At 43.6% G+C, this 54,203-nt stretch carries 44 protein-coding genes, 1 pseudogene and 1 CRISPR repeat array; of the genes and pseudogenes, 27 read left to right on the forward strand and 18 right to left on the reverse strand.

Going from position 1 to position 54,203, the window contains the following annotated elements; all coding sequences use genetic code 11:
• Positions 1–3: 3 nt before the first annotated feature.
• Positions 4–327: a CRISPR direct-repeat array (repeat unit 37 nt; unit sequence CTCTGAGAGTATCTTCCATTAAAACAAGGATTAAGAC).
• A 258-nt stretch (positions 328–585) separates the two neighbouring features.
• Entirely contained in the window at positions 586–1,875 is a 1,290-nt protein-coding gene (serS, locus tag HMPREF0666_RS09475) for a serine--tRNA ligase (protein ID WP_009012150.1), read from the forward strand.
• A gap of 169 nt (positions 1,876–2,044) precedes the next feature.
• Positions 2,045–4,426: a bifunctional dihydroorotate dehydrogenase B NAD binding subunit/NADPH-dependent glutamate synthase gene (locus tag HMPREF0666_RS09480; protein WP_042856243.1), complete on the forward strand. Its 2,382-nt coding sequence runs from the start codon at positions 2,045–2,047 to the stop codon at positions 4,424–4,426.
• Positions 4,427–4,700: 274 nt separating this feature from the next.
• On the opposite strand, the gene queC is transcribed toward HMPREF0666_RS09480, so the two are convergent.
• Positions 4,701–5,357, reverse strand: a complete 657-nt coding sequence (gene queC, locus HMPREF0666_RS09485; RefSeq protein ID WP_009012152.1) for a 7-cyano-7-deazaguanine synthase QueC — start codon at positions 5,355–5,357, stop codon at positions 4,701–4,703.
• A gap of 116 nt (positions 5,358–5,473) precedes the next feature.
• Here queC and pgk point away from each other — a divergent pair, with 116 nt between their 5' ends.
• The 4 genes from pgk (at position 5,474) to HMPREF0666_RS09505 (ending at position 9,846) form a co-directional block, all read left to right on the forward strand.
• The gene (pgk, locus tag HMPREF0666_RS09490) at positions 5,474–6,724 is read left to right on the forward strand and encodes a phosphoglycerate kinase (RefSeq protein WP_009012153.1); all 1,251 of its coding nucleotides are present in this window, start codon (positions 5,474–5,476) and stop codon (positions 6,722–6,724) included.
• A gap of 1,133 nt (positions 6,725–7,857) precedes the next feature.
• The gene (locus HMPREF0666_RS09495; protein WP_009012154.1) at positions 7,858–8,481 is read left to right on the forward strand and encodes a vancomycin high temperature exclusion protein; all 624 of its coding nucleotides are present in this window, start codon (positions 7,858–7,860) and stop codon (positions 8,479–8,481) included.
• 113 nt (positions 8,482–8,594) lie between these two features.
• On the forward strand, positions 8,595–8,972 hold the full coding sequence (locus HMPREF0666_RS09500) for a LytTR family DNA-binding domain-containing protein (protein ID WP_232214092.1): 378 nt from the start codon (positions 8,595–8,597) through the stop codon (positions 8,970–8,972).
• Positions 8,962–9,846, forward strand: coding sequence for a hypothetical protein (locus HMPREF0666_RS09505; protein WP_009012156.1), 885 nt, complete (start codon positions 8,962–8,964; stop codon positions 9,844–9,846). Before HMPREF0666_RS09500 ends, HMPREF0666_RS09505 begins: the two co-directional genes overlap by 11 nt.
• Before the next feature lie 255 nt (positions 9,847–10,101).
• On the opposite strand, the gene HMPREF0666_RS09510 is transcribed toward HMPREF0666_RS09505, so the two are convergent.
• Positions 10,102–11,646: an alpha-L-fucosidase gene (locus tag HMPREF0666_RS09510; RefSeq protein ID WP_009012157.1), complete on the reverse strand. Its 1,545-nt coding sequence runs from the start codon at positions 11,644–11,646 to the stop codon at positions 10,102–10,104.
• Positions 11,647–11,899: 253 nt separating this feature from the next.
• On the opposite strand from HMPREF0666_RS09510, the gene HMPREF0666_RS09515 reads away from it, so the two are divergent.
• The 8 genes from HMPREF0666_RS09515 to HMPREF0666_RS09550 all read left to right on the forward strand — a co-directional run bounded on the left by HMPREF0666_RS09515 (position 11,900) and on the right by HMPREF0666_RS09550 (position 22,515).
• Positions 11,900–13,222, forward strand: coding sequence for an MFS transporter (locus HMPREF0666_RS09515; protein WP_009012158.1), 1,323 nt, complete (start codon positions 11,900–11,902; stop codon positions 13,220–13,222).
• 47 nt (positions 13,223–13,269) lie between these two features.
• The gene (nagB, locus tag HMPREF0666_RS09520; RefSeq protein ID WP_009012159.1) at positions 13,270–14,058 is read left to right on the forward strand and encodes a glucosamine-6-phosphate deaminase; all 789 of its coding nucleotides are present in this window, start codon (positions 13,270–13,272) and stop codon (positions 14,056–14,058) included.
• The gene (locus HMPREF0666_RS09525; protein ID WP_009012160.1) at positions 14,058–16,046 is read left to right on the forward strand and encodes a glucosamine-6-phosphate deaminase; all 1,989 of its coding nucleotides are present in this window, start codon (positions 14,058–14,060) and stop codon (positions 16,044–16,046) included. The genes nagB and HMPREF0666_RS09525 overlap by 1 nt, the downstream gene beginning before the upstream one ends.
• A 24-nt stretch (positions 16,047–16,070) precedes the next feature.
• The gene (locus tag HMPREF0666_RS09530) at positions 16,071–17,465 is read left to right on the forward strand and encodes a sialidase family protein (RefSeq protein ID WP_009012161.1); all 1,395 of its coding nucleotides are present in this window, start codon (positions 16,071–16,073) and stop codon (positions 17,463–17,465) included.
• A 74-nt stretch (positions 17,466–17,539) separates the two neighbouring features.
• Entirely contained in the window at positions 17,540–18,946 is a 1,407-nt protein-coding gene (locus HMPREF0666_RS09535; RefSeq protein ID WP_009012162.1) for a DUF4091 domain-containing protein, read from the forward strand.
• 415 nt (positions 18,947–19,361) lie between these two features.
• Entirely contained in the window at positions 19,362–19,886 is a 525-nt protein-coding gene (locus HMPREF0666_RS09540) for a hypothetical protein (protein WP_009012163.1), read from the forward strand.
• A 21-nt stretch (positions 19,887–19,907) separates the two neighbouring features.
• Entirely contained in the window at positions 19,908–20,240 is a 333-nt protein-coding gene (locus HMPREF0666_RS09545) for a hypothetical protein (protein WP_042856246.1), read from the forward strand.
• 1,234 nt (positions 20,241–21,474) lie between these two features.
• The gene (locus HMPREF0666_RS09550) at positions 21,475–22,515 is read left to right on the forward strand and encodes an asparaginase (protein ID WP_009012165.1); all 1,041 of its coding nucleotides are present in this window, start codon (positions 21,475–21,477) and stop codon (positions 22,513–22,515) included.
• 119 nt (positions 22,516–22,634) lie between these two features.
• Here the strand turns inward: HMPREF0666_RS09550 and HMPREF0666_RS09555 are convergent, their stop codons facing one another.
• The 9 genes from HMPREF0666_RS09555 to HMPREF0666_RS09595 all read right to left on the reverse strand — a co-directional run bounded on the left by HMPREF0666_RS09555 (position 22,635) and on the right by HMPREF0666_RS09595 (position 33,927).
• Complete coding sequence (locus HMPREF0666_RS09555) at positions 22,635–23,552, reverse strand: dihydrodipicolinate synthase family protein (RefSeq protein WP_042856252.1); 918 nt, start codon at positions 23,550–23,552, stop codon at positions 22,635–22,637.
• 98 nt (positions 23,553–23,650) lie between these two features.
• The gene (locus tag HMPREF0666_RS09560; protein ID WP_042856254.1) at positions 23,651–24,877 is read right to left on the reverse strand and encodes an MFS transporter; all 1,227 of its coding nucleotides are present in this window, start codon (positions 24,875–24,877) and stop codon (positions 23,651–23,653) included.
• Positions 24,878–25,086: 209 nt separating this feature from the next.
• Positions 25,087–26,163 (reverse strand): cyclically-permuted mutarotase family protein, encoded by a 1,077-nt coding sequence (locus tag HMPREF0666_RS09565; RefSeq protein WP_009012168.1) that lies wholly within the window; start codon positions 26,161–26,163, stop codon positions 25,087–25,089.
• A gap of 307 nt (positions 26,164–26,470) precedes the next feature.
• The gene (locus HMPREF0666_RS09570; protein WP_009012169.1) at positions 26,471–26,803 is read right to left on the reverse strand and encodes a cupin domain-containing protein; all 333 of its coding nucleotides are present in this window, start codon (positions 26,801–26,803) and stop codon (positions 26,471–26,473) included.
• A 160-nt stretch (positions 26,804–26,963) separates the two neighbouring features.
• Positions 26,964–30,224: a carboxypeptidase regulatory-like domain-containing protein gene (locus HMPREF0666_RS09575; protein WP_009012170.1), complete on the reverse strand. Its 3,261-nt coding sequence runs from the start codon at positions 30,222–30,224 to the stop codon at positions 26,964–26,966.
• A gap of 382 nt (positions 30,225–30,606) precedes the next feature.
• Complete coding sequence (locus HMPREF0666_RS09580) at positions 30,607–31,341, reverse strand: 16S rRNA (uracil(1498)-N(3))-methyltransferase (RefSeq protein ID WP_009012171.1); 735 nt, start codon at positions 31,339–31,341, stop codon at positions 30,607–30,609.
• 78 nt (positions 31,342–31,419) lie between these two features.
• On the reverse strand, positions 31,420–31,968 hold the full coding sequence (locus tag HMPREF0666_RS09585; RefSeq protein WP_009012172.1) for a bifunctional nuclease domain-containing protein: 549 nt from the start codon (positions 31,966–31,968) through the stop codon (positions 31,420–31,422).
• Positions 31,969–31,994: 26 nt separating this feature from the next.
• A complete protein-coding gene (locus HMPREF0666_RS09590; protein ID WP_009012173.1) occupies positions 31,995–33,257 on the reverse strand; it encodes an MFS transporter in 1,263 nt (420 codons plus the stop codon).
• Positions 33,258–33,330: 73 nt separating this feature from the next.
• Positions 33,331–33,927 carry a DUF3256 family protein gene (locus HMPREF0666_RS09595; RefSeq protein WP_009012174.1) on the reverse strand — a complete coding sequence of 199 codons (597 nt, stop codon included), beginning with the start codon at positions 33,925–33,927 and terminating at the stop codon, positions 33,331–33,333.
• A gap of 169 nt (positions 33,928–34,096) precedes the next feature.
• Here HMPREF0666_RS09595 and HMPREF0666_RS09600 point away from each other — a divergent pair, with 169 nt between their 5' ends.
• Complete coding sequence (locus tag HMPREF0666_RS09600) at positions 34,097–34,615, forward strand: zinc ribbon domain-containing protein (protein WP_009012175.1); 519 nt, start codon at positions 34,097–34,099, stop codon at positions 34,613–34,615.
• Positions 34,615–34,938: a hypothetical protein gene (locus HMPREF0666_RS09605; RefSeq protein ID WP_009012176.1), complete on the forward strand. Its 324-nt coding sequence runs from the start codon at positions 34,615–34,617 to the stop codon at positions 34,936–34,938. The genes HMPREF0666_RS09600 and HMPREF0666_RS09605 overlap by 1 nt, the downstream gene beginning before the upstream one ends.
• Positions 34,939–35,077: 139 nt before the next feature.
• On the opposite strand, the gene tsaA is transcribed toward HMPREF0666_RS09605, so the two are convergent.
• Positions 35,078–35,740 (reverse strand): tRNA (N6-threonylcarbamoyladenosine(37)-N6)-methyltransferase TrmO, encoded by a 663-nt coding sequence (gene tsaA, locus HMPREF0666_RS09610; protein WP_009012177.1) that lies wholly within the window; start codon positions 35,738–35,740, stop codon positions 35,078–35,080.
• An 84-nt stretch (positions 35,741–35,824) separates the two neighbouring features.
• Here tsaA and HMPREF0666_RS09615 point away from each other — a divergent pair, with 84 nt between their 5' ends.
• On the forward strand, positions 35,825–37,813 hold the full coding sequence (locus tag HMPREF0666_RS09615) for an OPT family oligopeptide transporter (protein WP_009012178.1): 1,989 nt from the start codon (positions 35,825–35,827) through the stop codon (positions 37,811–37,813).
• A 330-nt stretch (positions 37,814–38,143) separates the two neighbouring features.
• Here HMPREF0666_RS09615 and HMPREF0666_RS09620 read toward each other — a convergent pair whose 3' ends face one another.
• The gene (locus HMPREF0666_RS09620; protein WP_083822540.1) at positions 38,144–38,788 is read right to left on the reverse strand and encodes a response regulator transcription factor; all 645 of its coding nucleotides are present in this window, start codon (positions 38,786–38,788) and stop codon (positions 38,144–38,146) included.
• A gap of 112 nt (positions 38,789–38,900) precedes the next feature.
• Between HMPREF0666_RS09620 and HMPREF0666_RS09625 the strand changes: the two genes are divergently transcribed.
• The 5 genes from HMPREF0666_RS09625 to HMPREF0666_RS09645 all read left to right on the forward strand — a co-directional run bounded on the left by HMPREF0666_RS09625 (position 38,901) and on the right by HMPREF0666_RS09645 (position 44,110).
• Positions 38,901–40,370: an alkaline phosphatase family protein gene (locus HMPREF0666_RS09625; RefSeq protein WP_009012180.1), complete on the forward strand. Its 1,470-nt coding sequence runs from the start codon at positions 38,901–38,903 to the stop codon at positions 40,368–40,370.
• An 80-nt stretch (positions 40,371–40,450) separates the two neighbouring features.
• A complete protein-coding gene (locus HMPREF0666_RS09630; protein ID WP_042856257.1) occupies positions 40,451–41,065 on the forward strand; it encodes a deoxynucleoside kinase in 615 nt (204 codons plus the stop codon).
• Positions 41,066–41,231: 166 nt separating this feature from the next.
• The gene (locus HMPREF0666_RS09635; protein WP_009012182.1) at positions 41,232–41,852 is read left to right on the forward strand and encodes a deoxynucleoside kinase; all 621 of its coding nucleotides are present in this window, start codon (positions 41,232–41,234) and stop codon (positions 41,850–41,852) included.
• 113 nt (positions 41,853–41,965) lie between these two features.
• The gene (gene trxB / locus HMPREF0666_RS09640) at positions 41,966–42,898 is read left to right on the forward strand and encodes a thioredoxin-disulfide reductase (RefSeq protein ID WP_009012183.1); all 933 of its coding nucleotides are present in this window, start codon (positions 41,966–41,968) and stop codon (positions 42,896–42,898) included.
• Between the two features lie 108 nt (positions 42,899–43,006).
• Positions 43,007–44,110, forward strand: a complete 1,104-nt coding sequence (locus HMPREF0666_RS09645) for a bifunctional methionine sulfoxide reductase B/A protein (protein WP_009012184.1) — start codon at positions 43,007–43,009, stop codon at positions 44,108–44,110.
• Between the two features lie 331 nt (positions 44,111–44,441).
• On the opposite strand, the gene HMPREF0666_RS09650 is transcribed toward HMPREF0666_RS09645, so the two are convergent.
• The 3 genes from HMPREF0666_RS09650 to HMPREF0666_RS09660 form a co-directional block, all read right to left on the reverse strand.
• On the reverse strand, positions 44,442–45,428 hold the full coding sequence (locus HMPREF0666_RS09650; protein WP_009012185.1) for an N-acetylmuramoyl-L-alanine amidase-like domain-containing protein: 987 nt from the start codon (positions 45,426–45,428) through the stop codon (positions 44,442–44,444).
• A gap of 66 nt (positions 45,429–45,494) precedes the next feature.
• Positions 45,495–46,700 (reverse strand): DUF4421 domain-containing protein, encoded by a 1,206-nt coding sequence (locus HMPREF0666_RS09655; RefSeq protein ID WP_009012186.1) that lies wholly within the window; start codon positions 46,698–46,700, stop codon positions 45,495–45,497.
• Positions 46,701–46,741: 41 nt separating this feature from the next.
• Positions 46,742–47,725 carry a Gfo/Idh/MocA family protein gene (locus HMPREF0666_RS09660; protein ID WP_009012187.1) on the reverse strand — a complete coding sequence of 328 codons (984 nt, stop codon included), beginning with the start codon at positions 47,723–47,725 and terminating at the stop codon, positions 46,742–46,744.
• 177 nt (positions 47,726–47,902) lie between these two features.
• Here HMPREF0666_RS09660 and yihA point away from each other — a divergent pair, with 177 nt between their 5' ends.
• The 4 genes from yihA (at position 47,903) to HMPREF0666_RS09680 (ending at position 51,660) form a co-directional block, all read left to right on the forward strand.
• Entirely contained in the window at positions 47,903–48,502 is a 600-nt protein-coding gene (gene yihA / locus HMPREF0666_RS09665; RefSeq protein WP_009012188.1) for a ribosome biogenesis GTP-binding protein YihA/YsxC, read from the forward strand.
• A gap of 5 nt (positions 48,503–48,507) precedes the next feature.
• Entirely contained in the window at positions 48,508–50,298 is a 1,791-nt protein-coding gene (gene abc-f / locus HMPREF0666_RS09670; RefSeq protein ID WP_009012189.1) for a ribosomal protection-like ABC-F family protein, read from the forward strand.
• A gap of 247 nt (positions 50,299–50,545) precedes the next feature.
• Complete coding sequence (locus HMPREF0666_RS09675; RefSeq protein ID WP_009012190.1) at positions 50,546–51,112, forward strand: DKNYY domain-containing protein; 567 nt, start codon at positions 50,546–50,548, stop codon at positions 51,110–51,112.
• 8 nt (positions 51,113–51,120) lie between these two features.
• A complete protein-coding gene (locus HMPREF0666_RS09680; RefSeq protein WP_009012191.1) occupies positions 51,121–51,660 on the forward strand; it encodes a carbonic anhydrase in 540 nt (179 codons plus the stop codon).
• Between the two features lie 770 nt (positions 51,661–52,430).
• Here the strand turns inward: HMPREF0666_RS09680 and HMPREF0666_RS09685 are convergent.
• Both HMPREF0666_RS09685 and HMPREF0666_RS17395 read right to left on the reverse strand, forming a co-directional pair.
• The gene (locus HMPREF0666_RS09685; RefSeq protein ID WP_009012192.1) at positions 52,431–53,687 is read right to left on the reverse strand and encodes a TonB family protein; all 1,257 of its coding nucleotides are present in this window, start codon (positions 53,685–53,687) and stop codon (positions 52,431–52,433) included.
• Positions 53,688–53,744: 57 nt separating this feature from the next.
• Positions 53,745–53,831, reverse strand: a pseudogene (locus tag HMPREF0666_RS17395) (BlaI/MecI/CopY family transcriptional regulator); the annotation flags it as partial.
• A gap of 175 nt (positions 53,832–54,006) precedes the next feature.
• On the opposite strand from HMPREF0666_RS17395, the gene HMPREF0666_RS16675 reads away from it, so the two are divergent.
• On the forward strand, positions 54,007–54,203 hold a 197-nt coding region (locus HMPREF0666_RS16675), incomplete at its 3' end, for a helix-turn-helix domain-containing protein (protein ID WP_009012193.1).

Raw genomic sequence — 54,203 nt, forward strand, 5'->3', positions numbered from 1 at the left:
TATCTCTGAGAGTATCTTCCATTAAAACAAGGATTAAGACTAAAATTGTCCACACTTTCAAAAACATGGATATCTCTGAGAGTATCTTCCATTAAAACAAGGATTAAGACGATTTGTTGATTAATGTCAAGGCTCTTAACATACATCTGAGAGTATCTTCCATTAAAACAAGGATTAAGACAGCCTTGAAACATGGGTCAAGAAAGAAGATACAGCTCTCTGAGAGTATCTTCCATTAAAACAAGGATTAAGACTTCCTTAATCAGAACCAAAAAGTTGTTTCAGAATACCTCTGAGAGTATCTTCCATTAAAACAAGGATTAACGCCTTTCAGCATAAGGTTTTTGCAGACAAGTGATTTACTGCGGCTGTCATAAAAAGCAGCATAACACAAAGAGAAATCCAACGTACAAAGCTTTGGTAACGGCTTTGTCTTTTGTAATTACATATTTCTTTATCAGAAGTTACTATCCCTTCCTTTCCAACAAGCAAATAACAAAATAAGTAATATAAATGTTTTTGACTTATAGAAGTTTTTTCGTAACTTTGCTCTCAGAAACAAATTAAAATAAAGATTAGAACGTTATGCTTACATTAAAGCTCATCAGTGAAGAAACTGAACGCGTCATCAAAGGACTGGAGAAGAAACACTTCAACGGTGCACGCGAGGCAGTTGAGAAAGTATTGGAATATGACCGTTTGCGTCGTGAGACTCAGCAGAAGCTTGACACAAACAAGCAGCAGCAGAATCAACTCTCGAAGCAGATTGGTGGACTGATGAAAGAAGGAAAGAAAGACGAAGCTAATAAAATAAAGGAAGAGGTGGCACTTTTGAAGTCTTCTGACAAAGCTCTCCAAGAGATAATGGATTTGGCTCAGAAAGACATGACCAACGTGTTACTGATGATTCCTAATATCCCTAACGAGATTGTACCTGAAGGTAAGGATGCTGAGGACAATGTTGTTGTAAAGGAAGGGGGCGAGAAGCCAAACCTACCTGCTAACGCTTTGTGCCACTGGGACTTGCTGAAAAAGTTTAACTTGGTAGACTTCGACCTCGGTGTAAAGATTACTGGTGCTGGTTTCCCACTCTATATCGGTAAGATGGCACGCTTCCAACGTGCCTTAGAGGCATTCTTCCTCGACGAAGCACGTAAGAGTGGCTACTTGGAAGTACAGCCACCATTGGTAGTAAACCAGGAGTCTGGTCAGGCTACTGGTCAGTTGCCAGATAAGGAGGGACAGATGTATCACGCTAATCTTGACGACCTCTATCTTATCCCAACAGCTGAGGTTCCTGTAACAAATATCTTCCGTGACGAGATTCTCAACGAGCAAGACCTGCCTATTAAGCGTTGTGCTTACTCTGCTTGTTTCCGTCGTGAGGCTGGTAGCTATGGTAAGGACGTACGTGGTTTGAACCGCTTACACCAGTTTGATAAGGTTGAGATTGTACGTATCGATAAGCCAGAGCACTCTTATCAGTCATTGGATGAAATGTTAGACCACGTTGAAGGTCTTTTAAAGAAGCTTGAATTGCCTTATCACATCCTCCGTCTTTGCGGTGGAGACATTAGCTTCACAGCTGCACTCTGCTATGACTTTGAGGTGTGGAGTGCTGCACAAAAGCGTTGGTTGGAGGTATCAAGCGTGTCAAACTTTGAGAGTTATCAGGCAAATCGTCTGCATTGTCGTTACCGTCATGCCGATGATAAGAAGATTGAACTCTGCCATACATTGAATGGTTCAGCCCTTGCTCTACCACGTATCGTTGCAGCTATCATCGAGAACAACCAAACCCCAGAGGGTATCCGTGTACCAAAGGTACTCGTTCCTTACTGTGGTTTCGAGATGCTCGATGACAAGATGGACTAAAAAATACAGCCCCTCCCTAACAAGGAGGGGCATCATTACCGCGAACAACTAATTTAAACAAATAAAGTATCTAACCTAATTCTATCTTCATACACCTCTATCCAATTGGATAACACCCATTGTATAAGTGGAATATAAGGACTGTACTTTTCATATCTATTACCACTCCATGAACAAGATTATCCGTAAACAACAGTTTTCAGAGAAGGTTTTCTGCTTAGAAGTAGAAGCACCGCTCATTGCACGAAGCTGCCGTCCAGGTAACTTTATCATCGTGCGTGTTGACAACCACAGCGAACGTGTACCCTACACCATTGCTAAATCGGACCCAGTAAAGGGTACGCTCACCATGGTTATCCAAGAGGTAGGACGCTCATCAACAAAGCTTTGCCAGTTGAATGAAGGCGATGAGATTGTTGATATTGTCGGACCACTCGGTACCCCATCCCACATCGAGAACTACGGTACGATTATCTGTGCGGGTGGTGGTATTGGTATTGCTGCCATTCTCCCTATCCTCACAGCCTTGAAGCAGGCTGGTAACAGAGTAATCTCTGTCCTCGCCGGTCGCACAAAGGAGTTAGTTATCATGGTAGACGACGTAAAGAAATACTCTGATGAGGTTATCATCATGACCGATGATGGTTCCTACGGAGAGAAAGGTGTCATCACCGTGGGCGTTGAGAAGGTGATACAGCGCGAACACGTAGACAAGGTGTTAGCTATCGGACCTCCTATCATGATGAAGTTCACCTCTCTTTTAGCTAAGAAATACGGCATTCCTAACGATGTTTCACTCAATACTATCATGGTGGACGGAACTGGAATGTGTGGTGCTTGCCGTCTAACGATTGGTGGTAAGACTCGCTTTGTCTGCATTGATGGTCCTGAATTCGATGGCGACCTCGTCGACTGGGATGAGATGTTCAAGCGAATGGGGACGTTTAAGGAGATTGAGACCTCCCCCAACCCCTCCGAAGGAGGGGAGTGCCTGGCGGGAAACAAGTCAGAAAAAGAGGCTCAAGGGAAGACAGGAGATAAGAACAACGCAGAAAATGGAGCAGCAAACTGTCAAGAAGAAAACACCTCATCACCTACAGCCCACCTATCAGAAGAGCTGGAGGGAGCCGATTGGCGCACCACGTTACGCAAGGCCCTCAAGCCAAAGGAGCGCACAGCTATTGAGCGTGTGAAGATGCCTGAACTGGATGCCGACTATCGTGCGAAGACCCGTTTAGAGGAAGTAAATATCGGATTAACCCCTGAAATGGCTATGCAAGAGGCTAAGCGTTGCCTTGACTGTCCGAAACCTTCTTGCGTAGAGGGCTGTCCTGTAAACATTCACATACCAGACTTCATTAAGAATATAGAGCGTGGCGACTTCCTCGAAGCAGCCAAGATACTCAAGGAAACATCTGCCCTACCAGCCGTATGTGGTCGTGTTTGTCCACAAGAGAAGCAGTGTGAGAGCCGTTGTATCCACTTGAAGATGAAGTCACCAGCCGTAGCCATCGGTTATCTTGAGCGTTTCGCAGCCGATTATGAGCGTGAAAGCGGACACATGGCATTACCTACTGTTGCACCATCCAATGGTATCAAAGTAGCTGTTATCGGTTCTGGTCCTGCAGGCTTAAGCTTTGCTGGCGACATGGCAAAGCGTGGCTTCGAGGTTTATGTATTTGAGGCACTGCACGAGATTGGCGGTGTGTTGAAATATGGTATCCCTGAGTTCCGTCTACCAAATAAGATTGTTGATGTCGAAATAGATAATCTTCGTCGCATAGGCGTACACTTCCAGACCGATACTATCGTCGGTAAGACCATCAGTATAGAAGACTTAAAGGAGAAGGGATTCAAGGGTATCTTCGTTGGTTCAGGTGCTGGATTACCTAACTTCATGGGTATTCCAGGCGAGAACGCTATCAACATCCTTTCAAGTAACGAGTATCTGACACGTGTGAACCTCATGGACGCAGCCAATCCAGAGACCGACACACCTATTATTATGGGTAAGAAAGTCTTGGTTATCGGTGGTGGTAACACAGCTATGGACTCTTGTCGTACTGCCAAACGATTAGGCGCTGACGTCACACTTGTCTATCGTCGTTCTGAAGCCGAGATGCCAGCACGTCTTGAAGAGGTGAAACATGCTAAAGAAGAGGGTATTAACTTCCTCACTCTTCATAATCCACAGGAATATAAGGCGGATGAAAAGGGTCGCGTATGTGCCGCTGTCTTAGACGTGATGAAACTCGGAGAACCAGACGCAAGTGGACGCTGCCGACCTGAATTGACTGGTGAGACCGTCACTGTTGAGTGCGATCAGGTCATCGTTGCTGTAGGTGTATCACCTAATCCATTGGTACCTAAGTCTGTAAAGGGACTTGAATTAGGTCGCAAAGACACCATTGTTGTCAACGACCAGATGCAGAGTTCGCAGCCAGAAATCTTTGCTGGTGGTGACATCGTACGTGGTGGTGCAACTGTCATCCTTGCTATGGGAGACGGAAGAAGAGCTGCGGCAAATATGGCAGAACAACTATTAACTTAATCCCAACAGGGGATAAATAACGAGACGAGGGTGTGTCAAACCAGACGCATCCTCGTTTTTTTTAGTAACAAGCAAGATCTTTGTAAAAACAATCGCTCTTTATAGTAAAAAGGTAGACCCTTTTTGCGAAAAAGGTCAACCCTTTTGCCAAAAAAGGTAGACCTTTTTGCTGACAGGGTAAGTATGAGGATACAAAAAGAGGGACGTCCTTATTATGGCACATCCCCTTTTTATTTTTAGCAATCAAAGGATAAGCAGCAACAGCCAAATGCTGTTAATCCTCACTATAAACAGTCGGGTCCTTCACTCCCGCCGCTTCAAAGGCTTCTCTACGTTCTACACACGTACCACACTTACCACAGTGTACGTCGCTACCCTTATAGCAACTCCAAGTCTTAGCATAGTCAATTCCCAACGCAGCACCACGTGCCACGATTTCAGCCTTAGTAATATTCGTATAAGGAGCCTCAACACTAACCTTCACAAAAGTGCCCGCCTCCGTAGCACCATTCATCGCATTGATAAACTCTGGTCGGCAGTCAGGATAAATGGTATGGTCGCCACCATGGTTAGCAATATACACACGTTTCAACTCATGACTCTCGGCAATACCCGTCGCTATCGCAAGCATAATACCATTACGGAAAGGAACAACCGTCGACTTCATATTCTCCTCTTCATAATGTCCCTCTGGAATAGCCTCAGCACCATCAAGTAGCGAACTCTTAAAATACTCGTGCATAAACGACAAAGGGATAGTAATATGCGGAATACCCAACTTCTCACAATGATACTGAGCATAAGGCAGTTCCTTAGACCCATGATTCTGACCATAGTCGAAAGAGATAGCCAAGGCGATAGTCTCCGCCTTATCATAAAGCAACGTAATGGAGTCTAACCCACCACTAACAATAATAATCGAATCTTTCATTACCATCTAATTTTTCTGCAAATATACAAAAAAGATAGTGTTTGATTTCACCAATCCACTAAAAATTAGTATTTTTGCCACAAGGAAATAGTAACATTACAAATAATAAAGAACAAATGAAAATTAACGATTTTAACTTCGCAGGACATAAAGCTATCGTCCGCGTAGACTTCAATGTGCCTTTGGATGAGAAGGGCCACGTAACTGACGACACACGTATCCGTGGTGCTCTGCCAACACTAAAGAAGATATTGGCCGACGGTGGCGCCCTCATTATGATGAGCCACATGGGTAAGCCAAAGGGAAAGGTAAAGCCAGAGCTCTCATTGAGCCAGATTGTTAAGAACGTAAGCGATGCTCTTGGTGTCGAGGTTAAGTTCGCTAAGGACGCTGGTAACGCTGAGGCTGAGGCTGCTGCACTTAAGCCAGGCGAGGCTCTCTTGCTTGAGAACCTTCGTTACTACCCAGAAGAGGAAGGCAAACCAGTAGGTGTTGAGAAGGGTACACCAGAGTTCGACGCTGCAAAGGCAGAGATGAAGGAACGTCAGAAGGACTTCGCTAAGAAGCTCGCTTCATACGCTGACGTATATGTAAACGACGCCTTCGGTACAGCTCACCGCAAGCACGCATCTACAGCAGTTATCGCTGACTATTTCGATGCAGACCACAAGATGTTAGGCTACCTCATGGAGAAAGAGGTTACAGCTATCAATAACGTATTGAAGAACGCTCAGCACCCTTTCACCGCTATCATCGGTGGTTCAAAGGTAAGCTCTAAGCTCGGTGTAATCAAGAACCTCCTCGACAAGGTAGACAACCTTATCATCGGCGGTGGTATGGGTTATACCTTCATCAAGGCACAGGGTGGTAAGATTGGTAAGTCTCTCCACGAGGACGACTTGATGCCAGAGGCATTGAACGTAATCGCTGCTGCTAAGGAGAAGGGCGTAAACCTTTCACTCTCAGTAGCTACTGTTTGTGGTAAAGACTTCTCTAACGACACAGAGCGTAAGGTATTCCCAATCGACCAGATTCCTGATGAGTGGGAAGGTATGGACGCATCAGAGGAGAGCATCGAGGCATGGAAGAAGATTATCCTCGCTTCTAAGACAATCCTTTGGAACGGTCCTGTAGGCGTATTCGAGTTGGAGAACTTCGCTAAGGGTACTGGCGAGATTGCTAAGGCTGTAGCACAGGCAACTCAGGAGAATGGTGCTTACTCACTCGTTGGTGGTGGTGACTCTGTTGCTGCTGTTAACAAGTTCGGTCTTGCTGACAAGGTTTCATACGTTTCTACTGGTGGTGGTGCTATGCTCGAGGCTATCGAGGGTAAGGTGCTCCCAGGCGTTGCAGCTATCGAGAAGTAAGAGATTTTTTCTCTCAAACATACACAAGCCGTTACTTCATCTGAGGTAACGGCTTTTCTTGTATATACGATAGATTCAAACGGATTGGAGTTTGTATTCCCACTGAAGGGGGCGAAGGGTGAAGTCCTGGGAAGATGTTTCTCTTTCTAAACGGGGGCGAAGGGTGAAGCGCTGGGTATTTTTTTCTCTCACAGAGCTCACAGAGTTCACGGAGCATTTTTACACACATTTCGAGCCCACAGATGGCCTTCGACCGACAGAGTACACAGAGCATTTCTGCTATCGTTGGTAATTGTCTTAATGAGAACGGAACAGAGGGTGAAGCGCTGGGGAATACTTTTTCTCTCTAAACAGGACGACGGCTGAAGAGGTGGGGAGGTATTTCTCTCACAGAACAAATTACTGAGGTAAATCCTATTAAATGGCTGATAATAGAAGAGAGAACACCCAATGAACAGACAAAAAATGTTGGGATATTTCGCTAACTACTCCTCTCTCCATTCAGAAAGGGCGCAGAGATGGGACAAGAAAAGGCCCTTCTTCACTCGAGAACATGCCCTTCTTGCTGGCAGAAGACGCCCTTCTTGGAGCAAGAAGGGCGTCTTCTCAAAAGCTATTCATAACATACTGACTTATTGTATGTTACAATCTCTATTTTAAGATATAATACATACCAGTTAAGAGGATATTTGGATCGATAACATGTAACGTTTTTTCATCACCTTATTAATACCACAGAAATATGGCGTGATTGCCGAGATACACTATAAGCATGTTAGTGAAAACAAAAGAGTCAGACCCTCCTCTGATAGATAAATGTAAGTTTTGTACACATACAGAACTCACAGAAAGCCAGTTTCTGCCGTTACAAGTGAATTTCCCCCGCATATTTTCCCACGAAAAAAAGACTTCGCTCAATAATTTATGATGCTCGGCTATGATGTACAGAGGAATGTTTTATCTAAAAAAAGACAAACTACGCTATTTCATACACGCTCACTACCATTTCATCAGCAGGTGGGGAAAAGATGAAAGTAGGTAAGAGAAAAAGTATAACTTTGCATCGAGATAATCAGAAAAGGTATCAAGACAAAGTACACTCATACGTAATGATTCAATAAATACATAATCAGATGAAACGAAGAAGACAAATACTTTATTCCTCCATCGCTATCCTTGTCATACTTGCCATCATCGTCGCACTGTGCAACATCAGTGTTGACAGGAATGCAGAAGGTAGGACATTCAGTAACGTCAATGACGTTCCTACTATGCAGACAGCCTTATTGCTTGGCACTAACCCAAAGACAAGAGATGGTAAAAGACCAAGTTCGTTTTACTTGGCACGTATCAATGCAACAGCAGAACTCTACAAACATGGGAAGTTCAGACAGCTTATCATTAGTGGAGACAAGCGAGAAGGATATGACGAACCACAAACAATGCGCCACGACCTGATAGAAAGGGGTGTGCCAGATAGCATCATCATGATGGACGGACAAGGCTATCGTACCCTACTGTCTTTGAGGAATAGCAAACAATATTTCGGTGTTCATGACATGATTATCATCTCTCAAAAATGGCACAACGAGCGTAGCATCTTCTTAGCAGACAAGATGAACATTAAAGCAGTAGGTTATAATGCTGATGACATACGCCATCCGAGGGCTATATGGACACATATAAGGGAGTTGTTGGCAAGAGTTAAACTCTTTATCGACTTGTATGTTACCCATCGCGAAGACTTCTGTTGGTAGCTATTCTAAGGCATTGATTGACTGAAAAGAATAGATTTCTGATACAAAGCAACAAGAGTATAGCTTTTTATTACTACATTTGCAGAAGTATAACAATCTGTTGGCAATAGAGAGTGAAACAGCTGTTAATCATACAAAACGGGAGCACTGAGATGATGCGACTGGCGTTTGACGAGATACTTTATATCCGGTCAGACGGCAACTACTGTGTGATGACGCTTTCAAATGGGGAGGAGTTACAATTATGGATGAACCTTAAAGCCATCACAGAACTCATTGACCAACAGATGAGACAACAGGAAATTGTATTTGTAAGGGTGGGTAAACAATATGTTCTCAACCTTCACTATATCTGTAGGATAGACACTAAGAAAGACCAGCTGAGCCTTTGGAGGAAAGAAATACCACAAAAGATAGTACTCAACTCCATCTCTCATAAAGCGCTGCAGCTGCTTGAAGAGGGTATAAAACAAAAGCAGAATGAGCTATAGTGACGACGACATTCAGTTCTTAGGAGGTGAGGGATTCAAGCCTTCTCAGCCAACAGACAAGCAGCAACCAGCATCCCGCAGATGGTGGAAAGGTCTTGTTCTGCTTGTTATTCTCGTCCTTTCGGCTACAACCTTCTACTTCTGGAAGAAAGCTATGAACCGTACCCTCGCCTTTGACTACCCACTGAGTCGTACGTCAACAGAAGTCATTCGCGATTTAGAGAAGATGCCGACAGACACTTTACAAGGGGTGACGATGAAGGTAGACTCGCTCTATGGCGTGGGTATGAGACTATACGAACTACACGGACTCACGCCTACCCTATCTCGTACGGCCCCTTCTGACAGCGACTCTACCGTCTGTCTTGTCACACATGGTTGGGACTTCTATTGGGATGAAAACCATCAATACAAATACATAGGCGACTTTATCTATCAAGGTAAGGAGTATGCAAGCAACCATAATAAGGCAGGCTTTGTGATTATCGTTGGCGACAAGTGGCAAATAGGTATTGGTCAGGATGATTCCATAAAAGAGTATGTCAAAGCCCACAGTGGCAGTATGTTCCGTCAATTTGCACTCGTATCAGCAGGACAAATATGTGAGAGACAGTTTGCCTTAAAGGGTAAGGTGACACGCTGTGCCTTGGCTCGTAAGGCAGGCTCTACGGCCATCTGGTATGTTGAGACTATCCACAATGAGTCTCTCTACGACTTTGCACAAGCCCTTGCCGACTACGGTTTTACCGATGCCATCTATCTGACAGGTGGAAACAACGGCAACACCTTCTATCGCACACCAACTGGTAGCAGCTGTGGAGTGGCTGACTGGAAGGGATACGCAGACAACCTATTGATATTTAAGAAGCAATAATACGGGTTGAGAAGATAAGATTAAGAGTGATTGAAAATAAAAGGAATAAGACAACATCAGCGTAATATAGACGATTGTCTATAGAACAGATATTTCTCCATAGATAGACTCACAAGCGCCTTGTACATACGCTGTTCGGACGGAAAATGATTGCTATTAGCCAATAACACACCAGACTTAAAATAAAAAATGGACGCACCCTTTGTACGTCCATTTATTGTATTGCTTGTTTTATTAAGCCTAAGTGGTGGCCCTTTAATCTCTTAATCGGTACAAACCAATCTCAGAGATAGTAGGTACGGCACGCACCTCACTGATGATAAGACGCACCTCCTTTGCAGTCTCAACAGGGAATCTCAACAAACGCTTATGCCCAACAGTTGTTCCCTCAGTAACTTTCTTCCAATTACCCTTAGCATCCTTTACTTCGAATGAGAACTTTTCTACACGCTGTCCCTTACGGATATCCTCCTGAACAGATAAGACATTGAAGGTGACAGGTTTATTCAGTTTGAATGAGAAGACAGCCTTACCATCCTTCATCTTAGGACGAACAGAGGTGTCGTAATTATCATCAACAACATTGCGTCCCTTACCCTCTGACAGAGAACAAGTAACCTTAGCCTTCGCCAAGAGGTTATCAGTAAAGGTTGTTGCATACAACTGGCGGAAACCACGAAGACTTCTCACGTCAGCATCAGAAAGTTTACCTTCCTTGTTAGGAGGGAGATTTAAGAGAAGTACGCCATTCATTCCTACAGAAGTGAAGTAGATATCCATCAACTCCTTAGGAGATTTCACCTTACTGTCCTGTTCCTCATGATAGAACCAACCTGGACGAATAGACACATCAATCTCAGCTGGATACCAGACGAGCGACTTTGCCTTCTCAATCTTCTTACGACTACCAAGGTCTTGACCCATCATATCACCAACAGGTGCCGTCAGCACCTCCTGCTGTGAGTTCTTCGCAATAGCATCCTGGTCGAGATTATCCTTAGGCACAACACTCCATTCCATCTCACGACCACGTCCTGTCTCTGTTCCAACCCAACGTACATCAGGTCCCATAACAGCTATCACGGCCTCAGGCTGTAGCTTACGAATAAGCTCATACCAACGTACAAAGTCATACACCTGCTTCTTACCGTTTGGACCCTCACCACAAGCACCATCAAACCAGACCTCGCTTATCTTACCATATTGCGTAAGCAATTCTGTCAACTGCTTAACAAAGAAATCATTATAAGCGTCGGTTCCATACAGCGGAGAATTACGGTCCCAAGGAGAAAGGTAAACACCAAATTCCATACCATACTTCTTACAAGCATCGCTCACCTCACGGACGACATCACCCTTACCATTCTTCCAAGGCGAGTGTTTAACGCTATGCTCAGTATAAGCCGATGGCCACAAACAGAAACCATCGTGGTGTTTACAAGTAAGGATGGCACACTTGAAGCCAGCAGCCTTTAACTCACGTATCCACTGGTCGGCATCAAGGTTGGTTGGATTGAAGATAGCAGGCGACTCCTTACCATCTCCCCACTCTCTACCAGTATAGGTATTAACACCATAGTGCAAGAAAGCAGTAAGCTCCTGACGCTGCCAATTGAACTGACGAGCAGAAGGAACGACGTTTGCAGCCTTACGAACAATATCTGAAGGAGAGTCAGTCGGGTTAATCACAACAACATTCTGTTCCTGAGCATGAACCGTTGAAAGAACTACCGGCGAGAATAATAAGCTTGTACAAGCTATCGTTGCCTTAAAAAGATGGGAATAAGAATTCAGCCACATAATTATAGGTAATGATTTATAAACGTATTTTTTTATTCTATGCAAATTTAATTATTTTCATTGAAAATACCAAATACGCATACAATAAAAAGCGTTTATAAGCGTTATAAATACAATAGTTAGAATTAAGGGAGTGCAGTTCTCATAACAAGAGGTTCATCTCATTGGTAAATTAAAGTTAAATTTAACCTTTTAGATAAGTAAAACCACTTCTTCAACTGTTACTTTCTTTAGAAAATCATAGATAAAGAAAATGAGTCTAAACCCTAAGAACCTAAAAGAAGAAAATAAAAAGCTGCATAGTCCTGCAACATGGGTTCCTACGCTTTATTTCGCCATGGGTATGCCTTTCGTCGTACTTAATATGGTATGTACATTAATGTATAAGGGAATGGGAGTATCTGATGGGCAGATAGCCTTTTGGACATCTCTTATCATGCTTCCATGGACCTTGAAACCACTATGGAGTCCGTTCTTAGAGATTTATAAGACAAAGAAATTCTTTGTTGTATTGACACAGTTGCTTACAGGTGTGCTTTTTGCCTTAGTAGCCTTTGCCCTTCATCTTCCTTTCTTCTTCCCTGTTACAATAGCGATACTTGCGGTTATTGCTATGAGCGGTGCTACGCACGATATTGCTGCGGACGGAACCTATATGTCTGTGCTCACAAATGAAGAGCAAGCAAGGTGGATTGGCTGGCAAGGAGCCTTCTATAACATTGCGAAGATAGCAGCTACAGGTGGGTTGGTCTACCTTGCTGGTACGTTTATTGAGCATTTCGGTGTAACAAAAGCATGGATGTTTATCATGCTCATCATTGCTACTATTATGATAGTGATTGGTTGTTACCATTTCGTCATCCTACCAAATCCAAAGAAGGCTACAACGGATTCGCCCAAATCACTAAACGAGTCATTAGTAGAACTGGTAGAGGTATTTGTCGACTTCTTTAAGAAAAGACACATTATATATTATATATTCTTCATTATCCTCTATCGTTTTGCAGAGGGTTTCGTCATGAAGATAGTTCCTCTCTTCCTTAAAGCGTCACGTGCTGACCAAGGTTTAGGATTGAGCGAACAAGAGATTGGACTCTGCTATGGTACCTTCGGTGCTGCAGCCTTTGTTATTGGCTCTATCCTTGCAGGCTATTACATTGCTTGGAGAGGGTTGCAGAAGAGTCTCTTCTCACTTGCATTAGTATTCAATATCCCATTCATAGCTTATACATTCTTAGCTATCTATCAGCCAGAGAGCCTTTGGTTGATTGGCGGTGCCATTGTAATGGAATACTTTGGGTATGGCTTTGGCTTTGTTGGACTCTCCCTCTTTATGATGCAACAGATAGCACCAGGCAAACATCAGATGGCTCATTACGCCTTTGCAAGTGGTATCATGAACTTAGGAGTGATGTTGCCAGGTATGCTGAGTGGCGTTTTCAGCGATATTTTAGGTTATCGCCGCTTCTTTATCTTCGTATTGGTATGTACTATCCCAGCCTTACTGGTTACATGGTTCGTACCATTCACCCATCCAGACAATACAAAGAAAGAGAAATCGGAAGCACAAGAATAGAATTAATAACATAATAAACCAAAACATAATAATTAAAACCAAAGAGTATGAGATTAATCATAGAACCTAATTACGAAAAGTTATCTAAATGGGCAGCAAACTACGTTATTGAGCGTATCAATGCTGCTAAGAATCAAGACAAGCCTTTTGTTCTCGGTTTGCCAACTGGTTCTTCACCAGAGGGCATGTATGCTGAGTTGGTAAAAGCATATAAAGAAGGGAGAGTAAGCTTCAAGAATGTTGTTACATTCAACATGGATGAGTATGTAGGACTACCTGAGAGCCATCCACAAAGTTATCATTCATTCATGGCAGAAAACCTCTTCAATCATATTGACTGCCCAAAGGAGAATATTCATATATTAAATGGTAATGCAGAGAACCTCGAAGCAGAGTGCCAGCACTATGAGGAGATGATTCGTGAGGCAGGTGGTATCGACCTCTTCTTGGGTGGTATCGGTCCTGATGGTCATATCGCCTTCAACGAGCCAGGTTCGTCTCTTCGCTCACGTACTCGCATCAAGACTTTGACATCAGATACACGTATTGCAAACTCACGTTTCTTTGACAATGACCCTAACAAGGTTCCAGTACATGCACTGACAGTAGGTGTTGGTACAGTAATGGATGCTAAGGAAGTATTGATTCTTGTAAATGGTCATAATAAGGCAGAGGCTTTGCGCGCAGCCGTAGAAGGTCCGCTCACACAGAAGTGGACAATCAGTGCATTGCAGATGCACGAGCACGGCATCATTGTTTGTGATGAAAGTGCAACAGACAAACTAACAGTAGAAACATACAAATACTTTAAAGACATAGAAAAGGAGAACTTGTAATGAAACTGAATCTAAGTTCACAAATTGTACTCAATCAAATACCTGAGGAGTTTTATCGTCCTGCAACAGCTATCGAACGCTCTGAGATAACACGCTTTGAGAAACTTCCTACAGATATCTTCCCAACTATTGAGGAAGGAACTATCGACATTGCTAATCATCTTGAGGCTGATATCAAGAAGAGAGAGCAGGAAGGAAGAAAGTATGTTATGGGCGTTGGCTCTGGCTCTTCGCTCACTCCTATCTTCCAAGAGCTTATCAAGCGTCATCAGGAGGGCAAGTTAAGTTTCAAGAATGTTGTTATCTTCAATGCATACGAGTATTTCCCACTGAGCGTAGAGAACGTAAACCGCAGTATCAACCAGCTTAAAGATCGATTCTTAAATCATATTGATATTGATGCCGAGAACATCTTTACACCAGATGGTACTATCACCCAGGACGATGTACAGGAACATTGCCGTCAGTATGAACAGCATATTAAGGAGTTAGGTGGCCTTGATGTCATCCTTTTAGGTATTGGCCGTATGGGTAACATCGCTACCAACGAGCCAGGTTCAAGCCTTACCTCTGCTTCACGTCTTATCTTGATTGACGAGACATCACGTGAGGAGATGAAGATGAGCTTCGGTTCTCAGGAGTCTGTACCTCCATGTTCTATCACCATGGGCGTCAGCACTATCCTCGCAGCACGTAAGATTTACCTTACAGCATGGGGCGAAGAGAAGGCAGACATTATTAAGAAGACTGTTGAAGGTAAGGTTAGTGACGCTGTCCCAGCATCTTTCTTGCAGACACATAACGATGCACATGTTGTTATAGACCTCTCTGCTGCAGCTAAACTAACACGTATTCAGCACCCTTGGCTCGTAGCATCATGCAAATGGACAGACAAGTTGGTACGCTCTGCACTTGTTTGGCTCTGCCAGATTACAGGTAAGCCTCTTCTCAAGTTGACCAACAAGGACTACAATGAGAATGGTCTTAGCGAACTCCTTGCACTCTATGGTTCAGCATACAATGCAAATATCAAGATTTTCAATGACCTCCAGCATACTATCACAGGTTGGCCAGGTGGTAAGCCAGATGCTGACGACACCTATCGTCCAGAACGTGCTAATCCATTCCCAAAGAGAGTGATTGTATTCTCTCCACACCCTGACGATGATGTTATCTCAATGGGTGGTACCCTCCGCCGCTTGGTACAGCAGGGACATGATGTCCACGTAGCTTACGAGACATCAGGTAACATTGCCGTAGGTGATGAGGAGGTTGTACGCTTCATGCACTTCATCAACGGTTTCAACCAGCTCTTTATCAACAGCCAAGATGAGGTTATCAAGTCTAAGTACAAAGAGATTAAGGAATTCTTGAAGAACAAGAAGGAAGGAGACATCGACTCACAGGATATCCGTACCATCAAGGGACTTATCCGTCGTGGTGAGGCTCGTACCGCTTCTACTTTCAACCAGATTCCACTCGACCATGTTCATTTCCTCGACCTTCCTTTCTATGAGTCAGGTAAGATTGAGAAGCTCCCAATGGGCGAAGCTGACGTGAATATTGTAAGAGAACTTATTTCTAAGGTTAAGCCACATCAGATTTATGTAGCTGGTGACTTGGCTGACCCACACGGCACTCACCGCAAGTGTACAGATGCTGTACTTGCTGCTATCGACCTTGAGAAGGAAGCTAAGGCAGAGTGGTTGAAGGACTGCCGTGTATGGATGTACCGTGGTGCATGGGCAGAATGGGAAATTGAGAACATCGAGATGTGTGTACCTATCAGCCCTGAAGAGCTGCGTGCAAAGCGTAACTCAATCCTCAAGCATCAGAGTCAGATGGAGAGTGCACCATTCCTGGGCAATGACGAACGTCTCTTCTGGCAGCGTTCAGAAGACCGCAACCGTGCTACTGCTAAGCTTTATGATGACTTAGGCTTAGCTTGCTACGAGGCAATGGAGGCATTTGTAGAGTATAAGTTTTAGTATTAATTCGCCTAATCACGATTAATGTATAAAAAGATCTTATTAACTGTTTTCCTCTGTATCTCACTCTTACAAGTAGGTGCAGTAGGAATAAACAAGAACAACAATATCAAGAACGATGATGGTTTTACCACCATCGTTTTTGATAGAGCGAACAGCCCAGTGCCTTACCGTATCCCAGCCATTACTGAGACACGTAAGGGTACACTGTTAGCTGCTTGCGACTTCCGCCTTAGTCATACCGATGTAGGATGGAACAATAGAAATGGTTTGTGGCAGATAAACATTGTCATGAAGACGAGTAAAGACTTTGGTAAGACTTGGTCGGACACTGTTTGCGTGGCACGAGGTAACGAACATGCGGCCGACCCCGTCCGTACTGCGTTCGGTGATCCAAGTATCATTGCTGACCGTACGTCAGACAATGTGCTCCTTCATTGTGTAGCAGGTAAGAGTGCTTACCAAACAGCCACTCGTCAGAACCCGCAGCATGCTTACTTCTTCCATAGTACTGATGGTGGTAAGACATGGGACAATGGAACAGATCTTACCGAGATGATTCACGGTCTCTACGATGGTAAGCTGCCTAATGGTGGTAATCCAGATGGTATCTTCCTCACATCAGGTAAGATTATGCAGAGCCGCTACATCCGTAATGGCAAGTTCTATCGCCTTTATATCGCACATCCTATCCGTCAGAAAGGTGTTGATCGTTGCGGTACTTTCGTTATCTATTCTGATGACTTCGGTCACACATGGCACGTCTTAGGTACTCCTTCAAAGGCTCCTTCTATTGCACAGGATGAGTCAAAGGTTGAGGAGATGCCAGATGGTAGCGTATTACTTAGCTGCCGTGACGTTTATGGAGGTAGACGCTTCAACATCTATACTTACAAAGATGCTGCGAAGGCTACAGGTAGCTGGGGCGAAGAGGTTATGCCACAGAATATGACAGGCAAGCAGGTAAATGCCTGCAATGGCGGTATTCTGATTGTTCCTGCAAAGAGAATAGCTGACGGTAAGAAGCTTTTTGTAGCCCTTCAGTCAGTTCCACTCAGCGCACGACGTGACAGTGTAGGTTTCTTCTATAAGGAGTTAGCATCTTATGCTGACTACTCTACTGCCCATGCATTGGGTAGCAACTGGAAGAAAGGTTTACGAGTAACCGACGAATCTTCCTGCTACTCAACAATGGTACTTATGAAGAACCAGCGCATAGGCTTCCTCTATGAGGTACGCGGACAGAATGACGGCTATGACATTGAGTTCAAGAGTCTGTCATTGAAGGCGATTACTAATGGAGAATATGATATTCTTCCTTACGTTGATCGTTCTAAGTACGTGGTTGATGCAGCTAAGGCACACCAGACCAAAGCACCACTTGCAGTAAAAAAAAAGCAAGTGAAAAGAAAGAAATAACAGCCTGGAAAGGCGAACGTATCGGACTTGAGTTCTCATTACCAGAGATGGTAAAGGGCAACTTAAAACTATCAATGAGCTGTAGCAATCGACTTCTGTCGACTGCTACAGCTCATTTTCTTTCTGCCGTTATCACCGATGACTTCCAAAACTGTGGTAATCACCCCGACTCCTTACAGACTTGGCTCATGCCCGATATCATTGGTGACGATAGAATAAAGGCTGACGACCCAATGTATGGCAAGTCTGCATGGTGCACGATTGAGATTCCAAAGAATATTAAGACTGGTTCCTATAAGATTAATCTACAACTACTACAAGACGGAAAGATACTCAGCACCATCCCGTTCACTGTTAAAGTACTCAATCGGAAGCTCTCCCTCTCTGATAATTTCCACCTTAATTTCTGGCAACAACCCTACACTGCCAGCAGATACTATGGTGTCGCTCCTTGGAGTCAAGCACATCTTGATATCCTCCGTCCTTATATGCAGTTGCTGGCACGTGCTGGTCAACGCAACGCCTCAGCCATCCTCTTCTACGAACCTTGGGGCGTACAGAGCAATGACAAGTTCGATGCGATGATTGAGACGACACGAAAAGCAGACGGAACATGGTCGTATGACTATACAGCCTTCGACCGTTGGATTTCGTTCCTTGCCTCTTGTGGTATCAATGGGGACATTAATTGCTTCTCAATGGTGCCTTGGGACATGACTTTCACTTATTATGATGAAGCATCGAAAAGTTATAAGGAACTAAAAACGACGACAGACAGCAAAGAATACAGCGACATGTGGATTCCATTCCTACGTTCCTTTGCTGACCACCAGAAGCAGAGAGGTTGGTTTGACAGAACCGTCATAGCGATGGACGAACGTTCCCTCGATGCTATGCAAGATGCTTACCGCATTGCACAGGAGGCTGCACCGGGTATTAAGATGTCGTTAGCAGGTAACTACCACAAAGAACTTGTCGATAAGATCTATGATTACTGTATTGCTTGGAAGCAACAGTTCACGCCAGAAGACCTTGCTTTGAGGAATTCGAAAGGTTGGATTAGCACCTCCTACACGGCTTGTCCCGATGCAATGCCAAATGTGGGTAGCAACAACGAACCAATCGAAGCAACCTACCTCCCACTCTATTGCCTTGCTAATGGCTTCAATGGTTTCCTTCGCTGGTCATGGATGAATTGGACTGATAACCCTATGTATGACAGCCGCTTTAAGTTATTCACACCAGGCGACACCTATATCGTATATCCTGGAATGCACTCAAGCCGTCGTTTTGAACATATCATAAGAGGTGTACAAAACGTTGCCAAGATTGAAACACTACGCAAGGAATATAAACAACAGAAGAACTTGAAGGCTTTACAACAGTTAGAGGAAACGCTCTCCCTATTCATGAATCCAACACCTAACGAGGCTGAATTAAAAGGAAACATAGAAAAGATGGAATATCTACTCAATAAATAAACATAATAAGGAGAGACTCCTCATTATACGTTGTGATAAAGTTCAAATAGAGTAAGGAGGAATTTCTCGATACTACTATATTACGAATATATTCATTTCCTGTCATTTATAACATTTCAAGTAAACCGATTATAAACTTACAAATTTAGTCTCTACATGAGATGATAGAGATGACAGGAAACGTTGTCTTTAAGGGGATTGCCCAGTCAACAGCACGTTGAGAGACAGAGTTAATATCCTTCACAAACGGTTCTGCCCTATACAATAAAAGAAACAATATTCCTTTCAATCTATTAAATAACGTCAAATGGACAAAAGGAGGGACCATCTTACAACAAAAAAGACCTATTTAGATTGCTCACCTGTAGGAACTTTCATACCTTTGTAGCATATAAATAACTTATTAAATAACCAAATGGAAGACAAATTAGTTTCTAAACACATATTGGATGCAAGCCAATATGAAGGAAAAGGAAAATGGAAGGGAGTTATACAGGGTTGGGTTGTATTCCTAATCATTTATGGCATCACACGCATACCAAACGTACAGCAAGCTATGTTAGACTTTGCTAATTCGATGAATGGCGTAGCTTGGCTCTCATCTGGAGTAAACTTTATGATTCACGGTCTCTGGATAATTGCAATTCTTTTAGTAATAGGAACGCTGATAAAATGGAAAGAGAAACAGCCCTTCATGGAGTTACAAATCTATAAGGATGGCATCGGCTTTGTAACAATGTTTGGTAAATTGGAACGTGTAGAGCACAATAAAGTTTATTTCCACTACGGAAAATATCAAAAGACCATATTTATTGATTGTGCTGTATTGGGTATATCAGCCCATTACATTCCATGGGAGTACTTCTCGCAGGCTGACGTTCTACACAAGAATCTTGAACGCTATGCGAACTGGGATATGCATAAGTATCAAAAGAATTAACCTACATTTCAACATTCACAAATGGAAATAAACACATATTACATAATGGCTGCACTTGTTATTCTGTGCGGAATCATAGCAATAGTCATAGGGGTATGGTACAATATCAACTACGGAAAGTTTACACCAAAGATTGAGATCTTTTCAGACGGGACTGGTCGTATGCTCTTCCTTGGTGTCTCTGAGCGCTGTAAGAAGCAGATGGTTCGTTTCAACGCAGAGTATCAAGTTGGCCAAATCATCAAATATCAAGGAAAGAAATATGTCATAGAAGAAATAAAGCCTATTACTACAATAGACGCTAAATATCTTGGTCCACGTCATGGTCTTGCTGCTTACTTGATAAGAGCATAACCCTTAACAAGTGAAAATCGAGTAGAAAGAAAACAAAGCCTTTCCTTTCTACTCGATTATTGTTTTCTATCTACACGTTTATATTCCTTTTATTTATTCCTCTTATGGGATAGGGCTATAAACGACAAAAGTGTTTTCCTCAGATAAATTAGGGTTCTTCCGTTAAATGTGTGGACTCTTTTCGTAATGCTTTAACGTAAGAGCCAAAGTTACTCATTAAACAAAAATATAGCTGAGACAGTCAACTATCTATCCTATTTTCATCCTCTTTCATTGAAAATCTTTTCGTTTTAAGACTTCGAAAACCTGCAGACAAGGGTTTGAAAAATCATTACATAATTTCAAGGAAAATACCTATAACTAACGACAAAAATACACACATGAAGCAGGTTTGCAATCAACAGGATATCAATTAGTTACCAGGTATAAAGTAAAAGGTGCTTAGTTGGACTTCAAAAGGGCGTTAGCAAGGGTCTTAAAGAGCATCTTTTGCAACCCAAAAGGGCGTCTTTTAGAAGCCAAAAGAGCATGTATTCAAAATTATGATGTGAAAAATTATAACAGAATAATAAGTTATTAGCCTAATTAGCCCAATTGGACTAAATAGCCTAATTAGGCTAATAGGAATAAATTGCTTGTAGATGACAGATAGACATCACACCTAATTACATTTATCATATAGTTTACCCCCCCCTTATAAAACAATCTTATTGGAGGTAAGCTTACCATGTATGTGGATTAATCTCATTCTATTAACAATCTACACATTTAACGGAAGAACCTAAATTAGCCGTTAGCTTTATTTTATTCAGCGACAATAACAAGTCTGTAACATCTCTATCAACAATGTATCAGATACCCAGATACGCTTAGTATAACCAGTGAACACCGAAGCTGTCGGTTACTTACACAACTCAAGATGCTGTTTAGAAATGAAGCAAATCACTCGCAGTAATATGATAAACAAGCAAAGGTAGATATGCTGTTTATGTGTTAGAACGCCTATTCTACTAAAGTCTATAAAATCACACCTACTTATTAGGAAGCCCACACAGGAGAGTATTCGATTAAAGTCTTATCAAACAGCAAGATAGCACAAACTACGAAGGAGTATCCTAAACCAAAATCTACACGCTGAAAGACATTACTCAAATATATGCAAAATAATCTGTATGATTTACGATGGGAGTTAAATGTTTTTGTTATCTTTGCAGATGTAACAAACTAATGCACGATGAACAGAACCAACAAAGTATTACTTATTTATACAGGTGGCACCATTGGTATGGGACACAACCCACGGACAGGTGCATTGGAGCCCTTAGACTTCAACCATCTTGTTGACAACGTTCCTGAGTTCAAACTCATCCCTACGAAGGTCGATACCTACCAGTTCGACCCTCCTATCGACTCTTCCGACATGTCACCCGTGCGTTGGAAGCGGTTGGTAGAAGTGATTTCCGACCGCTATGACGAGTATGACGGTTTTGTTGTCTTGCATGGTACAGACACGATGTCATACACAGCTTCGGTCTTGTCGTTCATGTTTGAAAACCTCACCAAGCCTATCATCCTTACAGGTTCACAACTTCCAATCGGACAGCTACGTACAGATGGTAAGGAAAACCTCATGACAAGTCTTGAATTGGCATCTGCTCATCACTTAGACGGCACCCCAATGGTACCCGAGGTTTGCATCTACTTTAGTGGACATCTCCTACGAGGCAATCGTTCAACAAAGCAGAATGCAGACGAGTTTAATGCGTTTGACACCTTTAACTATCCTCACCTCTGCGAAGCTGGAGTCAATTTCAACTTTAACGAACATAATATCTTAAAGCCAGACTTCACGAAACCGATGCTACCACACTTCGAGTTAGATAACAATGTGATAATCTTTTCTCTCTTCCCTGGTATCGAGGAGCATCTTATTCATCACATGTTTGATGCTCCAGAGTTACGTAGTATTGTCATGCGCTCGTATGGAAGTGGCAATGCTCCACAGCAGCCTTGGCTCATGAACTTACTCCGAAAGGTCACAGAACGCAATGTCATTGTGGTCAATATCAGTCAGTGTATCAGCGGACAAGTTGAGATGAACCGATACGACACAGGCTATCAACTCAAGGACGCAGGCGTCATCAGCGGTTATGACAGTACGGTTGAAGCTGCCGTAACGAAACTGATGTATCTACAAGCGAAGTACAACGATACAGAGACGATACGCAAATACATGAAACAGTCGATTGCTGGTGAGATTACTATCTATAATTGATAGGCAAACAGCAAACGACCAATAGGAAAGAAAACAGCCCAATATTTCCCGCTCCCCCAACAAGTTAATTGACATTAAAAGGGGAGAAGAAAGGGAAATATTGGGCTGTATTGTGTTTGTTAGAACTTATTGCAACGCTCGAAGAAGCCGATTTCTTCAAGTTCCTTCTTCATCCGCACCTCTTCTTCATCCGTCATATTCTGGAATGGAACACGGTTAGGACCAAGGTCGAAGCCCATCAACTTCATAATACGCTTACCTCCAACGATATTGCCACGGAAGTGACAAATGACGTTGATAACCTCCTGTGAGAAGTTCTGCTTCTCTCGAGCGGTCTCGATGTCACCCTTGTTCCATGCCTCGATGATACCTGTCAGCTCACGACCATTATAATTGGTTGTACCACCGATACCACCTTTAGCACCGCCTTGAGCAAGACTTGGGAGGATAGTCTCGTCCTGTCCGTGTAGCATATCATACTTTCCATCCTTGTAAAGACGGCATTGATTATACTCATAGAGGCTCTCGAAGGTGTATTTGATGCCTGCGAAGTTAGGGATACGACCATCGACAGCCTTCAAGAGGTCGAGCATTGGCAAGAAAGCACCATTGAAGGCAGGGATGTGATAATAGTAGAATGGAAGTGAAGGAGCCGCTGCTGCAATCGTCTCACAATACTTCACTAACTCCTCGATACGACCAATCTTTGGGAAAGGAGGTGCCATAGCACCAATACCCCATGCACCTATCTTCGCTGCATGTTCGGCCAATCGCACACTCTCACGCAGGCAGCAACTACCCACGTGCACAATGACCTTGAAGCCTTCTGGGGCTACCTCTATCCAGCGTTCAGCCAACTGCATGCGCTCTTCTGTGGTGAGCATGTAGCCTTCACCAGATGAACCATTAATGAAAACTCCCTTCAATCCGTTCTTTTGCAGCATTGCTGCATAAGCCTCTATAGGCTCAAGATTGACATCGCCATTAGCATAGAATGGCGTGAACGGTGCGTCAATTAATCCGATAATCTTTTCCATAAACATTGTTGCCCTCCACCTTTATTCCTCCAAGAAGGGGATTTCATGCGTGGGAGAGGCGATTATATGTGATAATAAAAAGCAATTATAAACATTTCTTACTCCATATTGTCGGTTGTTGGTCGTAGGCAAGAGAGCTGTAAGACCAGTGCTAACACAACAATACCACCTAAGATAGCAAAGCCAAGACCGAGGTCACCTCCATCCGTCCACTTGCCCAACACCTGTGTAACAGCAGCTCCTGCAAATACGCCCGTCATGTTCATAATGCCATAGGCAGTACTGCGATACTTCGAAGAAATGAACTGACAGAGGATTGGCATATTGTTGGCATCAAACATACCATAGCCAATACCAAAGCATAAACCTGCTCCGACAACTGACACAAGACTATGGCCGAAACCCAAGAACATAAGTGCCGGAACAGTAAGACCGAGTCCTATCGCACTGGTATAGACACGTCCGCGTAAGTTACGCTGTACCCAACGGTCGGAAATAATACCACCCATGATAACACCGATGAACGATGACACGGCGATTGTTATCGTTGACATTGGTCCAGCACTTGACATAGGAATATCCAAGCTATTGGCAAACAGCGTTGGCAACCAGTTCTTTGTAGCCCAACCAGGAAGACTTGGTACGGCAAAGTAGAAGAGGATCACCCAGAAAGCCCACGTAGAGAAGACAACCGACAGACCACGGAATGAATTCTTGTTAGCTTTCGGTTCGTCATGTGAAATTGCTTTCTTTCCGTGCTTTGGATTCTCCTTTAAGAAGAGAAGTAATACTACTGAATAAACAATACCGATGATACCAAACCAATGGAAAGCGGCATGCCATGAGAACATCGCTGCCAAGGTGGCACCAAAACCACCGACAGCCTGACCTACATAGAGGCCTGTCATGTGAATACCTATAGCCAATGAGCGTGACTTCCCCTCATGCCAATCGGCAATAAGGGACAGTGCCGCTGGGATATAAAGTGCTTCGCTGATGCCCATAAAGGCTCGAAGCCAATAAAGCTGGTCGAAACTCTCTGTATAACCCATAAGATAAGTCACGGCAGACCACACGAAGATGCTACCTACAACAAGCCACTTACGATTGACACGGTCGGCAATAATGCCCGCAAAGGGGCTCACCAGTCCGTAAATCCACAAGAAGACGGCCATCAAAGCACCGAATGCTTCTGCGTGATTGAGTTCTGCAATATCAACTTTCATAGCTTCCTGCATCGTCGACAACATCTGTCGATCCATGTAATTCAGCAGGGCTACAAACCAAAGGAGGGCAACCAATACCCAAGGATAGTATTTTTTCATAAGAAGATTACTGCCCGCTCCCACCTCTCTATCCCTTATCATGGGCAATAGTCGATTGTTTGTGAGATGTGATGGGCGATTAATAAATTATTGAAAGTCCTTTCTAACTCCCTTTCTGTAAGGGTAATATCTAACGATTATGACTAATAATAGACTTCTTTTCAAGTCTTGTCTCTGTGCTCTTCTCGAAGAAGAAAGAACCAAAGGCTTCAGCGTTTTGGATACTTCACAACCTTATTGCTACGCACTCTTGGCTTTAACTCGCCACCAATCACGTACAATCCATGATGGGTCTGAACTAAGGCAGCACCAGCACGTGCCGTTTCCAAACTCTTATAGAGCACCTTCCAGCCCGCTTTATCATAATACAAGGTGTAGGGATTAAAGTGATACCACTCGATAGGGTGACTCAGATAATCGGGTTGAGGATGATTGACAGCCGACAAGAACACATCTTTATTAACACCTCCCATGACCAAGAGCTGGTCGCTACACAGGTTGATAGCTGCGCCGCCACCTACGAATAGCGGTTGATTCATATCGTCCTTCGGTCCTTCAACTACCTGCCATTCATCTGTCGCCTCGTCATATATGCATCCTTCCATCGCCAATTTCGCTTCTTCACCATTCCCTGCAGGAGCAAAGCCACCGAAGAGACAGAAGCGATTATCACCCATACTACCAGCTACAGGCTGTATGCGTACCATACCAGGGAACGGTTTTACGTCTTGCCATCCAGCTGAAAGATTATCTAAATCAAGGCCTAACACACGATTGGAAGCCTTACCGTCCATCGCTCCTCCTGCTATATAAAGGTGTCTACCGACCAAAGCTCCCGCCATGTTGTCAGCTGTGCAGGGTAGAGATGGGAGGGTTGACACCTCGGCTTTACCGTCAACAATCTTTACACGATAGACTTTTCCACAACTGCCATCGTTGTTCATTCCGCCTACGACAATTATACTGTTATCGTAAGTCACCGTGACACCATAAGCCAAAGGCTCAGGAAGCATGCCAACCAACCTCCAATTCAGCTGGTCGCTATCGTCAGTTGTGGTAGCATAAATACCACGATAATAAACCTTCTTACTATCGGGAGCCAACGTATTCACAGGGAAATTACATCCACCAGCCATAACAAGTTGGTCATCAATCCTACCTGCATAACAGGCAGACACACCCTGTTCGATACCCACCTCATCGGTAGGAAAGCCACGCATCACCATTAGGCTATCGGCATCAGAAGCATTTGCACCCAATCCCGTCAATAAAGTTATCGTTGTCATTATTAGGTTTTTAATTCTCATCGTTTTAGGTTGAATCATTGCTTGGGTTACCCCCGTCTTACTATAAAACAACTACATCATTGCTTTTACTTATGCTTAACACATAAAATCAATACTGTATTCTTTCCTCCTACAAGCCCCATACTGACGGCTTACACCTATCTTTCTGAGAGGGTAATCGCCCATTTCCAGACTCCACATACCTATCAATTACGAATTATTATCACGAGAGGAAGAATTTATTTTCATGAAAAAAATATTTATTGTCATGAAGAAAAATATTTTTTTCCATGAAAATAATTCGAGCTTAACGTAATGTTGGGACAATAGCAAGGTAGATTACGTCATGATCGGTACGGTTCTCGAACCAATGGAAGTGACCTTCTGGACAATAATGAAGCTGTCCCACCCTTGCAATCTCAGTCTTGTCATCATAATAAACAGTCAGTTCACCACTGATAACATACATTGCTTCAAACGAGCCAACATGCTGGTGCTTCCCACTACATGCTCCCGGACGCAAAGTAGAGTACATGATACGAGCCTTATCATCCACAAAAGCACGCACGTCTAACTTACCCTCACCTCCTTTGAAGCCTTCAATATGCTCTTCCGCAATCTTGTCAAAATCAATAATCATAATGTATGGTTTTTTATTCGTATATGAAGATAGTGCAAAAAGACGCTATGAGCGGTCGCTCACAGATTGTCTGATGCTGTCTATCAAGCGCAAAGGTAAGAAAAAAAGCAGAGACCCCGATAGGAGATCTCTGCTTTTTTATATAGTTTTACCTTACAGATTAGAATGTATAACGTAATCCGAGCTGACCACGCCAACGGCTGTAGTAGTCGTTATAGTTACGTGTTGCATAACCACCTGTGAACTGATAATGACCATTTCTCTGGTAGTTAACAGGGCTGTAGTAGACACCGAAGCCGTCACCATAGGTGTGACCCCAGTCCTTATTCAAGAGGTTACCAACATTGATGATATCGAAGCTCAACTCAAGAGAGTTAATCTGACCAGCCACCTTGAAGCTATATTTCTGTGCGAAGTGTACATCGAAGTGATGTTCGAACGCCAAGTTATCAGCATAACGCTTGTAGAATTCACCACGATGCTTCTTCATGTAAGAGTCACTACCAATCCAATGCTTCATCATCGCACGCTGCATATCAGCCGTCAACTTAGGAGCAGAGAAGCCAGGCCCAAATACTGTGTTAGTAAGAGCATTAGCAGAGAATTTTGTCTCATCGAACTGCATATTATCAATCTGTGCATCTGTAGGAATGAAGAAGAGGTCGTTACCGTTCGCACCATCCTCATTAACGTCACCATAATAGTAGATACTATATGGAGAACCACTCTTAGCTTGATAGATAATACCCACTGTTGTCTGCCATTGCTTCTGTGCTCCATAGTTTACATGATAGTAAGCAGAAGCCTGAATGCGGTGAGGGATGTTATAAGCAGAGTTACCCAACTCTGGGTCGTTAGGGTTACGATAAGTATAATTAAATCTCCAGTTGCTCTCAGCAACAGATGATCCACCATTGTTCACACTCATTGACTTTGTCCAAGTGTAGCTTGCCATCAAGTCAAGACCGAAGTCGAAATGCTTCTCACCCTTCAAACTCAAGTTTACTGTGTAACCCTTTGAGGTGTTGCTAAGCTTATAGACATTTGTATATGGACTACCTGCAGTCACCTTAGAAAAGAGTGGACGATTGTCTTCTACTGGTACACCAGCACTGCCATAGACCTCTCCAAAGGTTCTACCAGTCTGTTCGTAAGCAAGGTTCTCATACAGAATATCATTCATCGTCTTTGAGTAGATAGCCTCAGCAGTCCAGTTGATACCCAACACGTCGAAGTCGAAACCGAGGTTGAAACGGAGGTTCTGCGCATACTTAAAGTTATGGTCGTAGACGTTGATAGTCTGACTTCCTAATGCTTTCAGCTTGCTTGCATTTGCTTCCTGGCCATTAGGATCGAGCAAAAGTTCCAATCCTGTTGGAGAGTTAACATTGAATGATGATACCTGAATACCTGTGTTAGCATAGTTATTACTAATCCAAACAAATGGGATACGACCTGTGAAAACACCAACACCACCACGGAGTATATATCTGCGATCCTTGTTGATATCCCAACGGAAACCTACACGTGGACTCCAAAGAGGCGTACTTGCTAAACGCTGATTGGTCTTTACGTTCCAACCCTTGGTGTCAGCATACTGAGCAAAAGGCTCATTAGCGGTAGGAGTGTCCATGATGATAGGAATATCCATACGCAAACCGTAGGTCAACTGAAAGTTGGTTGTTGCATCCCACTTGTCCTGTGCATAGAAACTTAACTGTGCTGCACCAAATGAAGACTCCCAGCGTGGGTCGCCTGTTACGTCTACGTTAGCATGTCCGTAACGGTATAGATTGATATAAGACTTCCTTGGGTCGATAGTTCCATTTACGTAGTCATTATAGTAGTTGACGAAAGAGTCGTAGTCCTTAAAGGTGTAACTACCAAAGAGATCTTGAAGGAAAAGGTTTGTAAACTTATACAATTCGTTGTGAGTACCGAATGTAAAGGTGTGATTACCCTTATACCATGTTAGGTTATCCTCAAGTGTGTAGATGTCTTGATCCAAGCGGTTGGCCATAGAAGAACGCTCGATACCTAAGTTCACTGCGCCGCCACCTACACCATTAATAGTAACGTTTGGATATTCACCACTGATAGCACGGTTGTCTCTTACTCGTACATAGCTGGCACGAGCCTCATTGGCTACAGATGGAGAAAGGCGACTCTGCAACTCAGCTATGAATGAATTGGTTGTGCTTTCGAATGGGAAAGCATAGCTACTACCATTGATTGATGTGCGTGAACCAGCATTATTCAACTGCACAGCATCAACAAGACTCCAACGCAAAGAGGCTTTATTGGTCTCATTGATGTTCCAATCGAGTTTCAAACCAACCTTGTTACTCTTCGTATAGATGTCACTGGTGGAGAGAGCTATTGGGAAGTTAACTCCTTGACGATTAGCAATATCAGCAATCTTCTCCAAGATATCCTTTGCCTTCACAGCATCAACAGCTGACTGCTCAGAGCCTAATGTATAAAGATTAGGATAGGTCTTATTGGTCTTCTCATAGTTAGCAAAGAAGAATAACTTATCTTTGATAATCGGACCACCTAAGGTTACACCTACATTATACTCGTTCTGCTTGTTGAACTTTGGTGCATAACCACCGTCAGCGAGCGGATACTTTGAACCAACTAAGTTCTGGTTGTTACCGAAACCATAGACACTACCATGGAAGACATTGGTTCCACTCTTGGTAATAGCATTGATAGCACCACCTGTGAAACCGCCTTGACGAACGTCGAAAGGAGCTACGTTTACCTGAATCTGCTCAATCGTCTCCATTGAAACAGGCTGCGCACCAGCTCTACCACCGTTCGTTCCATCACCAGAAAGACCGAAAACGTCGTTGTTGGCAGCACCATCGATCATGAAAGAGTTGTAACGGTTACTTGTTCCAGCAAATGACATAGCACCGCTGTTTGTCGTTGTCAGCTGTGGATTAAGTCGTGCAACATCGGCAATACCATGGGTAATACTTGGCATATCAGCAATCTGCTTTGAGTTGATACTCTGTGCTGCACCAGTCTTAGTGGCGTTGACACCTGCACTACCCTTTACTACAACCTCTTGAAGTTCCTTGCTATCATCTTCGAGAGAACAAGAGAGATCCTCCGTCTCGCCCAATCGGAGCATCACATTATCAAAAGTCTTTGTCTTCTGACCGATGTAAGCTACAGTCACTTTGTACGGACCTCCGACACGCATACCTTGTATAGTATAGCGGCCATCGATGTTCGTTACAGCACGGTAAATGGTCCCAGAGGGTTGGTGAGTCGCTGTGATGGTAGCACCAATAACATCTTCACCTTGAGACATTACCTTACCACTGATTCCTGAAGTTGTAATCTGTGCCATGACAGTAGTTGTCATTGCAAGCAACAACGTAATCAAGAAAAGTAATCTTTTCTGCATAGTTTAGCTAAATAATTAATTATAAACAATAATGTTATTTAAATGTATCTGCAAAATTAAGCATTTTTTCTGATACTTACACGGGTGAGCAACGAAAAAAAACGATTTGATTGCGTACGATAAACATTTTCTCATATAACCTGATAATTGGTGTTCTTTTACCTACTACTTGTCTTATTATATATCTATTAACGCCCTTAAAAAAACGGTGTTATCCTTTCTCTGCTTTGCTCCAGAGACTTGGCCCATCGCTTGGAGAGACTGCCCACATATTGTAAAGACGCTTAGCATCAATGTTGCTTATTATGATAAGTGTAATTACTCATACTCATCCGTAGAAGTATTCATCATCTACTCTACCCCTATTACACACAAAAACAGCCTACACTCTACGTGCAAGCTGCGACATCATAACGGCACTAAGCCCTGCAGTCTCTGTGCGTAAACGGCTGTTACCCAGTGTTACACTCTCAAAGCCATGCGCCAAAGCGTAGTGAACCTCATCAATAGAGAAATCGCCTTCTGGGCCTACCAACACCGTAATATCCTCTCCTGACAAAGACGATTCATCGTTCGAGATAGCGGTAAAGAAGTCTGTTCGTGCTATTTCCGGATAACAATGACAAATATACTTACGTCCGTGATTAGAGCAGTTCTCTATGAAATGATGAAAAGGAGACATCTCGTTTACAGTTGGTTTCCACCCTTTTCGACTCTGTTTTACGGCAGAGATAATGATTTTCTCTATCCTATCCGTACGCAAAGTCTTACGTTCAGAGAACTTACAGTCTAAGAAGCTTATCTCATCAAAACCTATCTCTGTTGCCTTTTCAGCCATCCACTCCATGCGTCCCATATCCTTTGTAGGGGCAATGGCAAGGTGGATTTTCCCACGCCAACAGGTCTCTTGCTTTAGTGTCTGTCGAATGGCATATAGGCATTTCTTGGCTGTTGCTAATGTTACCTCTGCTTGATAGAAGTATCCCTCACCATCCATAAGGAAAAGCTCGTCTCCCTCCTTCAGTCTTAACACACGTGTGGCATGCACAGCTTCCTCAGCAGGTAAGGCTGTTTCCACAGCTGCGTTAGGGACGTAAAAATATCTTGCTTCTTTCATTCTTTAGGTTTATTACATCTTCTTCCTTGGTAAGTACGCACGCTATCAGGCTAATACACACATGACACACACTGCTTATCAAGAGAGTTTCGAGCGTTTCTTCATCTCATCTCTAAGCATAGAAGCCAACTCATAGTTCTCGTCTTCTATTGCTTTCTCTAATGCATGATGTAGCATCTCGACACTAAGTGCATTCACGGGTAGGGCTATCTTATTCTGACTCTTACCACTGTCAACACTCTGTCGATTGAAGAGATGCTCCTCCATAAAGATGTTTAACTTAGCTATCTGTGCCAGTAAAACAGCATCAGAGGCTCGAATAGGCGTAAGTGTCAGGTCATCCTTGTTCACTAACAAAGCTTTATACTGTCCATCAACAATAGAGTTAAAGAGTATCTCATAATGCTCGCTGGTCATCAATGGGTTGATATTACAAAGTACTTCAGGCAGGAATCGTTCTGTGATAGACTTTTCTCCTGATCGTAAACCAAGTTCATACTCCATGTGATGGTCGCATACAATAGCTATCTGCCTTGTCTGTGAGAGATTAGACAAGAGGAGAAGCCCTAACTCCGGACCTCCGACAATCTGCGACATACCTACATATACCAGTTGAACCTTACTCATTTACTCCACATCTTAACGGTGAGCTATTATGCTTTCTTTGGTCGGAAGATAACAGCAAACAAGACTCCTACGACAAAGGCATAGCCTGCGAAGATGAACCAACATGCCTGCCAGTCACCAACAGTCAGTGTGTCCGAACCCACAACCTGCGGATGTGTATAAGCATTAACAATGGCTTGAGCAGCTAATGTACCCACTGTTGCACCCACACCATTGGTCATCAACATAAACAAACCTTGTGCTGAAGAGCGGAGTGCAGGCTCCGTACTATTATCAACGAACAGTGAACCCGATATATTAAAGAAGTCGAAGGCTACACCATATACTATCATTGAGAGTACAAACATCAAGATACCAGGGAAGCCAGGATTACCTACACCGAACAAGCCGAAGCGCAATACCCATGCAAACATTGCTATCAACATCACGTTCTTGATGCCATAATGACGCATGAAGAAGGGGATTAGGAGGATACAACAAGTCTCACTAACCTGCGAAAGACTAATCAGAATATTAGCATGCTGTACTCCAAAGGAATTAACAAACTCTGGTTGAGCTCCGAAACTAAAGAGGAATGGATTCGCAAAGCTATTCGTTATCTGAAGACTCACACCCAACAACATAGAGAAGATAAAGAAGATTGCCATCTTCTTCTCCTTGAATAAGGCGAAAGCACGTAATCCAAAGGCATCCACAAAACTCTTTTGTTCTGTGCCTTTACTTACCGCACACTTAGGTAAGGTGAATGTATAAAGGAAGAGAATGATGCTTACTACACCAGAGGTAATAAACTGGTTCTGGTTACTCTGAAAGCCTAAGATGTCGACTAACCACATGGTTAGGATAAAGCCAATCGTACCGAACACTCGGATCGGTGGGAAGGCTTTCACCGTGTCCATGCCCGCATTGCTCAAAGCACTGTATGCAACAGAGTTTGAGAGAGCCAATGTTGGCATATAAAAAGCAACCGAAAGCGAATAAAGAGTGAAGATAGTAGAGAACTCAGCATGCTCGCCAATACTCAAGCCGTAGCCTGCTGTGGCAAACATAAACAGACCTGCAAGCAGGTGACAGAAGCCCAACAGACGCTGAGCAGGTACCCAACGGTCGGCTACAATACCCATCACAGCAGGCATAAAGATTGACACCACACCCTGCATTGAGTAGAAATAGCCAATCTCAGGACCAATACCTATATTACCAAGATAGCGACCCATAGAGGTCAAATAAGCTCCCCACACTGCGAACTCCAAGAAGTTCATCAATGCTAAACGTACCTTCAAATTCATGCTATAAGCTATTATTTATGACCACAAAAGTAGTGATTTTATCAGAAACTGCCAAATGTGCTATTGTTTTTTACTATTGAAACGCCCCGTCAGTCCAGTTCAGTGTCTGTGGTTTTAGCATATCTTCGACTCGCTTTACATCTTTCTTTGATAGCAGAGGATAGGTCCAACTCACTGACAATGAGTTATTATCAGCTGACAGACGATACTCTTTCATACGAGGGAACAGCAAGGGCTTTAGGTCAGCAAAGTCTTCATCACTCATTGCGTCAGGCTTTACAATATTCTCTTTATAGGCCACAACGACCTTTTTAGGCTGCCATTGAAGATTATAAAAACTCAACTTACTCTCTGCGGCAGGTCCCATCCACGTCTGAGCCAATGCCAGTGTGTTATTATCCAACAACTTGATCTCCAATCGCATAGCCTTATTTGCCTTCACCAAAAGGTAGTCCTTCGTCATACGTTCAATCCTTACAGAGTCGCCAAAGGTGTTCAATACAGCTGGAACAGCCTTCATATCAATATAATCAGCCAGTTCTGTTCGCTGACTCTTACTGATATAAGGCATAATACTATCAGGCATTTCTATCCACACCTCACGTAGGCTTTGAGCAGAGACCCCTATCCAACAAGTAAGGAAACATATAACGATTAATGTCCTTTTCATATCGAAAAAACTCCTTTAATTCTGTTTTTAATATGATTATATCTTCTCATGAAAGACCCTGCAAAGGTACAAAAAAGAAAGAAGAAACGAATAAAAAGCCAAATCGTTTTGGTCATATCTACCTTTTCTTTTACCTTTGCCGATAGAAACCAAAGCTAAAGAAAGAAATATGAGATGTCGAAATTGTAACAATGAGGTTAACGAGAAGGATAAGAACTGTCCTTATTGTAACGCACCACTACATGAAGATAATAAAGAGAACAAGAACGATGAGCCTACCTTAGGGCGTGGTATGGTTACGTTTATCATCTTAGGTACGATCTTCCTTGTAGCTTTCGGCTTTTATTATTATAGTCAACACAAGAACGACCCAGAATATACACAGACGGCTATTGAGCCTGACTCTAACTTAGCCGACAATAATAAGGCTAAGTTCGACACCGTTGTTAAAGACACGACAGCCAACGACTCTACCAATAAACAGGAAGAGGAGCAAGCTGAGAAGGTGTTTAATAGTATTCGAAGAAGTAACCATTCAAGACGAAGAAGCAGTAGCAACAACGCTTCTTCAGGCAGTTCTAATGGACAGAGCAGCACCTCCGAGTCATCTTCAGGTGCTTCTTCAGACCCACAACCCATCGCCCCTGCAGCTTCTAAGCCGCGTGTAGAGTCAATTGAGACCGATTAATGAAGATTATCCGAACAAAGTATTTCCCTCCCAAGAATTATGATGCCATCAACATTCTTGGGCTTCTTTTTGTCCATCCTGGCGTTAGACTAACGAAAGAACTCATCAACCACGAGCGTATCCACACACGTCAGATGTTAGAGATGCTTATCCTACCTTTTTATATATGGTATGTCATCGAGTGGCTTATACGCTTATCCATGGCGGGCCGTGCCTATATGAACCTATCCTTTGAGCGTGAGGCTTACCAGAACATGAACAACCTTAACTATCTTAATCAGCGCCGCCCCTTTGCGTGGATAAAGTATTTGAAGAAGAAGTAATTGGTTATTTGGCTTATTGGGCCTATTGGCCTTATAGGGCTTATAGGCCCTATAAGCTCTATAAGAACTATTGGCCCAATTAGGCTTATTAGCCCTATTAGCCCTATAAGGCCAATAGGCCCTATAAGCCCAACAGCCCTTAATCAACCCCCATAACCTCTAACACATCCCCATCAACCCTAAATTTCACATCCTTCCCACCGAAAGGCATGCCATAGACACGTGCTGCATCATGCTGATACTGTGGGCGGGGATCCTGCGAGAGCACCTCCTTTAAAGCCTCAAGATCCTCTTTATCAAATTTCTTAGAATACTCCTCTGCAATAACGACTGATAGTTCTTTCCATGCTTTCTTATCAGTAAACCCGCCCCTTGCCTGTGGATGACTATCAACATAGGAGATATATGGTTTCACATCATATATAGGTGTACCGTCCATCAAATCAGCTCCGCTTACTTCAATGGCTCCGTCTGTTATACGCTTGATACGGACCGATGACAACCCAAGTCCATTAGGGCGAAAGGGCGAGCGCGTGGCAAACACCCCTAAACGTTCATTCCCTCCTAAGCGAGGCGGACGAACAGTTAGCTTACCATCATCGGTAGACTTATTCGCAGAAAAGCCCCAAATCAACCATAAATAGTCAAACTCCTCCAATCCACGCAGTGCCTCCTCACGTTGGTACTGCGGCTCAAAGACAATCTTACCGACAAGGTTGTCAGCCAGTCCACTCTGCCTTGGAATACCGAATTTCGACGTCAAGGGAGAACGGAAATAAGCGATAGGTTTAATTTCTTTCATACCGACAAAGATAATATTTTATGCTGAATTGGTACAAGATAAACGATTTTTATTTATCTTTGCAAGCAAATAATACTATCAACAATGGAAAATAAAGCGAATCAAAACATCGACCTTCCTGAGAATGCCTTTAGGGAGTTGAAAGATGGCGAAGAGTATAAACCAGTCATGTCGCCACAGGAGTCGTATCGTGAAGTAAGTCCTTGGTCTATCACATGGGGTATCCTTATGGCGGTCTTATTCTCTGCTGCCGCTGCATATCTTGGTTTGAAGGTAGGACAAGTGTTTGAGGCTGCTATCCCAATAGCCATCATCGCCATTGGTGTATCGTCTGCTACGAAGCGCAAGAATGCCTTAGGAGAGAACGTTATCATACAGAGCATCGGTGCATGCTCAGGTGCTGTCGTTGCGGGAGGTATCTTTGTTATGCCTGCCATCTACATGCTCGACCTACAAGCCGACTTCTTTAAGATTTTCATTGCAGCAGCCTTAGGCGGCGTATTGGGTATTCTCTTTTTGATTCCCTTCCGTAAGTACTTTGTAAAAGACCAGCATGGTAAGTATCCATTCCCCGAGGCCACGGCCACAACACAGGTTCTTGTGAGTGGCGAGAAGGGTGGAAGTCAGGCCAAGCCCCTCCTCCTTGCCGGTCTTGTAGGCGGTCTCTACGATTTCATTGTGGCCACCTTCGGTTGGTGGAATGAGAATGTAACGAGTCGTATGATAGGTTTTGGCGAGACGATAGCAGACAAGGCTAAACTCGTATTCAAGGTCAACACTGGCGCAGCAGTCCTCGGTCTTGGTTATATCATCGGTCTTAAATATGCCTTCATCATCTGTGTTGGTTCGTTGACGGTATGGTGGCTCATCGTACCAGGCATGGCACTCATCTTCCCAGACACTGTCCTTAACCAGTGGGACCCATCTATCACTACAGCCGTAGGACAGATGGCTCCAGAGGTTATCTTCAAGTCTTACGCTCGCTCAATCGGTATTGGCGGCATCGCTATGTCGGGTATTATCGGTATCGTAAAGTCATGGGGTATCATCAAAGGTGCCGTCGGTTTGGCCGCACGAGAGATGAAAGGGAAAGGTAGTGGACAGGACGAGGTACTCCGTACACAGCGTGACATCTCATTTAAGATTATTGCTTTCGGAAGTATTGCAACGCTCCTCATCACCTTCCTCTTCTTCTATTTTGGTGTGATGAACTTCAACTTATTGCATGCAGTAGTGGGTATTCTCCTCGTTACTATCATTGCTTTCCTCTTTACAACAGTGGCTGCTAATGCCATTGCAATCGTTGGAAGCAATCCTGTATCAGGTATGACGCTGATGACACTTATCCTTGCTTCTGTCGTCATGGTGGCTGTTGGACTGAAAGGGAACGCTGGTATGTTGGCCGCCTTACTGATGGGTGGCGTTGTATGTACGGCCCTCTCTATGGCAGGCTCGTTCATTACCGACTTAAAGATAGGCTATTGGCTTGGTACAACACCTAAGAAACAAGAGACATGGAAGTTCCTTGGCACAATTATCTCGGCTGCCACTGTGGCTGGTGTGATGATTGTCTTGGATAAGACCTACGGTTTCAACTCTGGTAAGTTGGCTGCTCCTCAAGCAAACGCAATGGCTGCTGTGATCAAGCCATTGATGAGTGGGCAGGGTGCACCTTGGGTTCTCTATGGCATCGGAGCAATTATTGCCCTCGTACTCGACCGCTGCAAAGTGCCAGCCTTAGCTTTTGCGCTGGGTATGTTCATACCTTTAGAGTTGAACATCCCGCTCTTAGTGGGCGGCGCAGTCAACTGGTACGTGACAACTCGCTCTAAGAACGAAGCTATCAACAAGGCACGTGGCGACAAGGGAACGCTCTTAGCATCAGGTTTCATCGCTGGTGGTGCATTGATGGGAGTTGTTTCTGCCCTACTGAAATTCGGTGGCATCGAGGTAGACTACTCTTCTTGGTGGGAGAATCACCTCTCCGAACTACTCTCCCTCGTGGCTTACGCTGCTTTAATTCTTTACTTTATCCTTGCTACCAAACTATCTAAGAAGGAGTTACCAGAGTAAAGATAGCACTTAATATTGGGTTATAACGCTCTCTGAAAGAGCCATATCAGCACATTGAAAGGTGTTGATACGGCTCTTTTTTATGCTTCGATTAGCCACACATGTAAGTTATCAGCAGAGTAAACAACCTTTCGTCGGTGATTTTTCTTCATGAACAAAAAGATTTACTTTCATGAAAAAAAATATTTCTTGTCGTGAAGAAAAATATTTTTTTTCATGAAAATAATTCAAGAAATATGGTTTGGTGATAGAATAAAGACTATTTTCTAACGCAAACAAAAGCCTTTGAAGCAACACAAAAAACAGTCATGTCGTATCTTTCACTTGTCCTTAAATATAATACTCAGCGGCATCCACGAGTCCAGAACGCATCGCATAGCGAATTGCTTCATGCACATTATTAACCCCTAACTTACGAAAGATGTTCTTTCTATGTGTGTTGACAGTATGAAAGGACGAGAAACGTTTCTCAGCAATCTCACGTGTTGTCTGTCCTAACGCAATCTCTTTTAGAATCTCGACCTCCGTCTTCGTCAAGTTGACAGACTCTTTTTCTTGTGTGAGCTTTGGTTCTAAAAGAATATTCGTAGCATGTTGACAGAGGAAACGCTGCCCACGGAGGACATAGTCAAGACACTGTTCTATCTCTATCATCTTCGCATCCTTCATAAGAACACTAATCCGACTACTCGCATTGACAAGGTTGCGAATGAAATCGGCACTTAACTCTTCGCTCCACAAGATGAGATGTGACAACGGGAAACGCTGTCCGATAATAAGGAGATCGGACTCGCTGGAGATGTCAAACAGCGTATAATCTAATATTACAATCGCTTCGGGACAGCCACTCAACAGCCGAATCAGTTCTGCCTTACTACCTGCTATATCACACGATATACCCTTCATCTTAGAAAGCACATAGACCATCCCAGCACGAGTGATGTCTTGATTGTCGGCGACGATAATATTCTGTATCATTCTTGTTTGTCTTTAATATCCATCCATCACGTGCAAAAGTAGGCAAAAAAGTCGATATTTTGAAAAAAAAATCGTAAGTTTGCAACATAATTTAAGTACATGACCTAAAATGAAGAAACTGCTTTTTCTCGTAGCTGGCTTGCTGATTGCAGCGGCTACGTATGCTCAAGTACAACGGCCAAAGCTGGTTGTTGGACTTGTTGTCGACCAGATGCGTTGGGATTACCTATACTATTACAACGATGAGTATGGTAATGACGGACTGAAAAGACTGCTCAACCAAGGTTTCTCCTTTGAGAACACACACATCAACTATGCGCCAACAGTGACGGCTATCGGCCACAGCTCGGTCTATACAGGCTCTATCCCAGCCTTTACAGGTATTGCTGGTAACTATTTCTATCAGAACGATAAGAGTGTTTACTGCTGTGAAGATAATACGGTGAAGAGCGTCGGCTCTGATAGTAAAGAGGGTCAGATGAGTCCTCGTCGTATGCTTACCTCTACGATTGGAGACGAACTTCAAGTGGCAACAGACTTCCGTTCAAAGGTGATTGGTGTAGCGCTGAAGGACCGTGCCTCCATCCTTCCTGCTGGTCATGCAGCCGATGCGGCTTACTGGTGGGACACCTCAGCAGGCCATTTCGTGTCATCTACCTTCTATATGGACAAACTTCCACAGTGGGTAGAGGACTTTAATGCAAAGAACCACACGGCTCCTAATTTCGATATCAAGGGTTCGACTCAGGGTGTTACGATGACTTTCAAGATGGCAGAGGCTGCATTGAAGAATGAAAAACTTGGTAAAGGGAAGGAGACAGACATGCTTACAATAAGCGTATCGTCAACCGACATCATCGGACATCGCTTCTCTACACGTGGAAAAGAGAACCATGATGTCTACATGCAATTGGATAAAGACTTAGCATGGTTCCTTAAGGTGCTTGATAAAGAGGTAGGTGAAGGCAACTATCTCCTCTTCCTTACAGCCGACCACGGTGCTGCCCACAACTATAACTATATGCGTGAGCACCGTATTCCAGCTGGTGGATGGGATTATAAGCAGACCGTAAAAGACCTCAACGACCATCTTCAAGGGAAATTTGGTGTAAGTCCTGTCATGGGTGAGGATAACTATCAGTTCTATCTGAACGACTCACTCATTACTGCCGCAGGCCGTAAGAAGCAGGATATCATCGATGAGTCAGTAGAATGGTTGAAGCAAGATCCACAGTTCCTTTACGTCTTTGACGAAGAGAAGATTAGTGAGACTACAATGCCTGACGCCATTAAGGAACGCATGCAGAACGGCTATTTCCGTGGCCGTTCAGGTGAGATAGGTGTCGTGACTCGTCCTCAGTTCTTTGGAGGTAAGGACAGACCAGACTTCCGTGGGACCCAACATGGACAACCATTCCCATACGACACGCACATTCCTTTCCTCCTCTTTGGATGGAACGTGAAGCATGGTGCAACCAACGTCGATACACATATCGTTGATATAGCACCTACCGTATGTGCTATGCTACATATCCAAATGCCAAATGGATGCGTTGGTAAGGCAAGAAATCAATTCTAAATAAAAACTACTTTACGCCATCTGGTATCTTTGACAGTACCTTAGAAGGGACATTAAAGATGCCAAATGGACTCTATGTTATGCACATTGCAATCGCAGGAAACATTGGTAGCGGTAAGACTACACTCACAACAATGCTCGCCAAACGCTATGGCTGGAAGCCAAGGTTTGAGTCGGTAGATTATAACCCCTACTTAGAAGACTATTATAAAGACATTAAACGCTGGTCGTTCCCTATGGAAGTGTTTTTCTTAAAGGAGCGTTTTAAGGACTTACTTGAGATTAGCAGGAGTGAAGAGTCAGTGGTACAGGACCGCTCTATCTATGAGGGTGTCTACGTCTTTACGGAGAACAACTATGCCATGGGTAATCTTGACAACCGTGACTACGAGACTTATATGGAGCTATTCGAGGACATGACGGATGCTGTTCGGTTCCCCGACCTCATGATTTATCTTCGTTCATCGGTCAGCCACCTCGTTTCTAACATTGAGAAACGTGGACGGGAGTACGAGCAGAGGATGCCTTTGGACTATCTCGAGAACCTCAACAAACGGTATGAGGAGTTTATCAAAGAGAAATATAAGGGTCGTGTTCTGACGATTGATGTCGACCATCTCGACTATCAACACCGCCCGAAAGACTTTGGTTTCATTACTGACAAGATTGACAGAGAGCTTTTCGGACTTTTCTAAACACTGTCAAGAAGTATCTAACCTCCTGCTGCACGATGGTTTGCAAAGGATAAAGAGGAATAAACAAACTGACAATCAAAAACGAAATAAAAAGCCTATAACATTGATAGCTACCACCTTTCTTATAAGTGATAGCCATGTGATAGGCCATAAGATATAACATATTATGCACATAGCAATCGCAGGAAACATCGGAGCAGGTAAGACTACACTCACCAAAATGCTCGCGAAACGTTACGGATGGAAAGCTCACTTTGAGCCAGTTGACAATAATCCGTACTTAGAAGACTATTATAACGACATGACACGGTGGTCGTTTAATTTACAAATCTATTTCCTCAACAAGCGTTTTCGTGATGTTGTAGAGATTTCGCAATCAAAGGATACGATTATCCAAGACCGTACTATCTTCGAGGATGCACGTATCTTCGCCCCAAACCTCTATGATATGGGACTCATGTCAGAGCGTGACTTCAATAATTACACCGACCTCTTCGACCTAATGCTATCCTTGGTAAAGTTGCCAGACTTGATGATCTACATCCGATGCTCTATCCCTCGCCTCATTGATCACATCCAACAACGTGGGCGAGACTACGAACAAACAATGCGTATAGACTATCTTCGTGGACTTAACGAGCGTTATGAAGAGTGGATTAAGACCTACAAAGGACATCTGATGATTGTAGATGGTGACACAACAGACTTTCAAGACAACCCACAAGACTTCAAACGTGTCACCGACATGATTGATGACCGACTCTTTGGCTTATTCCCTATGGAATAAGAGGAATTGTCTCTCTTTGGCATAATATTTGTTCTGTAAAAGTTACAAAAGTATTAATCAAGCCCTTCTTTGCCGTTAATTAACACGCAGAGGGCATCATACAGTATATTAAAATGGAGAAAGTAAAAACCCTGATAATAGGTAGTGGCCCTGCAGGATACACCGCAGCAATCTACGCTGGACGTGCTAATCTGCAGCCAGTACTCTATTCTGGTCTTCAACCAGGTGGTCAGTTAACCACAACAACGATAGTAGAAAACTTCCCAGGCTTCCATGAAGGAATCGATGCAAACCAACTTATGACGGAGATGAGACAGCAGGCTGAGGTCTATGGTGCCGACCTTCGTGATGGTTCTATCGTCAAAGCCGACCTTAGTTGTCGTCCTTTCCACCTCGAAGACGAGCGTGGCAACCAGATTGAAGCAGAGACTGTAATCATCGCAACAGGTGCCAGTGCAAAGTACTTGGGCCTGCCTGATGAGGAGAAATACCGTGGTCAGGGTGTCAGTGCATGTGCTACTTGCGACGGATTCTTCTATCGCAAGCGTGTTGTAGCAGTCGTTGGTGGTGGTGACACAGCCTGCGAAGAGGCGATGTACCTCTCTGGCTTGGCAAAGAAGGTGTATATGATTGTGCGCAAGCCATACCTCCGTGCTGCAGAAATCATGCGTAAGCGTGTGACAGAGAAAGACAACATTGAGATACTCTACAATACTAATACAGTCGGTCTCTTTGGTGAGAACGGTGTCGAAGGGACTCATCTTGTTCGTTTCAAGGGCGAGGAGAACGAGGAGAACTTTGATGTTGCTATTGACGGATTCTTCTTGGCTATCGGTCATACTCCTAATACTGACCTCTTCAAAGGACAGTTGGATATGGACGAACATGGCTTTATCATCACTCAACCAAAGTCAACCGCAACGAGCATTGAGGGTGTCTTTGCAGCAGGTGACGTGGCCGACCCAACCTATCGTCAAGGCGTTGTAGCAGCAGGAACAGGTGCTATGGCTGCCATTGAGGTAGACCGTTTCTTACAGAAGCAGTAATCAACACTAAAATATAGAAGGGTGTTTCAGAATCCAATAGATAGGATTTTGATACCCCCTTTGTAATTTCCTGCTTTCCTAACAAAACTCTTCATAACACTACAAACTATGCGTAACATATTATCCATACTGTGCACACTAATCCTTCCGACCATGGTTGAAGCCGCTACCTGTGGCCTACTGATGGCAGGGACAGTGGCTTGCACCAATAAGACAAAGACAGCTATGACACAAACTGACTCTATCATCGCTCCTAAGACGAAGTTCACTCGTCCCAACGATGCCACCCTTAGAAAGATGCTTACACCTGAACAGTATGCTGTAACACAGCAGGCTGCCACCGAACGACCTTTCACCAACGAGTATGACCATGAGTTCAGAGAGGGTATCTATGTAGATGTCACAACGGGAGAACCACTTTTCTCTTCTACAGATAAGTTCGATTCTGGCTGCGGATGGCCTGCCTTCTCTAAGCCAATCGATATGAAAGTCGTTACAAATCATACTGATACATCACATGGAATGATACGTACAGAGGTGAGGAGTAAGACTGGTAAGGCACATCTCGGACACGTCTTCGATGACGGACCAGCAGCGACAGGAGGAAAGAGATATTGTATCAACAGTGCTTCGTTGCGCTTCATCCCACTTAAAGAGATGAAGGCTAAGGGCTACGGAGCCTATATAAACTTAGTAAGACCAATGAAAGAAATATATGTAGCAGGTGGTTGCTTCTGGGGAACAGAGCACTATCTCAAACAGATAGAAGGCGTTACAGCTACCGAAGTGGGCTATGCCAATGGTATTATCAAGAACCCAACGTATGAGGAGGTATGCACAGATAAGACACAGTTTGCCGAGGCTGTGCACATTACCTACGACCCTAAGGTTATCAGCTTGGAGTTCTTACTGGGCTTATACTTTAAGTCTATCGACCCAACAAGCGTAAACAAGCAGGGTAATGACCGTGGTAGTCAGTATAGAACAGGCGTTTATTACACCGACCCAGCCGACCTCCCCACTATCAAGAAGGTGTTTGAAGAGGAGCAGAAGCAGATTAATGGTAAGATAGCCATTGAGGTTAAACCCCTTAAAAACTTCTATACTGCAGAAGAATACCACCAAGACTATCTTGATAAAAACCCCACTGGCTATTGCCATCTACCTGCTGCTCTCTTTGAGTATGCCCGCAAAGCCAAGATGAAGAAATAAGTATATGCTCTGACAGAACTATCAGCTCTCTGTCAGAGCATCTTTTATTGATAACGATTTGATAAGCTTAAGCGAAAAAGTCTACCTTATAGAATACGCTTAGAAACAGCTCTTACCTTGTCTCTCAACGACCTTTAGTAATGGTGTTAAGCCGCTGCACGAATTGTGTTAACCCTTCATACAATTTGCGTTAACCCTCTGCACAACTTGTGTTAATCCTCCTCACGAGTATATAAGAGGACAAGGCGGAATCCTTATAAGTATCGTTTGCATTTTAAGATACGGATGACAAGCTCATATATAGATGTAGCTTATCAGCCAATAAAGGCTTTTATTGAATACGAGCAACACGTATTCCGAGGTTAGCAGGACGAGCCTTCATATAGTTATAAAGCGTCTCTAAGGGGTCAACCACCCTATTTCCGTTCTTCTTAAGATTAGAGGCATTCATGAGGTGGAGGCCATCCTTGTGCCATATAGCAAATCCAAGATGTGTTGTATCGAGCTCTCGTTTACTCGTGACAATCGCAAGGATGTCACCATCACGAACTATCTCACGCAGGAGCTTACTGTTATTGAGTAGGCTCTTAGGGATATAACGGACACTTGTACCATTGGTTGCATCTTCTAACTTCTTAAGTTCTGCAACACGCTCAGGGCTGTTCCTCAACATATCATACAGTCTTGCATTCTGGCTCATATAGTTGATTTTCAACGTCTGAACAGCTGTGAAAGGTGGAACTGGGCTATCTATCTCTTTCACAAAACCCATGCGCTCGTTATCTTCCAACCACCAATGGAAATAGTGTAGACGGTTTACATAACTCATCTTACCGCCTCGATAGCGCACTTGTTCTAACTGATGTACATAGTTCGCAAAGCCAGTTTCGCCCCTTTTCGCACAAAGCGCAAGGGCGGTAACAGCCTCAACGTATGTCGTACAGTCTAATCCATGAAGATTAATAACCAGCTTTTCATCCTCATTCTTATCTAAGGTGTGCGCTACGTATGGCACCCCTATAAACTTTCGTGCAATCTTAATAACAAGCTCTTCGTTGGAGAGTTGCTGTCGTTGTGGCGCAAACTCTCGCAACAACTGACAAACCAGTGCACTGTCACTCTTCGTATAACGGTCAATATATGACGGTAGGGTGTTAGCCTGTCCGGTAGTAGCTACGCTTGTGACAGCCGCTCTCTCCTGTCGAGCCATCACTGTAGTATCTGCTACTCCATGCCCCTTTCCTTTCTGTTCAGGCTTCGCACCACAAGCTGAGAAAGCAAAGAGCGCCGTTAAGATAAGCAAGTATTTTAGTGTCATAACAATCTTTTCTAATGATAACCACAAACTATTATTAGGTAACAAACAACCTAATATTATAAAGAATTACGTTCCCTTCTTCCTTCCAAAGTTAAATCCAGCATAGACATTAATACTACCAAAGAAGTTATTAGTAGAGAAGTTGCTCCGTCGATAGTTATAAGCATGAAGGATAGTACTCATCCCTGCATACCATCTGCTATTGTTCCATACCACACCAAAGCGTCCGATGCCATCGATATTGATATTATTAAACTTAAAGTCACTGATAGAGAAGCTTCGATGAGTTACGTCTCCCGAACTACGTTTGTATGCCAGTGCTAAGGAGACAGAGCCTGCCAAGACCCAGTTACGGGCAAAAACCCAGTTATAAGCATAGCCACCACTAACAGAGACATCCGTGTACTTCACCTCACTGAACATCAGTGTACTATCAATCGGACTACTTGAGACACGATTGCCAAGTCGTTCTTTGATGACATCATTTAGTTCGTTCCAATCGACAGTTAGGGTATGCTGTGTATAACCAATGCCCAACAAAGGACTACCAGCAGAGCGACGTTGTATCGTACTCTGGCTGAATGCGGCCGGATAAGAGAACCGACGATGATTAAAGATATAATAAAGATTGAAGCCTTTAATGGTCGACGTCAGTCCACCAAAGTTCGTTCCACGTATTGGTTCAGTGTCTATATTCTTCCCAAGATACAATTGTCTGATTTTATAATCATTACCCGTTTTACGATAATAGATATCCAGTCCGAGCATTGAACTATATAAACTTAAATCATATTCTTGCCGAGGATTGTTATTCCTATGCCAGAAGTCCAAGTGTTTTATGTCCAGTGTGTAACCCAGAAATATCCATCGCCAACCGAAGTAAGGCCCTATACGCACCGTAGCCTCAGGTGCGAAGGTTATGCTTTGTTCGCTTGAACTACTCAAGCGGTACACCTCGTACGTGTTAGTATTCTGTATCATAAAGGCGAAGTTATACTTCTGAGGCTCAATATATGACGTATCAATCTCGTTGAAACGCTGTAGAAAGCTACCGCCCTTAGCAGCTTTTTCTTTCGACAAGACTGATGGCTCTGTTCTACGCATCCATCGCACAGTGTCTGTAGGCTGCTTAATAGGGAGTCTCTCTTCACTGTCCTTTCCCACAATAACACTATCGGTAATAACCGTAGAGGACAGCGCATACGTCTTTGTTCCTCCCAATAACAATAGGAGAAGACATAGAAACAGGTAGTCGTTGATAGTTAGCTTCATGTGATTAATTAAATAGAAACAAACGCCCAGAGGGCTTTCTTTTATATTTTACCAAGTATGCGGTCCATCACCCAATTAGTAGGTGTTGCGCTGATGCTCGTACAATCGCAGGCACCATAGCCTTGCATATCCTCGATAACAGACTTAATAATAGGGAGTTGGACGTAAGGAGGATTAGGAACCTCTATGTGTCTATCGCCCTGACTGGTGCAAAGACGAATAGGAGCATACGTATAGACAGAGAATGAAAGGCGTCCTTTCGACCCATAAACCTCGATACGATCTTCTCGTGCACTCTCATGAGCAGCAAAGCACCAAGCACCACTACCGGTCAAGCCTGTCTCGAATCGATACACAGCATTGACTGTATCTTCAAGGGAATAAAGCCCTGCTCGATTCGCCGTGTAGCCATGTGCTTTAACAATAACGCCAAACATATTCTGAAGTAGGTCGAGTTGGTGAGGCGCAAGGTCGTAGAAATAGCCACCACCAGAGATATGCGACTGTAGTCGCCACGGCAGTTGCTCATTCTGCTTATAGTCTAAGTCACGCGGAGGGACAGCAAAACGCACCTGTACAGTAAGTATCTTACCCAATTCACCACTATCCACAATCTCTTTAACCTTCTTAAAATAAGGTAGGTAACGACGGTAATAAGCAACAAAGCACGGTATTCCCGTCTGTTCAGACACACGGTTAATACGTACGCAATCTTCGTAAGATGCGGCCAAAGGCTTCTCTATATAACAAGGTTTTCCAGCCCGCATTGCCATAATAGCAAAGGTAGCGTGGGCAGAAGGAGGTGTAGCGATATAGATGGCATTAACGTCAGGGTCGTCTACCAACGCTTGTGCATCTGTGTACCATTTACGGATACCCTGCCGTTCAGCATACGAACGGGCCTTCATCTCACTACGGCTAAATACGGCCACGACATGCGACCCCATCACCTCATTAAAGGCTGGTCCTGATTTCTTCTCAGTCACTTCACCACATCCAATAAATCCCCAGTTTATTTGTTTCATTTGTCCTTTGTTTTCTATATCCAACATCAAGAATACAAAAGATGAGTATCCCTTTTACCGTACACCGCTCTTTTATTTCTGCAAAAATACGAAAAAACTATCAACTGACCATTCTTAGCTATTAACTTTTTAGTATCTTTGCAGAAAAGCTGTTTATAACACATACACATCATTAATATGATTATCAAGAATTCAGAATTCACTATATCTTCACCGTCATTGGCTAAGTGTCCTGAGGATTCAAAGGCAGAATATGCTTTTATTGGGCGTTCTAACGTGGGCAAATCAAGCCTCATCAATATGCTTTGCAACCATAAGGGATTAGCTAAGACATCAGCTAAACCCGGTAAAACCTTGCTTATCAACCATTTTATCATTAATAACGAGTGGTACTTAGTAGACCTCCCTGGCTACGGTTATGCCAAGAGTTCAAAGACAGTAAGGAACAAGTTAGAGCAGATGATAGCCCAGTATATCCTCCAACGCAAGCAGTTAGTGAACGTATTTGTGCTGATTGACATACGCCATGAGCAACAGAAGATTGACCGTGAGTTCGTCGATTGGCTCGGAGAGAGTAATGTTCCTTTCTCTATTATCTTCACAAAAGCAGACAAGCTATCGCCTGCGAAGGCTAAATCAAATGCTCTGCTATGGATGAAGAAGCTACAAGACAGATGGGAGGAACTACCCCCCTATTTCATTACGTCAGCTGAGAACAAGACTGGAAAGGAAGAAGTGTTAGACTATATAGACCGAATTAACAAGACATTAGAATAGAACTCATGGCACAGATACCCTATCTTGATGTCCAAAACCTAACGAAGAGTTTCGGAGCACAGGTTCTTTTTAAGGATATTTCATTCTCTATAGCAGAAGGACAGCACATTGGTCTCGTAGCTCAAAACGGCACTGGAAAGTCTACCCTACTCTCTATTCTTACTGGAAAAGAAGGTTATGACAGCGGATCTATCATCTATCGCAATGACTTACGTGTGGGGATGTTAGAACAAAGTCCGCATTTCGACCCAGAGGAGAGTGTGTTAGACGCCTGTTTCAACCATGAAGGCAACCCAGAAAGACTCTTAAAGGCAAAGCAGATACTCACGATGTTGAAGCTCTACGACTTAGACCAACCCATGGGACAACTAAGTGGTGGACAACAGAAGCGTGTTGCCTTGGCAAATGTCCTTATACTCGAACCAGACTTCCTCATACTTGACGAGCCTACTAACCACCTCGACTTAGAGATGATTGAATGGTTAGAAGGCTATCTATCTCGTGGTAATAAGACTATCTTCATGGTGACCCACGACCGTTATTTCCTTGATAATGTGTGTAACACGATATTAGAGTTAGACAACAACACCATCTACACCTATCGCGGTAATTACTCTTATTACTTAGAGAAACGTCAGGAAAGAATTGACAACACCCGTGCTGAGATTGCACGTGCAAACAATCTCTACCGGACGGAGTTAGAGTGGATGCGCCGTATGCCACAGGCTCGTGGCCATAAAGCACGCTATCGTGAAGAGGCTTTCTATGAGTTAGAAGCAAAGGCAAAGCAGCGCATTGAGGAAAGACAGGTGCGTCTGAAATCGTCAAGCGTATATATAGGTAGTAAGATATTCGAGTGCCAATACGTTTCAAAAAGGTTTGATGAGAAAGTCATTCTGAATGAGTTTTACTACAACTTCTCACGCTTTGAGAAGATGGGCATCGTCGGAAACAATGGCACGGGAAAGTCTACTTTCGTCAAGATGTTGCTCGGCGACGTCACTCCCGACAGTGGAAAGTTTGACATAGGAGAGACTGTTCGCTTCGGATACTTCTCCCAAGAGGGATTAAAGTTTCGTGAGGATCAGAAGGTTATCGACATCATCACGGATATAGCAGACTATATCGACCTTGGTGGAGGGAAGCACATGACGGCCTCCCAGTTCCTCAACTATTTCCTCTTCTCACCTGAACAACAACACAACTATGTGTATAAGCTGTCGGGAGGAGAGAAGCGCAAGCTCTATCTCTGTACTGTCTTAATGAAGAACCCTAACTTCTTAGTACTCGACGAGCCTACCAACGACTTGGATATTCAGACCTTACAAATCCTTGAAGAGTACTTACAAGACTTCCCCGGCTGTGTTATCGTGGTCTCTCACGACCGCTATTTTATGGACAAGGTTGTAGACCATCTCTTAGTGTTCAAAGGTGATGGTGAGATACAAGACTTCCCTGGAAACTACACGCAATACCGTGATTACCAGAAGATGAAGTCTAAGGAAGAGGAACAGCAGAAACCTGCCAAGAGTAGCAACACCAGCGGTAACGATGCGAAGAAGGATTATCGTAACAACCAGAAGCGTAAGTTGTCCTTCAAAGAGAAGCGTGAATACGAACAGCTTACAGATAAGATTGCACAATTAGAAGAGGAGAAACAACAGCTTGAAGAGGAACTATGCTCTGGCAATCTGTCGGTGGATGAACTGACAGAAAAGAGTAAACGGCTCCCTATCTTGAAGGAGGAATTAGACGAATTAGAGCTCCGCTGGTTGGAATTAGCCGAACTTGCTTAACGCATATAGCCCAGCCCTATCAGGCTACACTCCTCTCTGTCAAAGCGTTAACATCATCCGTTCCACTCAAGACATACGTATGAGCGCATCTTCAAAAGTAAGTTTGCAAAGCGTCACCATCGGGACTTTCCACACATAAAAAGGAGTTCCCCTAAACACTTTTAGGGTTATTCCACGAGGAGAACGACATCTTCCTATTATCTTTGCAGCATAACAACTAAGATAACAACCAATAAAAAGAATGATTATGAAAACCAATTACTTCTATCGCCAACTATGTTTAAGTTGCATAGTCCTCATGGCTACCTTCGCACTCGGTGCTTCTGCACAGTCTTCACGTCAGATACGTCCTTACTCATTCAATAAGAAAGGGGTGTTTTATGGTCGTCAACCTGTGATGGGAATAGACCCACGCACCTTCGTTGATCTTGGTTATGGGTATGCGAAAGATAGGTATAACGTCTATTTTGAAGGGCAGATTTTACCTTTTGTCGACCCACTGACGTTCCGCCTAAAAGTACCTGGTAGAGTCTACCCAGGCGACTATCCCGTTAATCCTAACGATGATTACGACCCCTACTACACCGAAGGCTACATTGTAACGTCTAATGCTGTCCTCTACAATGGGGAGAAGATTAGCGACAGCCCAAGCAGCTTCAAGGACTTAGGATGGGGTTATGGAAAGGACGCCTTCGATGTCTATTATATGGGTAAAAAGGTGAATGGCGCCAGCACTACCAGCTTCAAAGTACTCAAAGATGGCTATGCTGAGGACGCTTTCGACACCTATTATCGTGGAAGAGTAGTAAAATAAATATACTTATGATAGAACAGATACTTGCTTATAACAAAAGGTTTGTAGCCGTAAAAGGCTACGAACCTTTTATTACCTCTGGTCAACCAGACATGAAGTTGGCCATTGTTAGTTGCATGGATACCCGCCTTACCAAGCTACTCCCTAATGCGCTCGGGCTAAGGAATGGTGATGCAAAGATTATCAAGGTTGCTGGCGGAACCATTCTCACGCCATACGACGCTGTTATTCGTTCACTCCTTGTTGCTATCTACGAGTTGGGTTGCCAAGAGATTATGATTATCCATCACTCTGGCTGTGGTGCTTGCCACATGGATGCGACCCATTTCCTCCATCTGATGCACGACCGTGGCATAACAGACGAGGCTATTCAAGAGGCAAACAAGCATGTTAATCTCAACGAATACTTAGACGGCTTCCATGATACGGAGGCGAGTGTGCGACGTACGGTAGCTACTGTTCAACAGCATCCACTCATCCCGAAAGATATTGTCGTACGTGGTTTCATCATCGACTCACGTACAGGAGAGCTGACACCTGTCGAATAGCTTGCTGCACAGATAATGTAATGTTGTGGGCTGACAGTCATTGGGTGCGTTCGTCCCACTTATGGATAGCTACCCTACCCACCCTATTCCGTTCATGCTCTGACAACATACAGCCTCTTTACACACGCCTCTCTGCTGTACTGCTAAGCCTGACACAGGTATAAGAACAGGGTAAGTAATAGGCTTCAACTGACGTTCCAAAGGATGTTTCAAACATCCCACTTCATTCGTTGGGTCAATCAGTAGACTTGCGAAAAATCATTACATAGCATCAAGCTAAACACCTTCAAAATAGGAGTATAACATCTCATACCTCCAAGCTTATAACCCACAACATATCAACGCATTACAGACAGCGTTGAAGAAGACGCCCTTCTTGCCTCAAGAAGGGCGTTTTCAATGTGCAAGAAGGGCATGTTCTTGAAGCAAGAAAGGCATCTTCTTGAACGTAGAAGGGCGTGTGTTTGGTTCGAGAGGAGCGAAAAATGTTGACATGGAAGGTGAAAAAAGACCTCTTCCCCAGCCCCAGTGACCCCTCCCCCAGCCCCTCCCCGAAAGGGAGGGGAGCGCCTAACGGGACAAAGTTTGCCGTGATTTTATCGGTTATGAGTAAAGGAAAACGGACTTGTCACAGCCTTTAACGCTCGCAACACAAGCCATCAACACCTAACACTCATCACCTAACACCCAACACGTAACACCTAACACCCTGCAACGCAAGCCATCAACACCCAACACTTAACACCAAACACCCTGCAACAAGCACCTTCTTACTTACTAAGCTTAAACTTGATTGGTAGCGTGTAATAAACAGCTACTGGTCTACCATCTTGCTTACCAGGGATCCACTTAGGCATAACAGAGACGATGCGCATGGCCTCTTTGTCAAGAGATGGGGAAGCACCGCGTATAATCTCAGCCTGTCTAACCCTACCATCAGCCTCAACAACGAACTTTATCATAACTGTTCCTTGCTGATGCTTCTGGCTTGCTTCTGCCGGATACTTGATATTCTGCGCCAACCACTGGAAGAGATTACCATTAAACTTTGGCATCTCTGATACCACAATATAGACTTTCTGATCGTTATCTGGGCTCTTTTGCTTCTGTAAAACACTTACTGGAGCAACCTTATTGTCCACAGTAACGTTTGTTACACTGCGTGCAATAGAGTCAATATTACTTACTATAAGTAACATGACAATCATTGGTACGTAAAGTACATACTTAACACGCATACTGTTGTTTGTCTTCTTCTTGTTCATCATTTTAATTCTTTTTTTAATTGGTAAAACATTGAAATTATTTGAAATCGTAGCTACATTCTTCCTATATGTTAGTCCGAGCAGATGGTACTGATACTCCTTATTATCCACACCATTGTCTAACACGCTCCTATCAGCAAGGTATTCGAGATTTAATCGCACCTCACGTTTCAGCAACCAGACGAAAGGATTAAACCAAAAGAGCATACAAAACAGTTCTGCACAGAGTATGTCTATGGAATGAAACTGCCTGCAATGGGTCAGTTCGTGCGTCATAATCTCGTCTGTCTCAGCCTTTGAGTGCCGTTCAAGATGGATGAATATCCAATTAAAGAAGGAGAATGGCCCCTCATCATTGCGTAACAAGTAAACCTCAACACCATCAATATAAATAGTTTTACACCTGTTCTTCAACCTTATAATAGACGCAATCTGCCATAAAAGACGCAAGAACAACATGCACACAACTATTCCATAAACAGCCCAAGCAAACTGTTCCCAATTGAAGAAGCCACCACCCTCTGATGTGACTGACACAACTGGCAGAACAACAGTAGCGTATTCGTTAGTGATGGAAACCATCTTGTCATTGCCACTTAGCCATGAAGAGAAATCTATCAGAGGCAGACATAACGCTATAAGAAAGCTGCTGTTAAGGACATGTCTGCGCCATGAAAGAAAGGTGTCAGTCGAGAACATCAACTTATAAAACGCATAGAACAGCGCAAGAGCCATGTTGACTTTTAATAAATAGATTGCCATAATTGTCAATATTTTAGGTGATTGCTATACGAGGATAAAGGGGACTACGGTCTTAAACTATTCTTCCTTCCCTCTTTCTATCTCATCGATAATATCCTTCAAGTCGTCAGGAGAAATCTTATCCTCCTTTGCAAAGAATGAACGCAAGTTCAACATAGAACTGCAATCCCAAGTGCTGGTGTAGCTTAATAATCTATACCTGAAAACACCGAGGGGTTTGGGGGCGAGAAGCCCCCATGAGAAGAAAATCAACAAGCAATGCATAAAAATAAGAAAGGGAGACCTCTGTCTCCCAAAGATTAATTAATTTTGCATTGCAATGTACAAACAATTAACCTCGGAGCAAAGGTACACAATTTCTGTGCTACTCCAAAATAGAACGAAACAAAAAGATATTGCCAAGGCGATAAATGTAAGTGCAAGTACAGTGTCTCGTGAAATAAGACGTAATAGCGGAGTCCGAAGACACTATAATTGGGAAACTGCCCAAGCAAATGCAGTACAAACAAGGCGCAG

Source organism: Prevotella sp. C561 (assembly GCF_000224595.1).
GTDB lineage: Bacteria > Bacteroidota > Bacteroidia > Bacteroidales > Bacteroidaceae > Prevotella > Prevotella jejuni.

Coding starts and splice junctions, on each gene's coding strand:
- serS (WP_009012150.1), top strand. CDS start 586: ATGCTTACATTAAAGCTCATCAGTGAAGAAACTGAACGCGTCATCAAA.
- HMPREF0666_RS09480 (WP_042856243.1), top strand. CDS start 2,045: ATGAACAAGATTATCCGTAAACAACAGTTTTCAGAGAAGGTTTTCTGC.
- queC (WP_009012152.1), bottom strand. CDS start 5,357: ATGAAAGATTCGATTATTATTGTTAGTGGTGGGTTAGACTCCATTACG.
- pgk (WP_009012153.1), top strand. CDS start 5,474: ATGAAAATTAACGATTTTAACTTCGCAGGACATAAAGCTATCGTCCGC.
- HMPREF0666_RS09495 (WP_009012154.1), top strand. CDS start 7,858: ATGAAACGAAGAAGACAAATACTTTATTCCTCCATCGCTATCCTTGTC.
- HMPREF0666_RS09505 (WP_009012156.1), top strand. CDS start 8,962: ATGAGCTATAGTGACGACGACATTCAGTTCTTAGGAGGTGAGGGATTC.
- HMPREF0666_RS09510 (WP_009012157.1), bottom strand. CDS start 11,646: ATGTGGCTGAATTCTTATTCCCATCTTTTTAAGGCAACGATAGCTTGT.
- HMPREF0666_RS09515 (WP_009012158.1), top strand. CDS start 11,900: ATGAGTCTAAACCCTAAGAACCTAAAAGAAGAAAATAAAAAGCTGCAT.
- nagB (WP_009012159.1), top strand. CDS start 13,270: ATGAGATTAATCATAGAACCTAATTACGAAAAGTTATCTAAATGGGCA.
- HMPREF0666_RS09525 (WP_009012160.1), top strand. CDS start 14,058: ATGAAACTGAATCTAAGTTCACAAATTGTACTCAATCAAATACCTGAG.
- HMPREF0666_RS09530 (WP_009012161.1), top strand. CDS start 16,071: ATGTATAAAAAGATCTTATTAACTGTTTTCCTCTGTATCTCACTCTTA.
- HMPREF0666_RS09535 (WP_009012162.1), top strand. CDS start 17,540: ATGAGCTGTAGCAATCGACTTCTGTCGACTGCTACAGCTCATTTTCTT.
- HMPREF0666_RS09540 (WP_009012163.1), top strand. CDS start 19,362: ATGGAAGACAAATTAGTTTCTAAACACATATTGGATGCAAGCCAATAT.
- HMPREF0666_RS09545 (WP_042856246.1), top strand. CDS start 19,908: ATGGAAATAAACACATATTACATAATGGCTGCACTTGTTATTCTGTGC.
- HMPREF0666_RS09550 (WP_009012165.1), top strand. CDS start 21,475: ATGAACAGAACCAACAAAGTATTACTTATTTATACAGGTGGCACCATT.
- HMPREF0666_RS09555 (WP_042856252.1), bottom strand. CDS start 23,552: ATGGAAAAGATTATCGGATTAATTGACGCACCGTTCACGCCATTCTAT.
- HMPREF0666_RS09560 (WP_042856254.1), bottom strand. CDS start 24,877: ATGAAAAAATACTATCCTTGGGTATTGGTTGCCCTCCTTTGGTTTGTA.
- HMPREF0666_RS09565 (WP_009012168.1), bottom strand. CDS start 26,163: ATGACAACGATAACTTTATTGACGGGATTGGGTGCAAATGCTTCTGAT.
- HMPREF0666_RS09570 (WP_009012169.1), bottom strand. CDS start 26,803: ATGATTATTGATTTTGACAAGATTGCGGAAGAGCATATTGAAGGCTTC.
- HMPREF0666_RS09575 (WP_009012170.1), bottom strand. CDS start 30,224: ATGCAGAAAAGATTACTTTTCTTGATTACGTTGTTGCTTGCAATGACA.
- HMPREF0666_RS09580 (WP_009012171.1), bottom strand. CDS start 31,341: ATGAAAGAAGCAAGATATTTTTACGTCCCTAACGCAGCTGTGGAAACA.
- HMPREF0666_RS09585 (WP_009012172.1), bottom strand. CDS start 31,968: ATGAGTAAGGTTCAACTGGTATATGTAGGTATGTCGCAGATTGTCGGA.
- HMPREF0666_RS09590 (WP_009012173.1), bottom strand. CDS start 33,257: ATGAATTTGAAGGTACGTTTAGCATTGATGAACTTCTTGGAGTTCGCA.
- HMPREF0666_RS09595 (WP_009012174.1), bottom strand. CDS start 33,927: ATGAAAAGGACATTAATCGTTATATGTTTCCTTACTTGTTGGATAGGG.
- HMPREF0666_RS09600 (WP_009012175.1), top strand. CDS start 34,097: ATGAGATGTCGAAATTGTAACAATGAGGTTAACGAGAAGGATAAGAAC.
- HMPREF0666_RS09605 (WP_009012176.1), top strand. CDS start 34,615: ATGAAGATTATCCGAACAAAGTATTTCCCTCCCAAGAATTATGATGCC.
- tsaA (WP_009012177.1), bottom strand. CDS start 35,740: ATGAAAGAAATTAAACCTATCGCTTATTTCCGTTCTCCCTTGACGTCG.
- HMPREF0666_RS09615 (WP_009012178.1), top strand. CDS start 35,825: ATGGAAAATAAAGCGAATCAAAACATCGACCTTCCTGAGAATGCCTTT.
- HMPREF0666_RS09625 (WP_009012180.1), top strand. CDS start 38,901: ATGAAGAAACTGCTTTTTCTCGTAGCTGGCTTGCTGATTGCAGCGGCT.
- HMPREF0666_RS09630 (WP_042856257.1), top strand. CDS start 40,451: ATGCACATTGCAATCGCAGGAAACATTGGTAGCGGTAAGACTACACTC.
- HMPREF0666_RS09635 (WP_009012182.1), top strand. CDS start 41,232: ATGCACATAGCAATCGCAGGAAACATCGGAGCAGGTAAGACTACACTC.
- trxB (WP_009012183.1), top strand. CDS start 41,966: ATGGAGAAAGTAAAAACCCTGATAATAGGTAGTGGCCCTGCAGGATAC.
- HMPREF0666_RS09645 (WP_009012184.1), top strand. CDS start 43,007: ATGCGTAACATATTATCCATACTGTGCACACTAATCCTTCCGACCATG.
- HMPREF0666_RS09650 (WP_009012185.1), bottom strand. CDS start 45,428: ATGACACTAAAATACTTGCTTATCTTAACGGCGCTCTTTGCTTTCTCA.
- HMPREF0666_RS09655 (WP_009012186.1), bottom strand. CDS start 46,700: ATGAAGCTAACTATCAACGACTACCTGTTTCTATGTCTTCTCCTATTG.
- HMPREF0666_RS09660 (WP_009012187.1), bottom strand. CDS start 47,725: ATGAAACAAATAAACTGGGGATTTATTGGATGTGGTGAAGTGACTGAG.
- yihA (WP_009012188.1), top strand. CDS start 47,903: ATGATTATCAAGAATTCAGAATTCACTATATCTTCACCGTCATTGGCT.
- abc-f (WP_009012189.1), top strand. CDS start 48,508: ATGGCACAGATACCCTATCTTGATGTCCAAAACCTAACGAAGAGTTTC.
- HMPREF0666_RS09675 (WP_009012190.1), top strand. CDS start 50,546: ATGAAAACCAATTACTTCTATCGCCAACTATGTTTAAGTTGCATAGTC.
- HMPREF0666_RS09680 (WP_009012191.1), top strand. CDS start 51,121: ATGATAGAACAGATACTTGCTTATAACAAAAGGTTTGTAGCCGTAAAA.
- HMPREF0666_RS09685 (WP_009012192.1), bottom strand. CDS start 53,687: ATGGCAATCTATTTATTAAAAGTCAACATGGCTCTTGCGCTGTTCTAT.